This window comes from Hymenobacter sp. BT491 (assembly GCF_014349165.1).
Lineage (GTDB): Bacteria > Bacteroidota > Bacteroidia > Cytophagales > Hymenobacteraceae > Hymenobacter > Hymenobacter jejuensis.
Genome location: NZ_JACSJJ010000001.1, coordinates 1,144,145 through 1,201,815 on the forward strand (window position 1 = coordinate 1,144,145; position 57,671 = coordinate 1,201,815).

Consider the following 57,671-nt stretch of genomic DNA (forward strand, 5'->3'; position numbering starts at 1 on the left):
TGTTCTCTATATAGATGGTTGCCATACCTTGCTCCAGGGACAGTGATGCTCGTAGATGTGTCGTTCAAAATCCTCCCTGAAGTATTTCAGGGCACTTTGGAGCGGTTCCATGGCGCCGGGCGCGAGCGCGCAGAACGTGTTGCCGGGGCCGAGGTATTTGGTGTGAAACTCCAGCGCTTGCATATCTTCGGGATGGCCGCGGCCCTGGTCGATGGCGAGCAGGAGCCTTTCCACCCACGGCAGCCCTTCGCGGCACGGTGTGCAGAAGCCGCACGATTCCTGGGCAAAAAAGTGCTGGAGGTTGTGCACAAAGCCCACCGGGCAGGTTTGGTCATCCAGAATAATCATCGTGCCCGTGCCCAGCCGACTGCCCGCCGCCTGAATGGAGGCATAATCCATGGGCGTGTCGAGGTGCTGCTCCACCAGAAAGTCGGTGGAGGCACCGCCCGGCAGCACGCCTTTGAACAGGTAGCCGTCCTGCATGCCGCCTGCGTAGTCTTCCAGCAGCTCCCGGATCGTGACGCCCATCGGCAGCTCCCAGCAGCCGGGCGTCTTGACGCGGCCACTCACGCCGTAGAGCTTGGTGCCCGTATCGGCGCTCTTGCTCAGGCCTTTATACCATTCCACGCCGTTGTTAACGATGTGCGGCAGGTTGCACAGCGTCTCGACGTTGTTGACGATGGTGGGTTTGCCAAACAACCCGCTCACCTGCGGAAACGGCGGCTTGGCCCGCGGGTGTGCCCGCTTACCCTCCAGGGCATTCAGCAGGGCCGTTTCTTCGCCGCACATGTAGCGGCCCACGCCGGTGTGCAGGTACATTTCCAGGTTGTAGCCCGAACCCAGGATGTCCTTGCCCAGATAGCCCGCGTCGTACGCCTCCTGAATGGCTTTGGTAATCTCTTGAGCAGCAAGCTTATAGGCCCAACGCAGGAACACGTAGGAAATGTTGGCCTGAATGGCATACGCCGCCACAATCATCCCTTCGAGGAGCTGGTGGGGGTTGCCTTCCAGCAAGAGCCGGTCTTTGAAGGTGCCAGGCTCCATCTCGTCGGCGTTGGCTACCAAGTACTTAGGCATCGCCGCGTCAGGACCCATTGGGACAAAGCTCCACTTCAGCCCCGTGGCAAACCCGGCGCCGCCTCGTCCTTTCAGGTTCGAGTCTTTCACCAAGTTCTGCACCTCGGTCGGCGTCATTTCCTTCAGCACCTTTCGCACCGACTGGTAGCCGCCCACTTGCTCATACTCTTTGAGGCTGAGGGGTTTGCGGCCCGCGACAATGTGCTGGGTAAGGGGCGTTTCCATGGGGAGCCCGCTTTAGGGTTAGCTGTATTTGCTCAAAATCTCGTCGAGTTGGTCCACCGTCAAATTGCGGTACAGGTCGTTGCCAATCATCAGGGCCGGGGCACGGTCGCAGGTGCCGAGGCAGGCGTTGGGCAGGAGGGTAAAGCGCCCATCCTCAGTGGTTTGGCCGTATTGGATGCCTAAGTTGGTAAAGAGATAATCGCGGATTTCTTCGTAGCCCATCACCCAGCAGCTGATGCTGTCGCAGAGCAAAATCACATGCCGCCCGACCGGCCGCCGGAAAATCAGGTTGTAGAACGTCGCCACGCTGTCGAGCTCGGCGGGCGACATATCCACAATCTCGGCTACGTCTTTCAGGCTTTCGTCGGAGATCCAGCCGCGGTTGTGCTGCACGATTTTCAGTGCCTCAATACAGGCCGCTTTTCTCTTCGGAACGAGGCTGATTTCGTGCTCGATTTGCAGGATTTCCTCGGCGGTAAGCATGGCGAATGATGGCTGGTGCTATGATTTATAAATTATTAATAATCAAGTACTTATATACTATGTATCAGAAGCCGTATTCCCGGTCCGACCGCCTTAGCGGTCCGACCGGTTGACGCCTGAACATCCGCCCCAACAGGCCAAACACCCATCGTGCTGCCGGCGATCGGTCGGACCTATAAGGCGCTCATAACGAGGGGGTTACCGGTCAATATCAGCCAAGACATAATCCATAGCACCCAGGATGGAAAGCAAGTCGGCGACGGAGTAGCCTTTGCTGATGTAGGGTAGCATTTGCATGTGCGGAAACGAGGGAGTGCGGATGCGCACGCGGTAGGGCGAGGTGTTGCCGTCGCTGGTGAGGTAGTAGCCGTTGGCGCCTTTGGTGGCTTCAATGCAGCTCATGGCCTCGCCGGGCGGAATCACCGGCCCCCAGCTCACTCCCAGAAAGTGGGTGATGAGCGTTTCGATGTCGTGCATGGTGCGGTGTTTCAGGGGCGGCGTGGTAAGCGGGTGATCGGCTTTGTAGGGGCCTTCAGGCATGTTTTTCATGCATTGCTCGATGATGCGCAGGCTTTGGCGCATTTCGGCTACGCGCACCAAAGCGCGGTCGTAGCAGTCGCCGTTGGTGGCGGTGGGCACCTCAAAATCAAACATCTCGTAACCGGAGTAGGGCCGCTTTTTGCGAAAATCCCACTCGAAGCCGCAGGCCCGCAGGTTGGGGCCGGTTACGCCCCATTCGATGGCTTCTTCCAGGGTGAAAATGCCGATGCCCTGGGTGCGCGCCTTGAAAATGCTGTTACGCAGCACCATGTTGTCGTATTCCTTTAGCTTTTTGGGGAAGTAATCGAGGAAATTCTTGACCAGCCGCTCCCAGCCGATGGGCAAATCCTGCGACACGCCGCCGATGCGGAACCAGTTGGGGTGCATGCGTCCGCCGCACACGGCTTCCACAATGTCGAACACGCGCTCGCGGTCGGTGAACATGTAGAAGACCGGCGAAAGCTGGCCGATGTCCTGCGCGAACGTGCCGTACCACACCAGATGACTGGCAATGCGGAACAGCTCGCACAGCATCACCCGAATCACCTTCACCCGATCGGGCACCTCAATGCCCGCCAGCTTCTCCACGGCCAGCAGATAGGCGAGGTTGTTCATGACGCCGCCCAAGTAGTCAACGCGGTCAGTATAAGGGATATAGGTGTGCCACGATTGGCGCTCGCCCATTTTCTCGGCGCCGCGGTGGTGAAAGCCGATGTCGGGAATCGCATCGACAATGTCTTCGCCGTCGAGCTGCAAAATGATGCGGAGTACGCCGTGCGTGCCGGGGTGCTGCGGCCCGATGTTCAAGAACATGAAATCGCTGTCTTCGCTCTGGCGCTCCAGGCCCCATTCTTCGGGGCGGAATTGCAGGGCGGCCTGCTCGCGGTCCTGCTTGTCGTCGTAGAGCTGGAAGGGGCCCATTTCGGTGGCCCGCGCCGGGTGCTCTTTGCGCAGTGGGTGGCCCTGCCAGGTGCGCGGCATCAGGATGCGCGACAGGTGCGGGTGGCCGTCGAACTTGATGCCGAACATGTCGAAAATCTCGCGCTCGTACCAGTTCGCGTTGGCCCACAAGCCCGTAATGCTGGGCGCCGACGGAAATTCGCCAGTCAGCCCGACCTTCAGCCGAATAAACTCGTTGCGGCCAAACGAAAACAGGTGATACACCAGCGTAAAGCTGTACGGCGCGTGGCCGTTATCCCGCTTGCGGGTGCGCTCGTCGAGAGCCGTGAGGTCGAACAGCAGGCGGAAGGGCTGGGCAACCTCGTTTTTCAGAAAAGCCAGCACCGGTTTGATCTGGTCAAGCGGCAGCCAGAGGGTGAGGATCTCATCCCGGGTGGTTTGGGGCTTAAAAATGCCTTCGCCAAATCGCGCCTGCAATTGCTCTATAATGCCGCTGCCATTTTCCATGACTAGGAATTTTAAATTCCTGGGATGCTGCTGCTAATTATGTAAAATATTAATTGTCAAACAGTTGTAAAAACTATAAAATCCTCTGTCACCCTGAGCGCAGCGAAGGACCTTCTCACCGTTGCTGACGTCTGTTGTTCTGCCGTGAGAAGGTCCTTCGCTGCGCTCAGGGTGACAGGTGCAGGTGAGGGGAAGGCATGTTTTTCATCTTATTTCTCATACTTCGTCCGGAGAGCGGAAGTCCGTCATCGTGTCCCAGCGTTCGCGCTTGGTGGCCTTTACTTCGGTTTTGTCGGGGCGGAAAACGCCTTGCTCACCGATGGTCCAGCTGAGCGGGCGTTTTTCGTGGCCGACGCGGTCGGCGAGCAGCATCAGGCCTTCCATGAACGCATCGGGGCGGGGCGGGCAGCCGGGCACGTACACGTCCACGGGCAGAAACTTGTCGACGCCCTGCACCACGCTGTAGATGTCGTACATGCCGCCCGAGTTGGCGCACGAACCCATGGAAATCACCCACTTAGGCTCCATCATCTGCTCATGCAGCCGCTTGATAATGGGCGCCATCTTGATGAACACGGTGCCCGCAATGATCATCACGTCGGCTTCGCGGGGCGTGCCGCGGATTACCTCGGCACCGAAGCGGGCCACATCGTATTTTGGCGTCATGCTGGTGGCCATTTCCACGAAGCAGCACGAAAGCCCGAAGTGGAACGGCCACATCGAGTTTTTGCGGCCCCAAGCCAGCAGGTCCTGCACGGTGCTGAGCATAACGCTTTGCTGCACAGTCTCTTCGTAGGAGCTAGTGCCCTGAATGGCGTTGGCGGGCGCGTCGGGTTTCGTGAGCCACCATTTCATAGTTGTGGGCCGTTTTAAGATCGCAACATCCGTTTGTAAGCCCGTAATATGCGTTGGCCATCAGGCCCGAAATCGAGCGCTCCGTTGCGCCATTCGTAGATCAGCACCACTACCAGCAGCACAATGAAGGCCAGCACTCCGCTGTAGCCGTACCAGCCTAACTCCTTGAAAGCGATGGCCCAAGAGACGATAAAGATGGTTTCGATGTCGAAGATGACAAAGAGCATCGCCACCAAATAAAACTGCGAGGAGAAGCGAATGCGCGCGGTGCCTTCGCCTATAATGCCGCCTTCGTAGGGCTCGCCCATGGCACGGGCCGTGTGGTGCTGCCCCAGCGCGTAGGAAAGCCCCAGGATCGCCGCCACCAGCCCCAGCACAATGCCGCCGTACACCAGAAGTGGCCACAATACCGGCCCCGTTCCGCTTGAAGCATGCATAGCCTTTCCGCCTCCGCACGGATTTGAAGTACTACCCGACTAAAATCTATTTGAAAAAAGATAATGCGTTTGCTATCAGGTGCCTGAAATGTAGTGCTCCAGGTTTTCTATAATAAATTTCTGCTCGTCGATGATGTATTTAACGATGTCGCCAATGGAAATCAGGCCGATGACGGTATCGTTTTCCAGCACCGGTAAGTGGCGGATGTAGCGACTGGTCATGAGTTTCATGCACTCCTCGACCGAGTCGTTGGGCGAAACCACCACGGGGTGCTCACTCATGATTTCCTCCACGTGCGTATGCTTCGACGCCTTGCCCCGCAATATCACTTTTCGGGCGTAGTCGCGCTCGGTAAAAATGCCCAGCAGGTGGCCGTCGTGCATTACCATCAGCGCGCCTACGTTTTGCTCCACCATTTGCTCCAGCGCTTGGTAAACGGTGAAAGTGGGTTCTACATAGAAAAGATTTTTGGGTTTTCTCTGCAAAATGTGCCTGACAGTTCCCATGTGGCCCTCCCTTCCGGCTTAGAATTTATTTATACTAAAAATTCAATTTAATATACGAATAATATTGTTGATTTCGCGAATATTATTAATTCATAATTATTTGATCTATAGTTACTTACCGTAGGCAGTAGTAATGAATAACCTCTGGTAAGTCGAATAAAACGCTCCGGGCGCCGTACCGGGCACAGCAAAGCATCGCTGCTGTTTAGTAATATTCTTTTGTCCTCCCTCGGCACGCCGAATTTCCCTTGCTCTTTGGATGACCAATAGCCCTGCAAAAAAACAGCTATAAAAACTGGCTCGCGCCGCGAAAGCAGCCGGAGAGAGGGTGCATTTTTCGATAAAAAGAGGAGCCCCGAGCCGACACGCCGCAAACGTTATCGTGAATAAAGTCAGCGAGTTTCGTGAAGCCAAGGGCAAGTTTTCGGTACTTACCTGGAGTATCCGGCCTAGTCCGGAAATGTTGCGACAACCCTGCAAACCCTAGCTCGCCATGAAGCACATCCCCACAAATCCCACTCATTCTTCCGGCAGCCGGCACGCCGCTGGCCCGAAACGGCAAAACTTAACCTCCGTTTTAGTCGGCATGGCGTTGTTAGCCTTTCTGGGCATCGTACAACCGGTGCAGGGCCAAGCCAAAACCCAGCCGAAGCAGCCCGTTCTGGGAAATCGTTCGGCTAAAATCATCGAACAGAATGGGCTGAAGTTCAAAGACTTGAATAAGAACGGCAAGCTGGACAAGTACGAAGACTGGCGCTTGCCGGCCGAAGCGCGAGCACAGGATTTGCTGAGTAAAATGTCGGTGGAGGAGAAAGTCGGGTTTATGCTCATCAGCAGCACCCGCCTGAAAAACGACTGGTCGTTTGACACGCCCAAAACCAAAGACCCAATCACCAGCGGCTTCAACGAGGATGACATGGTGGCCACCACCAACATGTTTACAAAAAAGCCACTGCCCGTGCCCGTTATGAGCGCTGCCGGCACCACCAAAGCCGTGAGCCAGTACCACTTACGGCATTTTATCCTGCGCGCCAATCCGTCGGCCCGCATCATTGCCGAGTGGGCCAACAACCTACAAGCCCTCTGCGAGCAGCAGCCCCTGGGCATTCCGGCCATTGTGACGTCCAATCCGCGCAACCACATTACCTCCACGGCCGCTATTGGCACCAGCGTGGGGCAAACGGCCTTTTCGACCTGGCCCGGTGAGCTGGGCCTGTCGGCGATGCGCGATCTGAAGCTGACGCGGGAGTTTGCCGACATTGCCCGGCAGGAGTGGGTGGCGACCGGCCTGCGCAAAGGCTACATGTACATGGCCGATTTGGCCACCGAACCCCGGTGGCAGCGCGTAGACGGTACCTTTGGCGAAAATGCCGACTGGGTAGGCCAGATGATCACGCAGGTGATTCTGGGTTTTCAGGGCCCGAAATTAAGCCCCACCTCTGTGGCCCTGACTACCAAGCACTTCCCCGGCGGCGGGGCCGGAAAGGACGGCCAGGACCCGCACTTCGATTGGGGCAAGCAGGAGGTGTTTCCGGGCGGTATGCTGGCCAACAACCTGATTCCGTTCAAGGCCGCCATCAAAGCGGGCACTTCGTCCATCATGCCGTACTATTCGATGCCCGTTGGCACGCAGTACGAGCAGATTGCCTACGCCTACAACAAGGCCATTATTCATGATTTGCTGCGCACGCAGCTCGGCTTCAAGGGCATCATCAACTCCGATACCGGCCCGATTGAGATGATGCCTTGGGGCGTTGAAGACCTGTCGATTACGCAGCGCTACCAACGCGCCCTGGAAGCGGGCGTCAACATCTTCGCCGGCACCGCCGACCCGACCGAACTGCTGAAAACCGTGCAAAGCAACCCCAAAGACATGCCGCTCATCAACGATTCGGTGCGGCGGTTGTTGCTGGAAAAATTTGAGCTGGGCCTGTTCGAAAACCCGTACGTAGACGCAACGGCCGCCGAAAAAATCGTGAACAACCCCCGGTTTGCGGCCCGCGCCAGTCTGGCGATGCGCAAGTCCATTGTGCTGCTGCGCAACGAGACGAAAGCCTTGCCCCTCAAGGCCAAAACGAAAGTGTATTTCGAGACTTACAACAAACGCTTTGGCACGCCGACCACGGGCCCCGGCGATGTGTACGCTTCCAAAGATGCCTCGTATCCCGTCGATTTTGTGGCTACTCCTGAAGAAGCGGACGTTATCTTGCTCTGGATCAAGCCGGGAGCGAAGCCGTTGTTTGCCTCCGATGGGTCGCCCTTGGAGCTTTCCTTGTCTAAAAATGGCGTGGATGTAGCGTATGTCAACGCGCTGGCAGCCAAAAAGCCGACCGTGCTGGCCATCAACTACACCAACCCTTGGGTTATTGGTGAGATTTATGGCGACGCCACCAAAAGCCAGATCAAAGGCGTATTGGCCACTTTCGGCACCACACCCGAAGCGCTGCTCGACGTTGTGACCGGCAAATTCGACCCCACTGGCAAAATGCCCTTTACGACTCCGATCTCCGAAGCTGCCGTTAAGAACCAGAAGGAGGACGTGCCAGGCGACAAGGAAGGCCCTGGTTATCCGCTGTTTAAGTACGACGAAGGGCTTAGCTATAAAGGCAATCTGTAGAAAAATCGGGGCTTGGATGTTGCTTATCCGGAAGCAAACGGCCATTACTGGCTGCATTGTCTGTACTTTTGCGTGGACATTTGCACTTTACCCATGCCTCGATTTTTTGCCTTCCTCTTCTGCTTTTCCTTGATTCTGGCCGCTTGTACCCGCGAGGGCGTAAGGAGCAAGGATACTTCTATGAGCAGAAAGAGCGATATACTGGAAACGATGAAGATTGCGGTGCCGCGCCAGGCCAACCGCAGCGTTTCGTTTACCAACAAAGCCGCCGCCTATTACTTCACGCAAACCCACGAAACCAATCATCCGGAATACACTTGGTTTGAAGGTCTCAACATTGCCAAAAACCGCGTTTTTGGTGGCTACGACCTCTTTGTCGGTGACCAGAAGCTGGACAATCGCGCAGCCGAAGTTGTAGTCTACCCCTACAAGCTGGAGCGGCGGCACGGGCCGGCGCTGGTTGAGGACCTTTGGCTATTTGACTACAAAAACGTACTGGAAATAACCCTGCGTGGGGCCACTCAACCCTTGGGCATTGCGCTAAAGGGCGACAAGGTGCATTACCTGCGCCAGCAGGACAACGTGGCCTTCTTCTCGGCGCGGGAGGGAGGCTACCTTATTGCCGTGGCGCCCAAACAGGCCCAAGCTATCAGTATAATCAGCCAGCGCGTAAGTGCCTCTGGTGATGGATTTTACGTGTTAGTAGGCAAGGGCGAAGCCGAAATTACTGCTTTGTTGCAGGAGGTGCGGCGCAACGGTACCGGCTTGCAGCAAGACCGCCAGGATCGCATGCGGCAATATCTGCTAACCACCACATACCTGCGTTCCAGCAACGATTCGCTGGACCTGGCTCTGCGTTGGCTGGCCACCACCATGGACCAGCTCGTGACGCGCCAGCAGGGCGATGGCATCTACGCCGGCCTGCCTTGGTTTAATGAGTATTGGGGCCGCGATGAGTTCATTGCGCTGCCGGGAGCTGTGTTGGTGACCGGACAGTTTGAAACGGCAAAGCAGATTCTGCTTTCGTTTGCCAAGTTTCAGCAGACCGACAAAAGCTCGCGCTACTACGGTCGGGTGCCTAACATCGTGAATCCGAGCAACATCGATTATCACACCACCGACGGCACGCCGCGGTTTATCATTGGGTTGCAGGACTACGTGAAGTACTCCGGCGACACCTCCCTGATCCGTCAGCTTTACCCCAACGTGCAGGCCAGTATCGAAGGCGCTTTGCAGCATTGGGTGGATGCGAAAGGCTATTTGCTGCACGAAGACAACGAAACCTGGATGGATGCCCGCGATGCCAACCTCGTGGCGTATACGCCGCGCGGCAGTCGGGCCAACGACATTCAGGCGCTGTGGTACCAGCAGTTGCTGGCCGGGGCGTATTTCGCCACCTACATGCACGATTCGGCCAACAAAACGAAGTGGGAACGCTTGGCGCAGCAAGTCAAAACGCATTTTGAGCAGGACTACCGCGACCCGCAGCACGACTACCTCGCCGACCGCCTCGACAAGCAAAACCTAGCCGACTTTACCCTGCGCCCCAACCAGCTCTACGCCCTAGACCTGGTGGACGACCCCGCCTTTAAGCACCAAGTAATTCGCAAAACGTGGGAGGAGTTGGTGTATCCGTGGGGCGTGGCCTCCCTGGATCGCCACGATCCGCAGTTTCATCCGTTTCATCTGGCGCCGGAGTACTACCACAAAGATGCTGCTTACCACCGCGGAGCTATCTGGCTCTGGAACAATGGCATAGCCATGCAGCGCATGATCGAAGCCGGACAGACCGAAACGGCTTACCAACTCTTTGCCAACATGAATCGGCAGGCCCTGACCCGTGGCGTAGTCGGTGGCCTGAGCGAAAACATGGACGCTTATCCGCACCCCGGCGAAAGCTGGCCCCGCCTGACGGGCGCGTACTTACAGGCGTGGTCCAATGCCGAGCAGCTGCGCATCTGGTACCAGTATTTTCTGGGCATCCGCCCCGACATGGCCAACCACCTCCTGACCTTGGCGCCGCGCATGCCGGCTTCGGTCAAGAATCTGGAATACAACTTCTTGGTAGGAAAGAGCTCAGTATCAGCCCGGTATGAGGCTGGCCATACAACGGCGTACTCCTATACTTTCAACGATTTGGAAGCCAAAGTAATAGTTGATGTGTTTCCCTTTGCGCCCACGGCGGTGGCTGTCAAGAAGGAATCGGTGCTGAAAGTAGAAGCAACCGATCAAAAGCTGACGATTCGGCTGGTAGGGCAAGGCGGTAAAATTCTCTCGGAACAGACGGTAGCGCCCTCAGCGGCGTTGCTCGCCCAACGCGAACAAAGCATGAAGATTTTGAGTGGAGTTTCCTTTGCCCAACCGCTTGATTTAAAGCTGCATCCGGTTCTGAATCAGACAAAAAAATAGCCCTTTCGGCAAGCTGGGTTTCAAAGCACCACAGCTTGCCGAAAGGGCTAATTGTCAGGTTATAAGTCCGGAATAGAGTTGCGAAACGGAGGCGCTCTATCCCAACTGGCGCAGCCAGGCCTCGGCCGCTGGCACTTCTTCAAAGAGTCGGTAGGTGAGGGCGGCCGCTTGGGCTTCGTGCATCATCTGGCTAACCGACAGGCGGGCAAATACATCGTGAGGCAAGAGTACGGCTCCGTAAAGCGGCTGCTTGTCGTCGCCTTGATGGGCAAGCCAATAATCCACAATCCAGGCGCTTTCTTCCGGCGTGAACGGAGCCATCAGGCGCTGATCGCCTAGCAGCTTGCGCCACCCCCGCAGCCCCAGCAAGCGGCCGGTATGAGTCAGAAACGCCTTAAGATGATCAAATTGGCGCGGCCCTGGTTGGTACTGTACCCAAGCAATGCCATCGGGGTGTTCCAGAATGCGGCCCACCGGGTTTTCAAAATACAGACGCAACGGTTGAGTAAGGGTCAGGGGCATAGGCAAATGCAAATCAGGGTAGGAAAACCGGCTTCACGGCTGGTTGGCCCCGACGTTTACAAATACTATTCCAAAGCGGCTACCGTTGAGCTAGCCCATATTTCTTGCTATATAAGTGTAAATCATTGGTAATCAACCGCTAGCCCAGATAGTAATAAAAAAACCTGGTCTAATAAGACCAGGTTTTTGCAGTTCGTCGGAAACGCGGCAGGGCGCGGTAAAAATAGATTTTCAGGAAGCGAACGGCCCGCTGGCCGTCTTCGGCCGTGAGGTGCCAGACATACGGTATGTACATGTCAGGAAATGTAAAAGTGGAAGTAAGGCGCGGACACACGTTTCCTGGCGGGAAAATTTATGCCCGTGCGTAAAAAAAGACTAGTACTAGCAAGCTGCTGTACTAGTTAAAATACTGTGAATGACCGGCTTGCAAAAAGCCTTTTACCAAAGTTTAGTGTCCAGAATGCCGGGCGGCAACGGAGCGCGCTCGCTCAGGCCCAGAATGCACCAACCGTGCTCAAGGCCGGAATGGCCGCCGTGCACTACCGTGCTGACCCATCGAAGCAAGGTGCGGCCGCTGTCCTGCTCGTATTCGCGCAGAATCAAAGCATCACCAACTTGGTAGTCGCGGTCATTGTACCGGACGTCGAAGGGCCGGGTGCCGGCCTCTAGGGCCGCGTATTCAGTGGCCCCAATCTCTAGCTCGTGAGTGCGGTAGGGGGTAGGGCCGGTATGTAAATTGAAATGTGAAGTATGGCGTATCATTGTGAGTTTCATTGGAGTGGAAGTTGGGTTTTCCATGTGCCCGAAAGTCTTTCAAGGACTCAAAGACTTGGCTTCGAGTAAGCTTTCGTGGGCAGTTCGAGCGGGCTTTGGCTCGAAGCAGAAATGGAAATACAGTATAACTAATTGACTATCAATTGGTTATACTGAAATCTCCCGAAAAAGGTTTGGGTTTCTGCTATTTCCCAGGCTGTGTAAGCCGAATGACTTGCTCCACGCGTCGAAGCAAGCGGTGCCGGGACGCGGGCTTGCAGAGAATTGTAACTTCTGCCTCGCTATGGCGAGAATCCCGTGATGCGTCTCTCAGAGTAGCTTTTGCTGAAAATGCTGAGAGAGCATGGCACACCAAATACAAGCACAAAGGTACAGGCGCCAGAGGGGCCTGACTACGCCTGAGTTATCCAGTTATGGTGCTGTATTGACTTTATAAAGTTGCTGTAAACCGGCAGGATGTAATGCAGTATTAGTTTGAGGATATTCTCTGCGGAAAGGGCACAAAAAAGGCGCCCCACCCAGAGCGCCTCTTTATAATCCGGAACCGAAGAAATTCCCACCCAACTTCGGCCCGAACCAACCGTTGCTGCAAATACTTGGACCGAAGTCCGCAGGATTTGGCAGTGGTTAGCCTATTTCGGTCACTTTTCGCTTCGGCTTGCAGGCCAAAAAGAATAGTGCCGTAAAGTCTTTGTGTCTGTGCCTCATTAACAGTGAGTTACAAACCAACTATAACAAAAATACGGGCCCGGCGAAGGAACTACTACGCCTGTATTTGCCTTTTTCAATGCTATATTGACTTAAACTGCCCGATTTGCTTCTTTTTGGGCGTTAGTCCAGCACCGACATGAAACTACAATTTGAGCCCATCCAGCCTTTGGCAGGCAGTTCGTTTACGCTCCAGCACAATACCGACGTCGAAAGCATCCATGTTCTCTGGCATTATCACCCCGAATACGAGCTGGTGTACATCCCGTCGGGGCGGGGGCGGCGGCACATTGGACAGCACAACGCCCAGTATGAGAACGGAGAGCTGGTTTTTATCGGACCGAACCTGCCGCACCTGAGCTTTAGCTACGGCCGCCAAAACCCCTACGAGCAGATTGTGCTCCAGTTGCGGGCCGACTTATTGGAAGATGCGTTCGGAAAATTTCCTGAGTTAGCGGCCATCAAGCAGCTGTTTGCGCGGGCCCACCAAGGCCTATCCTTCGGTGCCAAAACCCGCGCCGCGATTGGCAGCGCCTTGCAGGAAATGCTGGCGCAACCGGCTTTCCCGCGATTGCTTTCCCTGTTGCAGTTGTTTCAGCAACTGGCTGAAGCACAGGATGCTGAAGTTCTGCACGCCGACAACGGCGGCCTGATGCTGCACGGCAAAGAGAAAGAACGCCTGAGCAAAATCTACCGCTACATCCAGCAGCACTTCAGCCAACCCATCGAGGTAAGTGACTTGGCTTCGCTGGCCAACCTGTCGGTGCCGGCTTTTTGCCGTTACTTCAAAAAGATGTCGGGGCAAACGCTGACGGAATTTTTGCAGGAATACCGCGTCAGCCAAGCGTGTGTGCTGCTGCTTGAAGATTTGCCCATTACGGAAGTTAGCTACGCCAGCGGCTTCAACAACCTGTCGCATTTCAACAAAACCTTCCGCCGGCTGATGGGAGTGAGCCCATCGGCGTACCGCAAGCAGAAAATGGAGGAGTTGGAGTAGGAAGTCGCAAATTGATGTAGATGATAATTTTTTGATTATTAACGACTTATATGTAAGTCACTATTCCTTAGGTCGAGGATTTTTGCTCCATTTACCCGTGGCTAGCTAGTACACAGGGCATACCTTATAATAAAGTTGTGTGCGTCCGGCAACTTTTGCGTTCGGCGCCGCTACCTTAAGGTCGATGGAGGAACTACACTGGCTCAGACGACGCTATAGCCTGCTGCGGTGGAAGCGCCGCGTGGTGATTCTGATGATAATCAACCTGTTGGGAATTGGCTACTTGCTCCTGGAGTGGTGGTTCTCGATGGGGCATCACTGAGTGCTTGCTGCAAGAAGCAAAAACCGGAGAAAGTACGCGCCGCGGTTGCTGATTGGCTGATTATAAGTAAGTTGCTGCACTGCATCTCTTCGCCTCAACCCGCCCTGTATGCCAACCCGTACCCTGCCGGCGCAGCCCGGAACGTTCCCCAAAGCGGTGCCGTTCATCGTGGGCAATGAGGTTGCGGAGCGGTTCAGTTATTACGGCATGCGCGCCATCCTGCCCACCTTTCTGGTAGCGCAGTTTTACAATCCCGCCCACAGCCCCGGCCTCGACGCGCTGGCAGAGGCGCGGGCCAATGACCTAGTGCACTCCTTTGTGGCGTTGGGCTACGCGATGCCAGTGCTCGGAGCCCTGCTGGCCGACTGGGTGCTCGGCAAGTACCGGGTTATTCTGTACGTGTCGTTGCTCTACTGCGTGGGGCATGTGTTGCTGGCCGCGTATGCCACTGATTTACAGGGGTTTCGCGTGGGGCTTCTGGTGGTGGCTGTGAGCATGGGAGGCATCAAATCCAGCGTCACGGCCAACCTGGGCGATCAGTTTAACCGCAGCAACGCGCACTTACTCCCGAAGGCTTACGGCTGGTTTCAGCTGGCCATCGACGTAGGAGCGGCCGTTTCCACAGCTTTTGTACCCATACTGTATGCCCGCTTTGGGGCCGCAGTGGCGTTCGGAGTGCCGGGCATTCTGATGGCGGTGGCCGCGCTTACTTTTTGGCTCGGACGGCATCGCTACGTGCGGGTGCCGCCCACGGGCTTTGTGCGGGGTATCCAACTGACGTTTGGCCACGCTGAAGGCCGGGCGGCGCTAGTCCGTGTCGGACTGATTTTCGCGTTTATTCCGGTGGTGTGGGCCCTTTACGACCAAAGCGTATCGGAGTGGGTGTTGCAGGCGGCTCACCTCAACCGCCAACTGTGGCCCGGCTTCACGCCTTTGCCCGAACAGCTTCAGATTCTGGGCATTGTGTTTGGCATCGGGCTCAATCCGCTGCTGACCTACCGCGTGTACCCCGGCCTGGCCCGGCTCGGCATCCGCATGACGCCGTTGCGCCGCATTGGGGCGGGCATGGTGATCGTGGCCGTAGCGCTAGCCGTGGTTGCCGGCATCCAGCATAGCCTCGATACGGGCGGCAGTCCGTCGGTGTGGTGGCAGGTGCTGGCCTACTTTATAGTAGCCGGCGGCACCCTGATGGTAGCCGTTACGGGCTTGGAATATGCTTATACCCAAGCGTCTGAGTCCATGAAAAGCCTCATGACGGCCCTGTGGCTACTGACCATTGCGGCCGGCAATTTCTTTTTGGCCCTGATGAACAACAGCATTGTCAGCGGCGGCTTTTTCGCCCGGTTTCAGGGCGCCAACTATTATTGGTTTTTCGTGGGGCTGATGGCCGTCAACGTTACGCTGTTTGCCGTGGTGGCGTACTTCATAAAAGAAAAAACGTATCTCGCCGCTGAAGAAGACGCCATTGCGTAAAGCAGTTAGTATGATGAGATAGTGTTTTACTGTTTATGTAAATTACCATAAGTAATTGTTAATCAATTATTTATGATTTGATTGAATTTGCTCTCTTCTTTGAAAACTATGATTGGTCTTAATACGCGCTGCTTTTATCTGTTCGCTGCATTGCTACTGCTACTTGGCCCCGCTCGGGCGCAGGAACCGTCCGCCAAACGTGTAGATCGCGCCAAGCACCACGAGTTTTTCATCAACAACTTCAAGACCGAAAGCGGCGTGACGCTGCCACGCGCCCGCGTCGTGTACGGCACCTACGGCCACCTCAATGCCAAGCACGACAACGTCGTGCTGCTGCCCTCGCACTACATGGCCGATCATCACGGCTACGAGTGGCTCATCGGGCCAGGCAAAGCCCTGGATACTACACAGTTGTATCTGGTGGCTACGGAGTTGTTTGGCAATGGCCATTCGTCGTCGCCCAGCAATACACCCGCCCCATTTCACGGCCCGCGCTTCCCGGTAATGACCATCCGCGACAACGTCGAAGCCGTACACCAACTCCTTGCTAAAGATTTGAAGGTAAATCACTTGCGAGCGATTATCGGGTTTTCGATGGGAGCGCAGCAGGCTTTTCAGTGGGCGGTAAGCTACCCCACGTTTGCCGATCGCATTGTGGCGACTTCGGGTACGGCCAAAACCTACCCACACGGCGTGGTGCGCCTCGAAGGCCAAATTGCGGCCCTCACTGCCGATGCAGCTTTCAACAACGGCGACTACACCAGTCCGCCCACCAAAGGCCTGGAGGCCTTTGCAACGGTCTGGACGGGCTGGCTGTTTTCGCAGGAATGGTGGCGGCGTGAGCTTTGGCGGGCCGATTCGCCGCCCGGCACCACGTTCGAGCAGGTGCTCAACGGCTACCGCACCAATTTCATCCCCGGCGCCGATGCCAACGATCTGATCCTGCAAATGCGCACTTGGGAGCGCCACGACGTAGGCGCTACGGCTGGTTTTGGGGGCGATGTAGAAAAGGCGCTGCGATCCATCAAAGTACCGTTGCTCTACATGCCTTCCGAAACCGATCTCTACTTTCCCCTCACCGATGCGCGCTACGAGGCAGCCTTTATTCCCGGCGTTACGCTGGCGCCAATTCCGTCCCTGTGGGGGCATACGGCCGGCGCCGCTCCTAACCCCACGGACGGCAAGTTTCTGAACGAAACGATTGGTAAGTTTTTGGCTGGAAAGCGCTAAGCGGCAATGCGTTGCTAGACAATTGGTTATAGCGCGTGGTCGGTTTTCACGTCCTGCCCCGACCAGATTTGGCGGGCCGTCCAGTCGCGGGCGGGGCTGGTCCAGAAGGCATCGGTGGGGGGAAGGCCCAAGGGCAAAAAGGCGGTGGTGCAGAGATACAGGCTGCCAGTGGAGATGTAGCCTTCGCCAATGCCGGGTTGGTGCCCACACAGCCCGATTTGAAGCCAGCCTTTGGCGTCAAAAGTGCCGCGCGGTTCCAGCGTGCGCCGGATAACGGCCGTCAGGGCATTCCGTACCTGGCCAGTTGGCAGTTCGGCCGGAAGTTGCTGTTGCAGCGCCATTTGGGCCAAGTGCTGAAACGCTCCGCACCGATACGCCAGTGACCGGCCAAACGCCGCAAACGAGCCATCGGGAGCAATAAGGCGCTCTTGTACCACTGCGTAGCGCCGCGCGCGGGCCCGCAACGTTTCTAGCAACTCTTTGCGCTCCTTGTCCGCATTCACCAGAGTACCAACTACATCCAGCAGCATGGGCTGGATGACGTAGCTGTTGTAATAGTCCCAGTGATAGTCGGGACCGTCGCCGTAGGTGCCATCGCCTTTGTACCAGATCTGGTGCTGCTTAATGGCATAATCCATGCGCATCAGGTCGCCCGCGCCGGTGAATTTCAGCAAGGCAGCTTCGATGATGGCGCTGAACAGCAGCCAGTTGCTGTACACGGGCTTGATCACGCGGCTGCTTTGCAACGCCTGCACGAGTTGCGTCTGCGTGGCAGCGGGCAGTTGCTGCCAAAGCTGCGTGGGGGCTCGCAACAGGGCATGGGCCAGAAAAGCCGCATCTACTACCGGCTGCCCGCCTTCAGTAAAGTTCAGAAAGTCAGGTGATTGTGGATTTACGGCGTGCGCTATTGCCTGACGAGCCAACTCAGCATAGCGCTTTTGCTGCGCCGCTTCCGCCGCTGCCGCGCCTGTCATTTCCAACCACGGCGCTAGCCCGGAAAGCGTACGCCCCAAAGCTTCGAGATGCGACACCTTGCGGCGGCCTTCTTCCTGACCCGGTGCGGCTTCAATGGGCATCGTGGCCTTGAGTTGTCCTTGGGCGCCTGCCTTCAAAACGGGTTCTACAACGCGTAGCAACGTGCTCAGCCAGTATGCGCGGTCGTCGGTTTTGGCCGGGGCTGGCGTAGCAGTATCCGCCCAAACGGGTACGGGCAGGGCGAGCGCCGAAAGGCCGGTAGCCGCCTGGGCAACAAAGGAACGTCGTTTCATGCGAGCAATCGGCAGGAGCGGGCGTAGCGTAAGCTACTTAAGCTTAATGACTTCCGAGCCGGCCAGCAGGAAAGCGCCCGTGCCGTACACTTCCCAGCTGTCGGCCGAAAAGTCGCGACGTGGGTCGGCACCGATGGGCTGCACCCAGCCCACGCGCCCTTCCGGCGACACTACTTTGTTGAGCGCTACCCAAGCTTTTTGCACCGCGGGCAAGAACTGCTGCTTGTCGAGAATGCCCTGATTGATTCCCCACGCCATGGCGTAGCAGTCGAAGCCCGAACCGGAGGTTTCGCCGCCGGGGTAAGCCGCCGGGTCGAGCAGGCTGGAGCGCCACAAGCCGTCGGGTTGCTGAAGCTGCACGAGGCGCGTGCTCATTTCCTTAAACAAGCTCGTGTAAAAACCGCGGCTCGGATGATTTTGGGGTAACTCCTGCAGAATTTGCACCAAGCCGCCCATCACCCACCCATTGCCCCGTGACCAGAATACGCGCTGCCCGTTGCTTTCCTTTTTGCCCTCGCCCGACTCGCTCAAGAGGTAGCTTGCATCGCGCGCAAACAGGTGCTCTTGGTGGTTGAACAGGCGGCGATAAGTTTGTTGATACAGCGTATCGTTGAGGGTCAGGTATTCCGGCTTGTTCTCCATTACCGCCACCTTCACCAACACCGGCGGACCCATAAACAGGGCGTCGCACCACCACCAGGCAATGCCGTGGTCGCGTACTTCCGGCCCTGGCTCCGTCCGAAATTTCTCCAGTACCGCCAGCGTAGGCTCAATCATACGCCGGTCTTTTTTCAGGCGGTACAGGTTGAGGTAGGTCTGGCAGATGGCGATGTCGTCGGCGTGGTCGTAGCGGCGGTCGGGCTGCCACTTGGTACGCTCACCCATGGCCATCATCGAGTCCAGCAGCAGCTTAGATTTCGTGGTTTGATACGCCGCAAATACGCCCGAATAAAAGGCCCCGTTTGTCCAGTCGGTTACTTTGTGTTTGGGGTGCGCCAACTGCCACTGCGCCGTTTTCAGCATCTGTTTCTTGATGAATTTGGGCTTGAACACCGCTTGGTCGGCGGAGGCCACGGACTGCGCCTGGCTTGTGTGACCGAGGCCTAAAGTCAGAAGTAAGCCGCTGAGTAACAGGCGGGGAAAGCGTAAGAAGTGGTTGGCGGTCATATGCGGAAGGGTGGGAAGGAGGGATGAAAGGTAGGAGAAGCAATAGTACTGGGTTCGCCCGAAAAAACAGGGGGTGATTTTAACGCTTTACAGGGGCTATACTCGTCCCTGGCCGCGCTGCCTGTGGGGAATCAGTCTTTGCATACGATGCGTCATGCGTTTTATGAAGTAGTATAAGTTCTTGATTGTTAGTCACTTATATTATGATTGGGCGGAAGCTGATTCCCGGCTCTGACGATGTTGCTTGGCATATTCGGAAGGGGAGAGGGAATAGATTTTCTGGAACGTTTTGCGGAAGTACTTGGCGTCTTCGATGCCTACCTGAAATGCCACTTCCGACACGCGCATTGTGGTTTGGGCCAAGAGCTGGGCGGCCCGTTTCATGCGGACGTCGCGGATAAACTCGACCGCCGTCTGTCCCGTGATGCTCTTGATGCGCCGGTAAAAAACCGACTGACTCATGCCCACTTCCCGCACCAGTACCTGTACGCTGAACTCGGGGTCGTCGAGGTGCTGCTCGACCACGCCCATCGCGTTTTCCAGAAACTGCTTGTCAGCGTCGGCAATGACGACTTCGGTCGGTTCCAGCAGGATTTGGCGCTGGTAGTACTCCCTCAGCTTCAAGCGGTTGCGCAATAATGTAGTCGCTTTGGCTTGCAGAATGGCGGGGTTAAAAGGCTTGCTGACGTAGTCGTCGGCACCCATGCCGAGGCCCTCCAGCTCGTGAAGGGCGGCCGTGCGGGCTGTGAGCAGCAGCACCGGAATATGGGCGGTTTTGGGATGCTTTTTCAGCTTCTGACATAGTTCCAAACCGTCGCTGCGGGGCATCATCACGTCGCTGATGATGAGGTCCGGAGCTTGGGAAAGGGCTTTTTCCCAGCCTTCCAAGCCGTCGGCGGTCAGAATCACTTCGTAGTCGGCCTCGAAAAGCTGTTGCAGGTACTGGCGCACTTCGTCGTTGTCTTCCACCACCAGCAGGCGCGGCAGCGCCGGCAAGGCCAGCGGCTCGTTCGACCAGCCCAGGGCCGCATCGTCCATGGGCAGCGTTACTTCCGGCGGCTCGGCAGCCCGCGTGGCGTCGTCTTCCTGAATGTCGCCGGGTTGCAGATGGGCCTGCCCAAACGGCAGCCGCAGCCGGAACGCCGAGCCCACGCCCACCCGGCTTTCCACGCTGATGGTGCCTCCGTGGCGCTCGGCAAACTGCTTCACCAACGACAGGCCAATGCCCGTGCCGGTCATCCGCAACGTATCGGTGTGCGACGCTTGGTAGTAGGGATCGAAGATATGGGCCAGCTCATCGGCCTTGATGCCAGTGCCTTCGTCTATAACGCTGACTTCCAAATAGTTGCCCGTAAGTATGCCGTCCTGAAAAACGGCTTCGCCGCCTGGGCTGCCCACTACTGTGGCCGACAGACTAATGCCGCGACCTTCGGGCGTATACTTAAAAGCGTTGGACAGCAAGTTGGTCAGCACGATTTCCAGCTTGCTCCGGTCGAAGTAGAGCGGCACGGGCTCGGACGGCAAATCCAGAGTGTAGTCGATGCCGCGCTCCTCAGCTTTGAGCTTGAATACTAAGTAGATATCGGACAGGAACTGCACCACGTCGCCGTAGCTGGCCCGCAGCGGCACGTTGCCCGACTCGACCTTGCGGAAGTCCAGCAGCTGGTTGACGAGGTCGAAGAGCTTGCGCGTTTGCTTGTGCATGAGCACAATCTTGTCGCGCAGGCCCTGCACGGAGCCGTTGGTGCTGATGATTTCCTCCATTGGCCCCAAAATCAGGGTGAGGGGCGTGCGCAGCTCGTGCGAGACGTTGGTAAAAAAGCCCAGTTTCAGCTCGGTCAGCTCCTTTTCCTTTTCGGCCTGAAAATGCTCCAGTACCACCCGGTTTTTCAGCTCTTGCTGGGCCATCTCGAAGCGCCGGTACAGCGCCACGGCGCCCAAAGCAGCCAGCGCATACAGCCCGTACGCCCACCACGTTTTCCACCAAGGCGCCAACACGCTGAACTGCATGGTGGCGTAGCGCTGCGACCAGATGCCTTCGCCGTTGTTGGCTTTTATCTGCAAGGTGTAGTGGCCCGCCGGCAAGTTGGCGAAGCTGGCCGTGCGCTGCCCCGGCGCAGGGTAAACCCAGTCTTTGTTGTAGCCGAGCAACCGGTAGGCGTAGCGGTTTTTCTGGGGGTTGGTGTAATTGAGGGCGACGAACTCCACGGCAAAGTCGTTTTCGCTGGCCTTGATGGTCAGGGTTTGGGGCTGCGCAAAAGCCTTTTCCAGCAACACGCGGCCGTGCAGGGTGTCGCCCACTGCCACCGGCTTGTTGCTCACCCGCAGGCCGGTGATCTGCACCACGGGCGGAATCGGATTGGCCTGAATCTCTGGGGGTTGGAAATAATTGATGCCGTTGATGCCGCCAAAAAACAGCGTGCCGTCTTGCGCGCGGGTGGCCGCCCCGATCTTGAACGCATTGCTTTGCAGGCCGTCGGCCACGTCGTAGCGCAGGTAGCGGCGCGTCGAGGGAGTGAAGCGGTAGAGGCCGGTACCGCCAATCCAGAGGTTGCCGGCGTCGTCGGCCAGGATGCTTTCTACGTCGCTCTCCGGCAGCTGCTGCCGGTATTGGCGAATGGTTTCGTGCCCGTCGGCAGCGGTAACAAGCTGGTGCAGCCCGCCCCCAATGGTCCCGATCCAAAGTGAACCCTGCTCATCCAGTAACAGAGGCCATATATAATTGACCTTTAAGCTATTAGCTTTGCCGGGAGCGTACTGATACTGCGCCAACAAATGCAGCGAATCGGGGGTGACGCGCAGCTTCAGCAGACCGGCATCGCGGGTACTGGCCCACAGCACGTCGCGCTTGTCGTCGTAGAGCAGGAAGGTAAACTGGTTGCTGGGCAGCGCGCTTTTGCCCTGCCGGTACGCGCCCAGGTATTGCCCCGTGGGGCTGAAACGATGCAGGCCGTCGGAAAAGGTGGCGGCCCACACCGTGCCGTACCGGTCTTGTGCGAGCCGCTCGATGCTCGACGCGCTTAAATCCGTGCCGTCGGGTAGGTGGGAGTAGGTAGTTAGCTGCTCGCGGCCATCCTGGCGGGTGAGCGTCACGAGGCCGTTGCCGCGCGTCCCAAACCAAAGCGTGCCGTTGGATGACTGAAAAACCGCGGATACATCGACGCCGCGCGGGGCGCTTTCAAGCTGGTTGAGGTAGTTATGAAACGTGTGGCGGGCGAGGTCGTAGCTGGATACGCCGTTTCGCGTGCCGAACCAAAGCGTGTTGCGCGCTTCTTCCTTATAAATAGCGTTGACGTAGTTGTTGGACAGGGCAAGGCGTTGGCCGGTAAGTGGCTGCCGGATGCGGCCGAAGGGCTTCTGGTGCAGATCGACTTTGTTGAGGCCGCCAGCGGACGCACACAGCCAGATGATCCGGTTGCGGTCCTCAAAAATCTGGTGGATGCGTTCGGAATTGATGCTGAACGGTTCGCCGTCCTGGGGCAGAAACAACGTCGGCGGCACGTTTTGCAGGGGCGGCGTCAGGCCCGTAATTGCCCCGGCCCGCCATACGTAGAGGCCGTAAATGGTGCCCACCCACAGCTGCCCACCCGAGTCTAGGAAAACGGACTGCAACGTCGGGAATACTTGGGGCAGGGCGTGGCTGTTTAGCTCGCGCATGGTACGCCGATTGGCCGCCGATACCCAGAACAACTGGCGCTCGGTGCCAATCCAGAGGTCGCCGCGGCGGTCGAGATGCAAGGCATGTATGCCGTTGGTAATCAATGGTTTGTCCTGAAATGCCAAGCCGGCTTCCGTGGAGCGGATTACCTGCAATCCTCCATCAAGGGTGCCAATCCACACTTTGCCCTCCGCATCGGCCACGATGCCCGTGATGCGGGAGAGCGGCGCCCGTCCATTGGCGGCCGGCGGAAATTGCTGCATGTTCCGGAGCTTGCCCTGGCGCGTAAACGTGAGCACAAACAAGCCTTCCAGCTGCGTGCCCACCCACAAGCGGCCCTGCGCATCGGATGTGATGGCGGTAACATCGGACTGCGCCAATAGCTGCGCCGGTGCGCGGTAAGCAGTAGGCACCTGCCGCTCGTCGAAGCTCAGGAAGGTATCGTGGTCGGCGTCGTAGAGGCTCAGGCCGGCCCGCTCGGTGCCCACCCACAGCCGGCCCCCGGCCCCAACATATACCACTTTGATGCGGTTGGCCGAAACCCCGTTGCGCGGATTGACGGGCAGCGAATATTGTTTCAGCCCGTAGCCGTCGTAGCGGTCGAGGCCGCGGTTGGTCCCGATCCAGATGAAGCCGGCCGGGTCCTGTGCCACAGCCATGCCGTCGCTGTGCGAAAGGCCCTGATCGACGGTCAGGTGCTCAAACCGAAACTCGCTGGGTGCAATGCTCTGGGCCTGGCCAACCCCAGCTCCGCAGAGCAGCACCAGCGGCAGAAGAATCCATTTGACAAGGAGTTGAACCGGCACGAATCGGGAAGTTGCGTTTGCGAAAAGCGGCAAAAAAGACGGGGATCTGCCGCTGAAAGGTAGCACTGCAAGCCAGCTGACCTGCGTCGGATACGAAAATAACACTCTGAGAACCATTCCGAACAGGGCCGTAGCAGCGCCGCGCCGCGCAAAGGCGGGGTAACTGATTTGCCCCCTCTTTTTGGCTAAAAAGGCCCCGGCCAATGGGGTGCTTGCGCGTGTACTTTTAGGGACTTGAAAAACCGGGAAGCTGCCACGGCCATTCACCAGATGATCGGGCGCTTGCCCCTGATCCGGATGCCTCGCACTCGGCTGCTCTGGTTTGTTGCTCTGCCCCGCCACTACGCCCTGTTGCTGCCTCCCATTCGGTTCGCAAACTTCCTCTTCATGCCTACTCTTTCTTCCGCGACTCTTGCGCTGGCCTTGCTGCTGGCCCCGGCGCTGGTGGTTGCCCAGCCTTCGTCGTCGGCCCCGGCCAAGACAAAGAACACGTCCTTCAAACCCGGCGAGCTGTGGTACGACACCGACGGCAACCTTATCAATGCACACGGGGGTGGGGTGCTGCTGGTTGGCAGAACCTACTATTGGTACGGCGAGAAACGGGCGCAGCACCAAGAGGAAGGTGTGACGGTGTATTCCTCCAAAGACCTCTACAACTGGAAGTACGAAGGCGTCGCCCTCACGCCGTCCGCCGATCCGCAGAACGACATCGCGGCGGGCTGCCTGATGGAGCGCCCCAAGGTCATTTACAACGCCAAGACTAAGCAGTACGTGATGTGGTTTCACCTCGAGCTGAAGGGGCAAGGCTACAAAGCGGCCCGCGCCGGGGTGGCCGTCAGCGACAAGCCGACCGGGCCGTTTCGGTACGTGAGCAGCTTCCGGCCCAACGGCCACATGTCGCGCGACATGGGCTTGTTTGTCGACGACGATGGCGCCGCTTACCACATGTATTCGTCCCGCGAAAACTACGACCTGCGCCTGGCCCGCCTTTCCGACGATTACCTGACCGTCACCGCGCAGGATACCATGCTGTTCAGCAACCACCGCGAGGCCCCGGCGTTGTTCAAAACGGGTGGCAAATACTACCTCATCACCAGCGGCTGCACCGGCTGGGACCCCAACGAGGCCTCGGTGCACGTCGCGACTTCCCTTTTGGGACCTTGGCAACCGCTCGGCGACCCCATGACGGGGCCTAATGCCAAGCTTACGTTTGGCGGCCAATCGACCTACGTGCTGCCGGTTGCGGGCCGCAAGGATGCCTTCATCTTTATGGCCGACCGCTGGAACCCGAAAGACCTGAAAGACAGCCGCTACCTGTGGCTGCCCGTGCAGTTCAAAAACAACCAGCCCAGCATCAAGTGGCTGGACGCATGGGATTTAACCTTTTTTAACAAGCAATTGTAAGTACCTATGGTTAAGGCGTTTATAAAAGCAGCGTTGTTGAGTGCCCTGGCCTTTTCAACCCCGGCCCACGCCCAGGCACCGAAGCACACGTTCGCGCTAGGCGACGAGTCTTTCCTGCTTGATGGCGAGCCGTTTCAAATGATATCCGGCGAGTTGCATTACCCGCGCGTGCCCCGCGAAGCTTGGCGCGCACGCATCCGGATGGCCAAAGCCATGGGCCTGAATACGATCGGTACCTACGTGTTCTGGAATGTGCACGAGCCCCAGCCCGGCAAGTACGACTTTGCGGGCAACAACGACATCGCCGCTTTTGTAAAAATTGCCCAAGAAGAGGGCATGTGGGTGGTGCTGCGGCCCAGCCCCTACGTATGCGCCGAGTGGGAATTTGGCGGTTATCCGTACTGGTTGCAGAAGGATAAAAGCTTGGTGGTCAGAAGCAAAGACCCCAAGTACTTGGCTGCCTATGGCCGCTACCTCAAGGAAGTAGCCAAGCAGTTGGCGCCGCTGCAAGTTAACCACGGCGGGCCGGTGCTCATGGTGCAGGTGGAGAACGAATACGGCTTCTACTCCAACGACAAAGACTATCTCGCCCTCAATCGCAAGATGTTTCAGGAGGCGGGCTTCGATGGCTTGCTCTACACCTGCGACCCCGCCGATAAAGTAAAGGACGGCTACTTGCCGGGCCTGATGCCGGCCGTAAATGGCTTGGATAAGCCCAAGGAAATCAAGAAGTTGGTCCGGACTTACCACGACGGGAAAGGGCCATTTTATATCGCTGAGTGGTACCCGGCTTGGTTCGACTGGTGGGGCGCGCCGCACCACACCGTACCCGCGGCCCGGTATGCGCCGCGCCTCGATTCGGTGCTGACGGCGGGCATTTCCATCAATATGTACATGTTTCATGGGGGCACGACACGCGGCTTCATGAACGGGGCCAACTACAAAGGCGACTCCACCCACTTCGAGCCCCAAACCAGCAGCTACGACTACGATGCACCGTTGGACGAAGCTGGCAATGCCACGCCTAAGTTTATGGCTTTCAGACAAGTGATTGAAAAGCATCTGCCGGCCGGTGTAAAACTGCCCGCAGTGCCCGCTGCCAAGCCGACCATGCGCGTGCCGGCCATCAGCATGAGCGCGGCCACCAGTCTGCTGACCAATCTGCCCAAGCCCGTGGTGAGCACCAAGCCGCAGACTTTTGAGGATTTGAACCAAGCCTACGGCTTCGTGCTCTACCGCACCCAAGTGCCCGGCGGGCGTAAGGGAGTGCTCAAAATTAAGGAGTTGCGTGATTACGGCTTGGTGTTCGTAAATGGGCAGCGCGTTGCTACCCTGGACCGCCGACTGGGGCAGGACCAAGCAGAAATCACGCTTCCGAAAGGCACTGTAACGCTCGACATTCTGGTGGAGAACTTGGGCCGTCTCAACTTCGGGCCCTATCTCAACCAAAACCGCAAGGGCATCACAGAGCAGGTAAGTTTTGCCGGGGCTGAAATCATCAACTGGCAGCATTTCAAATTGCCTTTCGATGACATTGCTTCGGTGGCTAAATCCATGAGCAACAAGGCATTGTCAGCAAGCAATGCGCCGGTGCTGCGGCGCGGCAGCTTCACGCTCACCCAGCCCGCCGATACGTATTTCGACATGAGCCAGTGGGGCAAAGGCAGCGTGTGGGTTAATGGCCATAACCTGGGCCGCTACTGGGAAGTCGGTCCGCAGCAGACACTGTACGTGCCGGCCGAGTGGCTTCGGAAAGGAACGAATGAAGTAGTAGTGCTGGAACTTCTTAAACCTCAGCAAGATAAGCTCACCGGCGTGGACAACCCCATTCTGGACGTGGTGAAAGCCGACGGTGAAGCCCGCAAAGCCAATTAATTGTAAATCAATACCATAGCCATGCCATCGGGCACTGGCTTGCAACATCGCAACGTGCGGTACCAACCGGAGCATTCGACCTTGCGGCACTCATTAGGGGATGTGAGTCTGTCGCGGTTACAGTGAGAAATGCTTTGCTTCGCTCGAAGACGTGGCCGCCAGGGGTAGGAACCTGGCTGCGCCGCTGGGTGGTACCGCACGTTCGTAGCCTTTTACGAAACAACCCCCATGCGCTATCTTATTCTTTTACTGGTTGTTAGCTGCTGGGTAAGTGCACCGAGCGTAGCCCAACGCGCCCCTGCTGATACGCTGCATGCGCCCGCCGCCGCGCTGCCGGGCGTGTACGCCGATCCGCACTTGGCCGCCTTTGGCCAGACCTACTACCTGTACCCAACCACCGACGGCACCGACGGCTGGCTGTCGACCTCGTTTACGTGTTGGTCATCGAAGGACTTGGTGAACTGGAAAAGCGAAGGCGTCATCCTCGATTTGCCCCGCGACCTGACTTGGGCCACCCAGCGGGCTTGGGCGCCGGCCATCGCCACCCGCAACGGCAAGTACTACTACTATTACTCGGCCGCGCAAAGCATCGGCGTAGCCGTGGCCGACAAGCCCACGGGCCCGTTTAAAGACCCCTTGGGCAAGCCGCTGGTCGCGAAGGGCCAGTTTCAAGGCCAGACCATCGATCCGATGGTGTTGGTCGACGACGATGGCGCGGCCTACCTCTATTTTGGGCAGGGAATGTGCCACGTGGTGAAGCTCAACCCCGACATGATTTCCTTCGATCCGGCTGCGGTGGTAGAGTTCAAGCCAGCGGGCTACAACGAAGGCTCCTTCGCCTTCAAGCGCCAGGGCAAATATTACCTGATGTGGTCGGAGTACGACACCCGGGATCCGCGCTATTCGGTGGCATACGCCACCGCCGATTCGCCGATGGGGCCTTTTGTTAAAGCCCTCGGCAACCCCATCCTGAAAGGCAAGGGTGTAGTGAAAGGCGCTGGTCATCACTCGGTTATGCAGATTCCAGGCACCGACCAATGGGTCATTGCTTACCATCGCTTCAAGATTCCGGGCGGCAACGGCTACAACCGCGAAACCTGCCTGTCGCCGATGCGCTTCGATGCGCAGGGAAATATCTTGCCGGTTGATGTATTTGAGCCGGTGCAAAAAACCAGCATAAAAACTGGAAAAAGCAGGACGGTTCGGCCCTAAATCATGCCGATCTTTAGGACTGATGCCGTGTCGCTTATTTTCCAAAATTCCCACTATGAAACGTAAGATCCTGATTGGATGGATGTTAGCTATAACGAGTGCCTCTCACGCACAGACCGCTGCTGACTACCCCATCCGGCCGGTTTCCTTCACGCAAGTAAAGCTGGCCGATAACTTCTGGTTGCCGCGCCTCAAAACGAATACCGACGTGACTATTCCAGCGTCGTTTCAGCGCTGCGAGGCCACCAACCGGGTCAAAAACTTCGAGATGGCGGCGGCCCGGCAAGGCAAGTTTGCCACCACGTTTCCCTTCGACGACACCGATATTTACAAAACCATCGAAGGCGCTTCGTACTCCATGAGTTTGTACCCCGATGAGCAGCTTGCCGCCTACGTGGAAGCCCTGATTGCCAAGGTGGGGGCGGCTCAGGAGCCCGACGGCTATCTGTACACGGCCCGCACCATCGACCCGGCGCATCCGCATCCTTGGGCGGGCATGAAGCGGTGGGAAAAAGAGCGCGAGCTGAGCCACGAACTCTACAACGCGGGCCATCTCTACGAGGCGGCAGTCGCTCATTATCAGGCTACTGGCAAAAAAAGCCTGCTCAACATCGCCCTGAAAAATGCCGACCTGGTGTGCGCCACTTTCGGCCCCGGCAAGCTGGGCGTAGCGCCGGGCCACGAAATCGTGGAGATGGGTCTGGTGAAACTCTATCGCGTAACCGGCCAGCCCAAATACCTGCAAACGGCCAAGTTTTTCCTCGATCAGCGCGGCCAGTACAAAGGCTACGACCCCAAGAGCAACGACGTGTGGAAAAACGGGCAATACTGGCAGGACGATAAGCCCGTAATCGCTCAAAAAGAAGCCGAAGGCCACGCCGTGCGCGCCGAATACCTGTATTCGGCCATGGCCGACGTAGCGGCCCTCACCGGCGACAAGCAACTGCTAGCCGCCGTGGATACTATCTGGAACAACATGGTTTCCAAGAAGTTCTACGTGACGGGCGGTACGGGTGCCGTGCCCGGCGGCGAAAGGTTTGGCAACAACTACGAGCTGCCCAACGCCACAGCCTACAACGAAACCTGCGCGTCGGTGGCCGATGTATACTGGAATCAGCGCATGTTTCAGCTCCACGGCGACTCTAAGTACGCCGACATCATGGAGAAGGTGATGTACAATGGTCTGCTTTCGGGCGTAGGACTCGACGGCAAGTCGTTCTTTTACTCCAATGCCATGCAGATTAAGAACAGCGCCAGCTTTGCTCAAACCGAGCCCGCGCGCGCCGGCTGGTTCGATTGCTCGTGCTGCCCGACCAATCTGGCTCGCCTGTTTCCGTCGCTGCCCGGCTACGTGTACGCCCAGCACGATAAAGACGTGTACGTCAACCTGTTTGTGAGCAGCACCACCTCGCTGAAGGTGGGCAAGCAACCGCTGCAACTCACCCAGCAAAACAACTATCCCTGGGACGGCGGCCTGAAGTTTACGGTAAACCCCGATAAGCCACTGGACTTCAATCTGTTGGTGCGGATTCCGGGCTGGGCGAGGGGGGAAGCCATGCCCTCCGATCTGTACCGCTTTGCAGGTCCCTCGGAGCAGAAAGTCAGCATCAAAATCAATGGCAAGCCCGTGCAGTACACAATGCGCAAAGGGTATGCCGTGCTCCCGCGCAAGTGGCACAAAAACGATGTGGTAGAAGTGACCCTTCCCATGGAAGTGCATCAGGTGGTGGCCAACGCCAAAGTGCAGGAAGACTTGGGCAAAGTAGCCTTGCAACGCGGCCCCATCATGTATTGCGCCGAGTGGACCGACAACCACGGCAAAGCCACCAACCTGATTGTGCCACCCACGACGGCTTTTGCCACCAGCTTCCAGCCCAACCTCCTCAACGGTGTGACTACGCTAACGGCAACCGTACCCGCCGTAAAGGTCGACGAAGCAGCCAACACCATCAGCACCATAACCCAGACACTCACGGCAATTCCGTACTACGCTTGGGCCAACCGCGGCAAGGGCGAAATGACCGTGTGGTTTCCGGCCAAAGTGCTCGACGTAGACCTTGTAACGCGGCCGGCTCTCGAGCGCGAACAGCTGAAATAGCAGTATCTACAAAACGAAAGACCCCTGCATAAACATTTGATTATCAAATATCTATGCAGGGGTCTTTCGTTTGCTTACGAATTCTTATTGGGTTATCTCTAAGCCCCAGTTTCGGCCTTTCTCCACAGCCGGAACGCCTTTTTCCAGCCACACCGGCGCCGGGGCGCCTTTCAGGTAGTGGTCGAAGAATTGCAGCTCACGGATGGAGATGTCTTTGCGGTTTTCGCGCTTCACCAGGTTGTGTGCTTCGCCGTTGTATTGGAGCAGCCACACGGGCTTGTTCAGGCGGCGCAGGTCGGTAAACATCTCGATGCCCTGGTACCACGGCACGGCACCATCAGCATCATTCGACATGATGACTACGGGCGTTTGCACCTTCGGGAGCGAGAACAGCGGCGAATTCTGGATGTACAGCTCCGGCTTTTCCCACAAGGTGCCCCCAATGCGGCTCTGCGTGTGCTCATACTGAAACTGCCGGCTCATGCCCGATTCCCAGCGGATGCCGCCGTAGGCCGAGGTCATATTCACGACCGGCGCGCCGGCCCAGGCCGCCGCGTACATGTTGGTTTGGGTGATCAGATAAGCCACCTGGTAGCCGCCCCAGCTCTGGCCCTGGATGCCGACGTGCGAGGCATCGACCCAACTGTTTTTCTTTAGCGCGTCCACCCCTGAGTTCACATATTCCACCGCCGAAGGGCCCGGCGCGCCGATGGTGTAGCTGATATCGGGCGTGAAAACCAGGTAGCCGTTGCTGGCAAACATGGCAATATCCAGCCGCGAAGGCGTAGGGGCGGGCGCCGTGTATTTGTACAGGCCGTCGGAGAGCTTTTCGTAGAAATACACGACCATCGGGTACTTTTTGGCCGGGTCGAAGTTCTCGGGTTTGTATACCACGCCCGTGGCCTTGAAGCCTTTTGGCGTGGTCCAGTGCACCAGCTCGGCCGTAAACCAGTTGTAGTCTTTCTGCTGGGGATTGATGCTGCTGAGCTGCTTTTCCTTTTTCAGGTCGTTGCTCACGTACACATCGGCCGGCTTGCTTACGTTGGACTTGGTGTAGAGGAAGTTATCCGAGTTTTTGGCCTGAATAAGCGTTGAATAACCGAATGGCGCCATCACCGCGAGCTGCGGACTTTTGGTGCTGGCAATGTTCTTTTTGTAGTAGCCCCACTGCTTGTTGGTTTCGTTCTGCACGAGCAGCCACAGGTTATCCTTCGGCTCGATAAACTTCTTTTTCTCGACCGGAATGGTGTAGCGGAATATCAGCTTGTTGGCGCGCCCGATGCCGTTGGTGAAGTTGGTGGCCGCGCCGGTTGCCGGATTGATTTTCCAGAGGTCGTAGCGGTCGTTGATCAGCACAGCCTCGTCGTTTTTGGTCCAGGCCGAAATGCCGTAGGGCTGCGGATCGTCGGGCGAATCGTTTTCTTCATCGGTGAAGGAAACGCCCGCTTTTTCGGTCAGGTTGGTCGTTTTGCGGGTAGCCACTGAAAAGGAAAACCAGTTTTTGGAAGCGTAATCGTACCACACGGCATACTTGCCGCTTGGCGACAGCTGGAACCGGCTTTTGGCCGCCTTCGGGTTGATAGCGATGCGCTCGCCCGTGAGCGTCGAAACCAGGTAAGCCTGCTTCAAGGTCGTGCCTTCCCACTGCATCGAAACCCGCTTGCTGGTGTCGGTAGTGGCCAACACATACTCGGCATCGTTGATTTCCGCCACGAACGATTCGGGCAGGTATTGATCCTCGATCTGGATGAATTTGTTGCCTTGCTTGGGGTAGATAACCGCCAGATAATTGCGCTGCAAGTCCTTTTTCAGGGTTTTCAGCTGCATGGGCTGCAAGTAATCGTCCTTGTAATTCCAGATGTCCAGCTTGGCGTGCTCAAACTCCACCAGCGTAGTATCCTGCGGAATGGGGTCGGGGGCGGTACCGAAGAACAGCTTATCGCCGCTCTCGCTGAAGATGATCTTGCCGAAGCCGCTGGGCGACCAGCCCGTTTTCAGGACTTTGGCGCCCGGCTGCAACAGCACGCGGGCGCTGTCGGACCCGAAATCGGAGTAGTACAGGCTGAAGGGCTTGACCAGCGCTTTTTCGGGGTGCTTTTCGGCTGCGAAGGCCAGCTGCTTGCCTGCATCATCAAAAGCCAGGTTTTTGTAAACGCCTTTGCCAGAGCTAATTAGCTTTGTGTTACCGGAAGCCAGATCGTACACGTAGAGCCCCGATTTAATGGTCTTGCTGTTTTTGGGGGCCGACACGGCAAAGGCCGCTTTGTTGCCCAGCTTGCTGATCTGATAATCGGTCACGGCCTCAAACTGATGCGCGGCGCCGGTCAGCAGGTTGATGACGGTGAGGGTGGCACCTTCTTTTTTGGTTTCGAGTAGCTGATCGGTGATCTTCTTGACGGTGTCAACCGGGGCTTTTTTCAGCGAGTCTTTCACCGCCGGCTTCACGGCCAGAAAGGCCACGGCCGCTGCTTTTTCGGCCAGCTGAAATGACCGGACATTCGGGTATTTCGTGAGCTTGCCTGACTCAAACGCATAAATGCCCAGCGAATCCTTGGGCATATCGGCCGGCTTTTTCTTTTTGATTTTGGCCTGCCGAACTACCTGATACTGAGGCTTGATGCTGAACACTGCAAACTTAGAATCGGCGGAGAACAGGGCCGAATCGCCGCGGCTCACGAGCCGGAGCGTGCGGTTGGCGGCCGTTTTGAGGTGCAGCGTGCCGTCGCCCTGCTGGGGCCTCACCTGAAACAGCACGTACTTGCCGTTGTTGCTAATCTTCTGATTGACAACGCTTTGCCACTGGTCATAGACGGAGTGGTCGAGGGGCTTCTTGGCAGGCTGCTGCGCGACTACGGTTTGAAAGCCAACGGCTAAGCAGGCCAAAAGTGAAAGGGACTTGTGCATTCACAAAGGGGGTAAGAAAATATGCAGCCTCCAAGCCGCTAATCGGAACTACAAGCGACCTACCAGCCGCGCAAGCGCAGTGCCGATGAAATCATGTTAAAACTAAGAAGAATGAAATATAAAGTCCGCGTGCGGACGAATTTATACCCCCCAATCTCCCAAAATGCCCCGCGCCGGCTGGCGCGCCGGGTGCTACTATTGTAGTAAGGCTTTTCAGCCCGATTTTCTGACCGCCTAAGCTGCCCGAAGCGCACGCCGCCGGTCGCTTCCTAACCCACCCAACATGGCCGTTACTCGTTTTCTGACCGCCGCCTTGCTGCTGGCCGGCGGGGTTGCCACCGCCCAGCCGACCCCCAACGAATGGGAAAACCCGCAGGTGTTTGAGCAGCACAAGGAAAAGCCGCACGCCAGCTTCATGGTGTACGAGCGCGCCGCCGACGTTGCCGCCGACGACTACCGCCGCTCGCCTTACTACCAGTCGCTCAACGGCAGCTGGAAATTCAGCTACGTGCCGCGCCCCGCCGACCGCCCGCTGGATTTCCAGCAGCCCGGCTTCAACGATGCCGCCTGGAAGAGCATTGCCGTGCCGTCGAACTGGGAAGTCCAGGGTTTCGGCACCCCGATTTACACCAACATCGTGTATCCTTTTCCCAAAAACGCCCCGTTCATCGACGGGCGCGACAACCCGGTGGGCAGCTACCGCCGCACCTTCACGGTGCCCGCCGGTTGGGCCGGGCGCGAAGTGTTGCTCAACTTCGGCTCGATTTCGGGCTACGCCGTGGTATATGTCAACGGGCAGCGCGTGGGCATGAGCAAGGTGGCCAAGTCGCCGGCCGAGTTCGACATTACATCGTACCTGAAGGAAGGGGAGAACGTGTTGGCGGTGCAGGTAACGCGTTGGCATGATGGTAGTTACCTGGAAGACCAGGATTTCTGGCGCCTCTCGGGCATCGACCGCGACGTAGCCATCTACAGCCTTCCGAAGCAAACTATCTGGGACTTTTTCGTGCACGGCGACCTGGATGCGAACTACCGCAACGGCCAGCTCAGCACCGATGTGACGCTGCGCAACTTCGCCACCGCGGCCGGCGCGCCAGCCCGCGTCGCCGTCGAAATCGTGGACGCCAACGGCAAAACTGTGCTGCGCCAGCAGCAGGCAGTGCCCGCGCTCAGCGCCACCGGTACGCAAACCGTCAGGCTGAGCGGCAGCATCAAAAACGTGCGCCCCTGGACGGCCGAAACGCCGACGCTTTACCAGTGCCACCTCGCGCTGGAAGATGCCCAGGGCAAAACGCTGGCCCTGACCGGCTGCAAAGTGGGCTTTCGCAAAGTTGAGATTAAGAATGCCCAGCTGCTGGTCAATGGGGTGCCGCTGGAAGTGCACGGCGTCAACCGCCACGAGCTGGAGCCGACTACGGGCCGCACGGTGACCGAAGCGGGCATGCGCCACGATCTGGAGCTGATGAAGCAGCACAACATCAACGCGGTGCGCACCAGCCATTACCCCAACGACGAGCGCTGGTACAAGCTCTGCGATGAGTACGGCTTCTATCTGGTCGACGAAGCCAACATCGAAACCCACGGCTACGGGGCCGAATTGCAGGGCTGGTTCGACAAAACCGAGCACCCTGCCTACCTGCCCCAGTGGGCGCCCGCCCACCTCGACCGCATCGAGCGGCTGGTGGAGCGCGACAAAAACCACCCGTCGGTGATCATCTGGTCGATGGGCAACGAGTGCGGCAACGGGCCGGTGTTTCACGACGCTTACAAGTGGATCAAGCAGCGCGACCCCGGCCGCCCCGTGCAGTTTGAGCAGGCCGGCGAAGACGTCGATACTGACATCGTGTGCCCTATGTATCCGGGCATGAACTCGATGAAAAAATACGCCACGGCCACCGACAAAACCCGGCCCTTCATCATGTGCGAATACTCGCACGCGATGGGCAACAGCAACGGTAACTTTCAGGAATACTGGGACTTAATTCGCAGCAGCCCCCATATGCAGGGCGGCTTTATCTGGGATTGGGTAGACCAAGGCCTGAAAACCAGCACGCCCGACGGCCGCCTTTTCTATGCCTACGGCGGCGACCTGGGGGGCTACCTGCGCCAAAACGACGAGAACTTCTGCGCCAACGGTCTGGTAGCTGCCGACCGCACTCCGCACCCCGGCTTGTACGAGGTAAAAAAGGTGTACCAAGACATCCGCTTCAGCGCTGCGCAACCCGCTAGTGGGCGCGTTACGGTGCATAATGGCTTTAGCTTCAGGAACTTAGACGGATACGTTTTCCGCTGGGAACTGCTTCGTAATGGGGTAGTTGCGAAGCAGGGCAACTTTGCCGTGAAGCTGGCTCCGCAGCAACAGAAAGAGGTTCGCTTGCCCGTGCCCTCGCTGCCGAAGCAGGCCGGCGCGGAATACGTCCTCAATGTCTTTGCCCAAACCAAAAATGCCGCGCCGCTAGTGCCGGCGGGTCACGAGGTTGCTCGCGAGCAGTTCCTCCTAACGCCGGCCGCCACGTATTTCTCCGCAATACCGGCTGGCGCGGGTACTCTGCAAGTGCAGCGCGACGGCGACAAGCTAACCTTCACGTCGGGCGATGTGCGCGGGGAGTTCAACACCAAACAAGGTCGCCTCGTGGACTACCGTCTGCGCGACAAATCCGTGATTGGCAACTATCCCGAACCGTATTTCTGGCGCGCCCCCACCGACAACGACTTCGGCAACGGCATGCCGCAAAGCCTGGGCGTATGGCGCACGGCCCACGCGGCCCGAAAGGTGCAGCGCGTGACGGTAGGCGAACAGTCGGCGGCGGGCTTGCCGATTAAAGTAGAGTATCTGCTGACGGATCTTGGCGCGCCTTACACCGTGGCCTACCTGATTGGCAACGACGGAGCCGTACAGGTAACGGCATCTATTGACCTGACGGGCAAAGAGTTGCCGGAGCTGCCGCGTTTCGGGATGCGCCTAGAGCTGCCACGGCAGTTCAGCCGCATTCAGTATTACGGCCGCGGGCCGTGGGAGAACTACAACGACCGCAACTCGGCCGCGCTGCTGGGCACGTACCAGGATTCGGTGGCCGGACAGTTTACCCGCACTTACATCCGGCCCCAGGAAAACGGCTACCGCACCGACGTGCGTTGGGTGTCGCTGACCAATGCCGAGGGGCTGGGCCTGCGTCTGGAAGGACTACAACAGCCCATTTGCTTCAGCGCCCTGCCGTACCGGGCCGAAGACCTCGACCCCGGCCTGACCAAAAAGCAGCAGCACCCCACCGACCTGCGGCCCCGCGGCGCGGTGTTCGTCAACGTCGATTTGAAGCAGCGCGGCGTGGGCGGCGACAACAGCTGGGGCGCCTTGCCCCACGAGGCCTACCGCCTGCTCGACAAAACGTATTCCTACAGCTACACCCTGCGGCTGGTGGATGAAAAAGCGCCGCAACCGTAAGCCGCGCCCGGCGCAGAAATCCTACCTTACTAGCAGGACCGACTGCCGGAAATGCACCGGCGGTCGGTCCGGCGTAAAGCTCACTGTATGAATAAGTTATCAATCGGGTACTTGCGTCTGTTTTTCCTGCTGTTGATCGTCAGCGGGTGCAGCGGAACGAAGGTCGCGACGGCCCCCAAACCCGCGACGGCCGCACCGACGCCGGTTGGCTTGGGCTGGGCCAAAAACAACGTCAACGGCGCGGTATTTCGCAAAAACTCGGTGGTGAGCTTTAAGCAGGAGCAGTACACGGCTTTTTACGATTCGGCGGGCTACGTAACACTGGGCAAGCGCACCTTGCCCAACGGCCGGTGGCAGGTGCAACGCACTCGCTATCAGGGCAAAGTGAGCGACGCGCACAACATCATCAGCATTATGGTGGATGGCGACGGCTACCTGCACATGTCCTTCGACCATCACGGCAACCCCCTACGCTATTGCCGCAGCGTGCAGCCCGGCTCGCTCGAACTGACGGAGCTGCTGCCCATGACGGGCCAGCAGGAAAACAATGTCACCTACCCCGAATTCTACCGGTTTCCGAGCGGTGATCTGCTGTTTGTGTACCGCGACGGCAGCTCCGGTAACGGCAACATGGTCCTGAATCGCTATGACCTGAAAACCCGGCAGTGGACGCGCCTGCACACCGTCCTGATCGATGGGGAAGGCCAACGCAACGCCTATTGGCAGGTCGCGATGGATGCCAAAGGCACCATTCACGTGTCGTGGGTGTGGCGCGAGGCGCCGGACGTGGCTTCCAACCACGATATGGCCTACGCGCGCTCCCGCGACGGCGGCAAAACCTGGCAGAAAAGCACCGGCGAGCAATATCAGATTCCCATCACCGAGAAAACCGCCGAGTACGCCTGCCGTATTCCGCAGCGCAGCGAGCTGATCAACCAGACGTCCATGGCCGCCGACGAGCAGGGCAACCCCTACATCGCGACCTATTGGCGGCCGGCGGGCACGGCAGTGCCGCAGTATCAGTTGGTGTATAATGTTGATAATCAATGGCATACGATGCAGGTGTCGCAGCGTACTACGCCCTTTAGCCTGAGTGGCGCCGGCACCAAGAAAATCCCGATTTCGAGGCCCCAGGTAGTTGTCGAGAAGAAGCAGGGCAAAACGGCCGTGTCGGTGGTGTATCGCGACGTCGAGCGCCAGGACAGAGTGGCCGTGGCGCAGTGCAACGACTTGAGCCAGAACAAGTGGGCCGTCACCGACCTGACCACCGAATCAGTCGGCAACTGGGAGCCCAGCTACGACACCGAACGCTGGAAACAGGCCGGCGTGCTCGATCTTTTTGTGCAGCGCACGGGGCAAGGCGACGGCGAACAGTTGGAGCAGCTGGCTCCACAGCCCGTGTATATTTTGCAGTGGAAGCCCTAATTTGTAAGTAGATACGCGGCATTTGCTCCTTGCTTCATGAGAAAAGCCCTGCTGATGCTTTCGCTTACTGCTGCCCTGGCCAGCGGCTGCGCTTCTTCTCACCAAGCCACGCAGTACCCCGGCTGGAAACTGGTCTGGGCCGATGAATTCAATACTAACGGCCGGCCGGACCCACAAAACTGGCAGTTTGAAAACGGCTTCGTGCGCAACCACGAGTTGCAGTGGTACCAGCCCGAAAATGCCCGCTGCGAAAACGGATTGCTAATTATTGAAGCGCGGCAGGAGCAACGCCCGAATCCTACTCATCAGCCCGGAAGCAGCGACTGGAAGGCCAGCCGACCGAGCATAGAGTATACTTCGGCTAGCCTGAATACCAACGGGTTACATAGCTGGCAATACGGGCGCTTCGAGATGCGCGGTCGCATTAATATTAGCTCGGGATTGTGGCCGGCCTTCTGGACGCTGGGCGTGGAAAAGGAGTGGCCGTCCAACGGTGAAATCGACATTATGGAGTTTTACCAGGGTAAGATCCTGGCCAATGTCGCTTCGGGAACCAGCAAGCAATACACTGCCAAATGGCATAGCCAGACCAAGCCTGTAGCCCAGTTTCGGGACCCGGACTGGGCTAAGAAATTTCACGTCTGGCGCATGGATTGGGATGCGCAGTTTATTCGCCTCTACGTCGATGATTTACTGCTGAACGAAACCCCACTCACGAAAACCGTCAACGAGGATGGCACAGGTTTTAACCCCATGCAACAGCATCATTATGTGTTGCTTAACTTAGCGCTGGGCGGCGACAACGGAGGCCCGCTGGCGGGCATGACTTTCCCCAACCGCTTTGAAGTGGACTACGTGCGCGTGTACGAGCAGGCAGACGGCCAATAAGCTGGCTTAACTGGCAGCTTTCGATACGGCAGTGTGGCTTTTGCAGAAAACACCCAAAAAGAAACTCCAGAGGCTTTGGGCCCTTGGAGTTTCTTTTAAGCGACTCGCAAGTCGTATCCGATGGGCTTAGTAACCAGGATTTTGTGAGAGTGCGCCGTTGTTGAGGTCGCGCTCCGTTTGCGGAATGGGCAGCAGCACATTCTTCTGCGTCAGACCGGAAACTGAGGCGCCGTTCAGGCGGTTAGTACGTTCAACCAAGGTGCCGGTGCGTACTAGCGTGAGGCGGCGCTGCTCCTCGCCGATCAGTTCGCGGGTGCGCTCATCGAGGATGAAGTTCAGGGTGATGTCGCCGGCCGTAACCTGATCAGCTTTGGCGCGGGTACGCAGCACGTTGATGCTGGCGGCGGCTCCGGCCAGGTTGCCCTGCTTAAACTGTGCTTCGGCCAGCAACAGGTAAGTTTCGCCTAAGCGCATCATGGGAATGTCCTTGATGGTGCCGTAGCCAAACTCATCGGCCGGATCGTACATGGCCCACTTGGTGATGTACGGGGTGATGCGGAAGAGCGTATCGGAGCCAGTGGCAATCACGCGCTTGCCGTAATTGGCCGATTTGGGGTCGTTGTAGTAGAAGCGGCGGCGCAGGTTGTACTTGGAGTTGCGGATATCGTTGGCCGCAAACAGGCGATAGTCCACCCAGTTACTGAGGCGCATCCGGCCAATGCCGCGGCCGCCCAGCGAGTCGGCGACGAGCATGCCGGAGATGCCGTAGTAGCCCGGAATCCACATGCGGCGCTGCTGGGCGCTGGTTGTGCCACCGGGGATGTTGAGTTGCTGCTCAATGCCCCAGATCAGCTCGGTGTTGCCTTGGCTGCGGCGCTGGTTGCCCACCACAAACATATCGGAGTAGTAGTCGCCCGGCTGGCCCGACCGCACGCCGTATCGGGCGGTGATCAGCTTAAACAGGCCGCTACTGATGATGGCCTGGCACTGCTGCTCGGCCAGGTTGTTCTGTCCGGTGCGCAAGTACACTTCCGCCAGCAATTGCTGCGCCACGGCCCGGTGAATGCGACCAGAGGCCAGCCTGGGGTTGGTAACCAGAGAGAGGTTGGGGATAGATGATGTTAAATCATTGATAATAAACGTGTTAACTTCTGCTAACGGCGTACGGGTATAGTCGTTGCGCGGGCCGGTAGCAGGCTGGTCGATCAGGGGCACGTCGCCGTAGAGCGTCGCCAGGAAGTTGTAGGCGTAAGCGCGGTAAAATTTGGCTTCGGCCGTGATGCGGTTTTTATAGCCCTGCCGCACCGTAGCCGGGGCAACAGACGCCTGCTGAATGATGACGTTGGCGTTGTTGATGGTGCGGTAGGCCCAGCTCCACCAGATGGAGGCCGCCGCGTCCTGTGAGTTCAGCAGGTTGTAATTGTAGTAGGGCACTTCCACGCCCTCGGGGCTGCCCGGAATGCAGACGTCGGTGCCGAGCTGCATGGTGCCCAGCAGGCCCTGCCGGGCATCGTAGGTGTATTGCTCCCGCACCACCGACATCAGGCCGGCCATGCCCGCTTCAAAGCCCAGCGAATCGACCAGGGAAGTTTGGGGCGTGTAAAGCGACTTGGGATTTTCGTCGAGGAAAGTGTCTTTGCAGGAGCTCAGGAGCTGCGCTACGGTGAGCAGTCCAAGGAAGCTGATGATTATGCGTTTCATGAAGTAAATGCTAGAGGAGGTGGGAGGTTAGCGCAAGCCCAGGTTCAGGCCAAACACGTAGGAAGCCACGAGCGGGAAGTTGGCGCCGATGCCCGAAGGAATGCCGTTGCCGGAGCCGTTGCCCTGCGTGTAGTTCTGCTCAGGGTCCCAGCCGATCCAGTCAGTCCAGGTATAGAGGTTGCGGCCGCTCACGTACACCGAGGTGCTGCCCAGCTTCAGCTTATCCAGCAGAGTCTGGGGTAGGGCGTAGCTCAACGTCACGTCCTTGAGGCGGGTGTAGCTGGCATCCTTGGGGTACGAATAGCCGCGCGTATTGAAGTAAGAAAGCGCGGGGCGGTCGTTGCTCTTGTTTTCCGGCGTCCAGTAGCCCACGGCCGCTGGCTGGTTGATGCGGTAGCTGAAGTCGGCGCGGTTCAGGATGTCGTTACTGCGCAGGATGCCCTGGGCCGTCTGGAGGAAGATGCGCAGACTCAGGCCTTTATAGGCAAACGTGTTGGTAAGGCCCGCCGTGTACTTGGGCAGCGAAGTACCCAGATACATGCGGTCGTTGCTGTCGATCTTGCCGTCGCCGTTCAGGTCGGCAAACTTCAGGTCGCCGGGTTTGGCGCCGGGGTCCAGGCCCGAAGGATCCTCGCCCTGCTGCCACACCCCGATCATCTTGTAATCATAAACGGCGTTCAGCGGCTTGCCGATGAAGCGGCGGTTGGCAATGTCGTCGGTGCCGTTGCCGTACAGTTCCAGAATCTTGTTACGGTTGCGCGTAAAGTTGAAGCTCGTGCTCCAAGTAAAGTCACCGTGCTGCACGTTCACCGTGTTCAGGGCCACTTCAATGCCGCGGTTCTGTACCCGGCCAATATTGTCAAGTACGCTGCTGTAGCCGTTGATGATGGGGATCAGGCGCGCCAGCAGCAAGTTTTTGGTGCGGGCGTCGTAATATTCAAACGAGCCCGAAACCCGGTTGTCAAACAGGCCGAAATCCAGGGCGACGTTGCTGCTGGTGGTACTTTCCCACTTTAGCTTTGAGTTGCCTAACGTATTGGCTCTGAGGCCCGTAAAGGTTACGCCGCCGTAGGTGTACTGGAGCTGCGTCTGGCCCGTGATGGTCTGGTACGGGTTGATGCCCTCGTTGCCCGTGATGCCATACGAGTACCGCAGCTTCAGCAGGTTGACTTTGCCGTTGTCTTTCAGAAACTGCTCGTTAGCCACATTCCAGCCCAGTGCTACCGAAGGGAAGGTAGCATACTTGCTGGCCTGGTCGCCGAATACCGACGAGCCGTCGCGGCGGGCCGTTACCGTAAACAGGTAGCGGCTGTCGTAGGAGTAGTTCAGGCGGCCCATTTGCGAGAGCAGCGAACGGCGCTCGTCGTAAGAGCTCAGCGTGGGCGGGATGCTGCCCGAACCGATGTTGTTGTAGCCGGTCTGGTCGCTGATGAAGCCGCTGGCGGTTTCGGTAGTGGTGAAGTAGGTGTTCTGCTGGGCACTGTACAGGCCCGTCAGGTCGAAGTGGTGCTTGCCGAAGTCGCGGTTATACACCACAATGTTCTCGATGGTGTAGTTGTGGCGCTCGTCGTTGGTGATGACGCCCGTACCGCGCAAGTCGTTGGCTAGCCGGCCCGTGTAGTTGGCGTAGTGGTAAGGGCGGTAGGAGTAGCTGCCGTTCAGGCGGTAGGTCAGGCCCTTCACAAAGGTGGGCTGCACCTCGGCGTAGAGCGTGCCCGTGAGCTGGTTCACCTTGCTAACGCGCGTGGTGGTCAGGCCCAGCAACGGATTGACAAACAGCGCTTCCGGCTGCATCGCCTGGATTTTATAAGTGCCGTCGGGGTTGTAGGGCACGCCGTACGGGCTCATGGCCTGCGCCAGCGCCAGGTTTACTTGCCCGCCGTCGTCATTGGAGCTAGCGTAAAACGCCGACGTGCCCACGCGCAACCAGTTGGTGAGGTTGGCGTCGAGGTTAGAGCGAATGCTCACGCGCTGAAATTGGTAGCCCCGCAGAATACCCTTTTGTTTGAAGTAATCACCTGATAGATAATACTTTACATCAGGGGTACCGCCCGAGAAAGACAGGTTGTGGTCTTGCACGAAGCCTTGCTGCCCGATGAGCTTCAGCCAATCGGTGGTTTTGCCGGCCTTGTAGTTTTCCAGCTCGCCAAAGTTGGGCAGCGGGTCACCGGTGATTTTAGCCTGCTCTTTATAAGCCTGATACTTAGCCGCATACGCCGGGCCGTCCATCGGCTTCAGGGTGTTGGTCATGTACTCCGGGCCCGCGTAGCCCGTGTAGCGAATCTGGGGCTTGCCGGTTTTGCCGTGCTTGGTTGTGATCAGGATTACCCCGTTGGAGCCGCGCGTACCATAAATGGCCGTGGCCGAGGCATCCTTCAAAATTTCCATCGAGGCGATGTCCGTGGGGCTGATGTCGTTTAGGTTGCCCGGAAACGGCACCCCGTCCAGAATGATATACGGATCGGTGTTGGCCGTAATGGAGCGTACGCCGCGCACCTGAATTCGGGGCTGAGCCCCCGGCGCGCCGGAAGTCGTGGCCACCGTCACACCCGCCACAGCGCCTTCCAGCGCCTGCGCCACGTTGCCTACGGGCAGCTTTTCCAGCCGGTCTGTCGGCACCGAAACTACGGAGCCCGTTACGTCGGAGCGTTTCTGCGTGCCGTAGCCCACTACCACCACCTCTTTCAAGGCTTGGGCATCGGGGCGGAGCTGCACGTTGACGCTGGTGCGCCCGTTGAGTGCCACTTCCTGCGCCAGATACCCCACAAATGTCACGACCAACGTGCCATTGGCGTTGGCCTCGGGCACGCGCAGGGTAAAGTTGCCTTTGTCGTCGGTGCCGGTACCGATGGTGGTGCCTTTCACCACAACCGTCGCGCCGGGCAGGCCCTGGTTGCGCTCGTCGGTGATGGTGCCGGTCACGGTGATATCAGCTGCGGCAGTAGCCGCCGGAAGGGCCGTTGCCCAATCCGGACTCGTCCGGTCAGCAGCAATCGGGATGCTGAAGGCGGAAGTAGATTTCAGGAGCGCAAGCGCCCCACAAAAGAGTAGCCATTCTCTTTTCATAAGTACTGAGGAAAAATTGACATCCTAACCTGCGTCAGGATGGGTGGGAGATGAAGAAGCACGCCTGGAGCGGAAACCTTTTCGGACGCTTTCGGCCGGCAAGTATCAAGGGGAAAGGACTGCCGGATGAGGTGTCGAAAATGGTGCTGGCCAAGGGCGCAGCACCGCGGTTTACACAGCCTAAATGTAGCGGGCCTCCCACCGGATTTGGTGGGTGGTTTTGGTCAAAATAGGGGGGCAAATTAGATCAGATGAAACAGCCTGCTTATTTTATGGTTCAGGTTGTTGCTATTGTAAATTATTGATAATCAATGGTTTATATAGATAACTATATGGATAAATTTTAAAGCAAATGCCTGGTGCTACTGGGTGGCCGCTGCCGCTCCTATGACCTTATGAAAGAAAGCCTTAGCTCCTTTGGCCCGATTAGAGGCTAAAGAAGCTAAGGCTTCGAAATATCAATTCGGCGATAGATCTGGCAACTAGTACGGGCTACGTGTGAGCGGCCAGAGTGAAGCGCGGCCGGGATGTAGCCCCATGATTGTTAGGCTCTTAAAGCGGTAGTTAAGATCCCGCGGCGCTCTGGTTAGCCACGGGTAAAATCCTCCACGATCTGCACGCATACGGGCGTAGGCACGGCCACGGAAACGCCCGTTGGGGTGAGGCGCCCGCTGCGGCTGTCGATGCGAAATACTACGATCGAATCCGAATCTTGGTGGGCGACCAGCAACATACGCCCCGCTGGATCAAGGCCAAAATTGCGCGGGGTCTTGCCCTGCGTAGCTACGTGCTGGACGAGCGTGAGGCGACCACTTTTGGAATCGATTGCGAAAACGGCCACGCTGTTGTGGCCGCGATTGGAAACGTACACGAAGCGGCCGTTGGGCGCAACGTGCACGTCGGCCAGCGTATTAGTCGCGGTAAAATCGGCGGGCAGCGCCGACAGCGTCTGGATTTCGCGGAACGTGCCCTGCGCCGCATCGTAAGCGAGGGCCGTTACGGTCGAGGCAATCTCGTTGGTGAGGTAGGCAAAGCGGGCGTTCGGGTGAAACGTGAGGTGGCGCGGACCGGCGCCGGGCTGGGCCCTGAAAGCGGGTGTATCGCGCAGGCGTAGCATGCCGGTGGGCGCGTCCAGCGCGTACGCAAACACCGTATCAAGGCCCAAGTCAACGGCAAAAGCAAACCGGTTGGAAGGGTCCGCGATGATGCAATGCGCGTGCGGGCCTTCTTGGCGGCTGCGGTTGGGGCCCGAGCCGCGGTGCTGATCGGTGCTGGCCGGGGACCGAAGCTGGCCGTCGGCCTGAATAGGCAAACTGCTGATACTGCCGCTGTTATAGTTGGCCACGAGCGCGCAGCGGTCGCTATGATCAAGGCTGATGTAGCAGGGGCCGACCCCCGCGGAGGATTGCCGGTTTAGCAGGCGCAAAGCCCCCGTGCTTCGATCAATAGCAAAGGCGCTAACAGCGCCGCCCTGCACGCCTGCAAACTCATCGACGCGCGTGGCGGTGTATAGGTGTTGCCTTTTCGCGTCAAGAGTAAGAAAACCCGGTTTTCCGCCCGCATCTAGGGCGCTTACAAGCGTGAGCGCCCCGGTAGCCATGTTCAGGCGGTACAGGAAAAGGCTCTCGCTACCGGCCAGCACAAACGTGCCCACGTACACCAAGCATTCCGGCGCCTCGCTTCGCGGCACCGACCGGGCACAACTAGCCAGAACGGCGGGCAGGCTGAGCAATCCCAATCCTGCGGCTTTCAGAAAATCCCGGCGGGTACGCGCTGATTTTAACATAAATACTTGTTTATCAAATAATTATGGTTTGATGAGCCATGTTCGTTCGGCGGCGGCCGTTACGTAAACCACGTCGCCGGGAGCGAAATTGGACTTGCCCGTCCGGATGGTTAGCGTAGCGTCTGCCACGGCCACTTTCAGCTCGTAATAGCTGCCGAAAAACTGCGCGGCCTTTATCAGCCCTCGCACGCCTTTGCTTTTGGAAGATCCGATGGTAAAATCCTCGGGTCTGATTATCAAGGTGTTGTCCGTAGGCAAGCCTTTGCTTGAGCTGGCCAAAGCCCCCAGAGCAGCGCCGCTCACGGCGTTGTAGTCGCCAAAAAGGCCGGCTACGTACTCGTTGGCCGGTTGCCGATAGATGGTTTGGGGTGTACCGCGCTGCACCAGCTTGCCCGCTTGCAACACCAACACCTCGTCGGCCCACGAGAGCGCATCCAACGGGTCGTGCGAAACCAGCATGCAAGTGATGCCCAAGCGCTCGCCGACGTCCTGAATAACCGACTGCAAAATCAGTTTATGCACCCGGTCGAGGTTGGAAAAAGGCTCGTCGAGCAGCAAAAGCTGCGGCGCTCCCAACAGCAGCCGCGCCAGCGCAATGCGCTGACGCTCACCGCCTGACAGCTGATTCGTTTGGCGGCTGGCCAAATGGTTGATGCGGCATACGTCGTAGAGCGTCTGGGCTTCTTGCGCCGAGCGTTTGTTGGCGTAGCGCAGCACCTGTTCCACCCGCAAAAACTTAGGCAGCTCGAAGTGTTGCGACAGATAGGCCACGCCTGCTTGCCCCGGCACCAGCACCTCGGCCGGTCCTTTTACTCGCCGGCCTTCGAAGTGTACTTCTCCAACGCTGGGTTGAATCAGGCCCGCAATGATCTGTAGCAGCGTGCTTTTGCCGGCACCGGTTTCGCCGGAAAGCGCGATTTTCTGGTGTCGCTTCTGGGTAAACCGGATGTCTTGCAGCGCCCATTTTCCTTGTTCCTGAAAGCCAATTCCGGAAACCGTTAACAACTCCATGTAGCTTACAGGGTCTGTAATGTAAAGATCGTCAAGTAGATGCGTGTTATTTTGCGGAACACCCGATCTGCTGCCGGCTCGCTAAAGCACCCTGCCCACGCGCCGGACCTCGCCGCGAAAGATAGAGGAAGCAAACCGGACCAAGCTACCAAAACCGCAAACGCCCCTTGGGCACGTCTTTGCACCAATCATCCGCACTGCTGCCGATTGGCGGGCCAAAATAGGAAGCAAGAAGGCTATTAAGAAATTAAAGAGGCGCTCCTGTTACTGGAGTGATCTTACGTAATGGATTGATAATCATTAATTTACTTGATTCGTGATCGCGCTCTTACGGAGTAACTCTGATCATTGTCTGCTCGCCTTGGTCAAACTCGTCTGCAAGCGCTGGAGGCCTTCCCCAGCCCAAAACACAGCTAGGGCAAGGCCAGAGCCCAGCAGCGAATCGAGGATGCGGCCCTGCACCGTGACCAGCGTATCGCCAGCATGGCCGCCCGTGGAGTTGATCAGGGCCATGGGCGTTATGAAAAGCAGGGCCAGCGCATAGTTGCGGGCTACTACGACTTCCGTGGCGCCTTGCAGCAACATGAGCAACAGCACAATGCCAAGGCCAGCCGGATGCAGCAGCGAAAGCAGCTCAAAGACCAATACGCCCGCCACGGTGCCGATCATGCGATGCACGCCGCGGATGCTGGTGAGTCGTCGCGAATAACTTGACTGCAACACGGCAATGGCGCTCAGGACCACCCAGTACGTCCGATACGCGCCCAGCGGACGGCTGACCAAGCAGGCTACCGTCACGGCAATTACCACGCGCAGGCCAATGGCGATGGCCTCCGCGGTAAGCTCGAAGCTTGGTAAAGCTGGCGCCAGCGCGGAAGCAGGACGCCGCGCACTAGGCCAAACCAGTGGCGCCCCGATCACCAGATAGGCCAGCGTACTTCCCAAAGCGATCAACCCGAGCAGGCGCAGGCCGGGCAGTGCCACGCCCCCGAGGGAAGTAGGTGCCGTCAGGTGGTTGCTAACTGCGGCCACCAGCACAAACATCATCGGGCCGGGTGGGCCGAGCCGGAAGCCCAACGACAGCGTGCAGGCCAGCGCACTCACCCCGATCAGGCAAGCACCGGTCAGCCAAGTATTGCCTGCACAAGCGATTCCGAGCGCTGCCGCCAACAACAGGCCCAAAGCCACAAACGGCAGCACCCGAGCCCGGTCGGGGCGGGGCAGCCCAGCGGCATACAGGGCCGTGAAACTGCCTAGAGCCGCCTGTAACCCCAGGGGTTGATGGCCGGCCAAAGTGAACAACCCGACGGGTAGGCCCATGACCAGGCTGGCTTCCAGCCCCACCTTCCAGCGCCAAGGTGCGTCGTGAAGCTGCACAAGGCTGCGAACTGCGCGCCGAGTTCGGGGGACATACCGCCTAATATGGCCTCTCATGCAGTAAGACTAAGGTAGCCGCTAACACGCCAAAGTTAAGCCTCCGGTGTACGCAGGCTTATTTCATACGGGAGCGCCCAAGCTCTTAACTGTTACGGAGAATATAAATATTTGATAATCAAACAGTTATTAATAAGGGCTGCTAGGGCTTCATCGTTACGCCATACCGGCAAAATCAGAACAAGTCGTTTTTCGTCGGGACAGTGTAGGGCTGCTCTTTGCCGGTGGTTTTGGGCAGGCCAAAGAAGAAGTACAGCGTGCGCTTGGTGCTGCCGGCGACGTGGTTGAGCTCGCTGTTGGGGCCGAGGTTTTTGGTGTTGGCGTCGATATTGAGCGCGAGCTTGGTGCCCAGCGGCGGAATGCGATCCAGGAAGGAGAAGTTGCCCACGGGCAGCGCCGGAAACGGCTTCACCCCCGATAATCCATAGAAATCCAGCAGGCGCACAAACATGTCGGGCTCTTTGCTAGCCACCAAAAACTTGCCTTCTACAGTGTTCATTTCCAGCCACGTAATGTCGGCGAAGTAGCCTTTAAACTCCGGGTAAATCCAGGGCGCGGCGCCGGTTTGGGTGTTGTTGTAGGCGTTTTCCCACACGTTGGTCGTGACGCCCTGCAAGCGGTTTTTCCAGACGCGGTAGGGACCTTTGCCCAGCCATTTGGCACTCAGCACGTAGTTTTCGGGGTAGGTAAAGCTTATGCCGGTAAAGGGAAAATCGCCGTTGAGCGCGTACTCGTATTCGAGGCTCACCCAGCCGGTGCCGTACATTTTCCAGCGCACCGATTTCAGGTCGCCGGTGTAACGGACTTCCACCACTTCGCCATCTTTTTCGGTGCGGTGGGTGAGGCCCGCAAACGTGCTGTTGCCGGCTACCAGCACCGGGCCGTTGCCAAACGAGAGCTTGTCGCCGTTGTTGCCGCGTACGTCCGTGATGTTGCCCGTTTTCTTGTTGAACCCCACCGTGATGTCGGCTGCCTTCAGCACCAGCAGCGAGTCGCTGTCGGTGACGGCTACGGGCTGCTTAGCGTCGAACGCCACGATGCCGTCGAGGGCTTTTTCAGGGCTGCCGGTTTTCCATATCCATTTGTAAACCAAGTTCTTATAGGGGTCATACGCCGACAGCACAATGGCATCGTAATTCTTCCAGTCTTTGGGCAGCTTCAGGTCCAGGTTGCCGGTAGCCAGCGGCGCCACCGAAGGACTGCCGATGCGGGCCTTTTTCTGCGTGACGTAGCCCGCAAACGTGTCGCCGGGCTTGTGGTAATTCACCAGCTCCCACTGAAAAAAGCACTGGTTGAGGTTGGTGAAATGGTAGCGGTTTTCAACCGGAATCTTGCCTTTAAACGACTTGGGCAGCGCTGGCAAGTCTATTTTGATCGGCGAAAAAATCTCGCGCAGGGCGTAAAAGCTGCCTTCCTTTTCGCGGTGCGGACCCAGCACGCCGTCGGGGGCGTTCACGCCGTTCACGTCGATGATGTTGTTCTGGTCGGTGCGCACAATACCTTCGTCGATCAGCGCCCACAGGAAACCACCGCCCGAGCGCTTGGCGGCCCAATGCAGCTCCCACATGTCGTGCAGCCCCACGGCTGCGCCACCGTCGTCTTGGGAGTGCAAAAACTCCGTGGGCATGTAGATCAGGCTGTCAGCCAGAATCTTCTGGGTGCTGTAGTAATTCTCGTAGTGGTTGCAGTCGATGCCGTTGTAGGCATTGCCGGGGCGGTGGTGGGCATGAATTACGGGCCGGTTCGACAAGTCGTATTTACCAAAATCATCGTCCAGCTCCTTGTTGGTGCCTCCTTCGTTGCCGTTGCTCCAGAAAATGATACTCGGGTGGTTGACGTCCTTGATCACCATTTCCTTCACCAGTTTCTCGCCGGCAGGGGTGCTGTAGGCCTTTTGCCAGCCCGCCAGCTCGTCGAGCACGTACAGCCCCAACGAGTCGCAAAGCTCCAGAAACCGCGCATCGGGCGGGTAGTGCGACATGCGTACGGCGTTCATATTCATCTCTTTGATGAGCTTGACGTCCATGAGGTGAATCGAATCGTTGAGCGTCCGGCCGGTCTCGGGCCACCAGCTGTGTCGGTTGATGCCCTTCATCTTGACTTTGGTGCCGTTCACATAAATGCCGTCGCCGCGCCGGATCTGAATCGTGCGGAAACCAAACTTGTCGGAGGTTTGGTAGAGCGTATTGCCGCCCGCTTTCAACGACACTTTCACCCGATAGAGGTTGGGCGTTTCGGCAGTCCATTGCAGGGGTTTAGTCACCTTGGTCTGGAGCTTGACGAGCGAATCAGTGGCGGCTACGTTGGCCTGCGCCGTGCCCACGGTTTTGCCCTGCGCATCCACGATTTCGGCTTGCACCTGCCCGGCCTGCTTTGCGTTTTTCAGGAACACGTTCATGGCAAACGAGCCATCGGCCTTCGCGTCGATGGCCGTGTGCGAGATGAATTGCTCGGGATAGGCCTCCAGGTATACCGGCCGGAAAATGCCGCCAAAGATCCAGTAGTCGGCCAGCCGCTCGGCGTTATTCACGGACGCGTCGGCCGACATTTTGCTTACCGTAACTTCCAGTGTATTAGGCTGATCGAAGCGTAGCTTGTCGGTGATGTCATACTTAAAGCGGTAGAAAGCCCCTTGGTGAATAGCGCCCGCCGGCTGCCCGTTGACCTTTACTTCGGTATCAGTCATCGAGCCTTCAAACACGATGTACACGCGCTTTCCTTGCCAAGCGGCGGGTACTGTAAACGAGTGCTTGTATTGGCCTTTCTCGTCGGCGAAGCGGAAGTTTTTACCGTAGGTTTTGTAGTCGCGGCCGTAGTTGTAGGAGCCAAAACCCTGCTGCTCCCAGCACGAAGGCACCTGAATCTTCGTCCAGAAACCGCTTTTGCGCCCGCCGGTGCAATAAAAATCCCAGGTGGCGGTGTGGGTATTATCGGTGCCCGACAGGTATTGCACTTGCTTGGCAGTAGGTTGGGCCACAGAGGCCACGGACCACAACAGGGACAAGCAAGTAAGCCAACAAGCTAGAGAGAGGCGCATAAGCTGGAGCTACTTTGGGAAGGTTTATCTGCCCAAAGTACCAGCTCGATTCGCGTTTAGTAACCTGTACTATCCTGCTCCCCGCGCAGGCGCTTACTTCACCAGCTGCACCGAGCTGTCGTTGATTTCATAGGGGTGGTTTTTGAGCAGCCGAATCACTTCGGCGCCGGCCAGCAGCACCGGGCCGTAGCCGTGGGCGGCGTACACGTTCACGGGACGGTAGTAGTAAAAGGCCGGATCGAAGCCCATGCCGGTCCCGACGCAGGTGCCTTCCACCTGGCCGGTGGGCGTGACTTTGGTGCTCACGGCGTTCCAGGCGAGCAGCGCCACCGGGCCGTAGGCTTTGGCATCGATCCAGCCTTTGTTTACGGCATGGGCAATGGCGTAAGCGTAAATGGCCGTAGCGGAAGTTTCGAGGTACGAATCGTTGCGGTCGAGGAGTTGGTGCCAGAAGCCCGTGCCCGACTGCACCGCCGCCAAGCCCTTGACGTGCGCCTGGAGCTGCGCCAGAACCGCGGCCCGCCCCGGATGGTCTTCCGGTAGCACGTCCAGCAATTCTACTTTGGTCAGCAAGGCCCAGCCATTGGCCCGCGCCCAATGAAACTCGGGATGAACCGTCATGCCCTGCACCCAGCCGTGCATGTATAAGCCCTTGTCTTTGTCGAACATACGCTGCGAAAACTGCGTGAACTGCTTCACCGATTCGTCGTAGTAGCGTCGCTCGCCGGTCAGCTTGCCCATCTGCGAGATGGCCGGAATGCTCATGTACAAATCGTCGAGCCATAGCGTATTCGGCTGCGGACGATTGCGAGCCAAGGTGCCATCGGCGAGACGGAACTCCTTGGTCATGATGTAGTTCATGAAAGGATCGATCATCGGCCGCAGGTCGGCGGGCGCCCCGGCGCGCTGGGCCTTGATCATGGCCGCAGTCAGGGCGCCGCCATCGTCCAGGGCGTGCGGGTTCATAAAGCCCCGGATGGGAGTGGGAGCCTGCGGGTTAGCCGTTTGGTAAGCGCGAAAGTAAGCCGGCAGCTCCGACAGAAACTTCAGGCGGCTGAAGGTATAATCGGTGTATTTCTTATCGCCGGTTACCTCCCCGAGCAGCAACATGCCCGAGTACGTAACGCCCCATTCGTAGCTGGTCAGGCGAAAATCGCCGGGTTTCAGCACCGCATTCGGGTTGAACTTGCCGCGAGTCGTGACGGCGGCGTTGGTCTGTTTATCAACGAGTTCGGCGGGCGTAACGGCGTTCAGGTAGTTGTACACCCGATCAACTACTTGGCGCACGTCGTCGGGGGTGACTTTGCCATAAGGCACCGGGTAGGCGGGTTGCAGCAGGTGCAGGGGCGTGGTAGCGTCGTTGGCTTTCGGCGGGTTTTGCTGCGCCATCGCTGGTGCCGCACACATCAACAGGCCCAGCACGTGTAATCTGCTTTTTAGTAACAGGTTGGTTGTCATATAGATGGGATTTCCGGATGGTTTGGACGCGCAGCAAGCTTCGTGCGCTCGGCAGCGGTGCAAGAAAGCTTTTGAAAGTACACGCCTTCGGACAATCGCCCTACCTGTACTGTCATGTGCCCCCATTAGGGGTAGGCGTCAAAATATAGCAACTGGCCGAAATATGACCGAACCGCAACGAAAAAGCATATATTTTGTTTAGTATAAATTTGATAAAAAACTGGATTATAAATATCTTGTCTTCGTCTCTTAGGTGATGCGCCTAGGCATCGACACGGGCAATTGTGGGGTCTGTTTGCGCAGCAACAGGCTTAGGTTGGGCATCTGAAGATGCAGCAGGGTTGTGGCGTCTGCGCGAGAAAATGGAGTTTTGTGTATCCCATCTAAATCATTATGGGTCAATATATTGCATCTTTAATTAGGCCTGTTCTTCTGCTCGGCATTCTGGCCTTTGCGGCCGGGGCTCAGCGGAAAGGAGGCCTCCCAAAACCGCAGGCCGCGCCGAGCACACCGGCAAGCGTGCGTCCGCTGGAAAGCGGTATCCTGTCGGTGCCGGTGAGTGGTATCACCGAAGCCGGCTATTTGCTGCCAGTAGTCGCCCACGCCAACGGCTGGGTGCGGCAGGTATTTTTTTCGGAAGGCGACTACATCCGGGGCGGGCAGGTGATGCTGAAGCTCTTCAACGACGACATGCCTTCCGCCGACTTCAGCCGGGGCTACGTAACGGCTCCACGAAACGGCTTTCTGGTTAAAAAACGCGTCGATGTGGGAGCGCACGTGCGGGCCGGTACCTACGTGGCTACCCTGCAAGATGTATCGAACATCCGGGTCAATCTGGTGGTGCCGCCGCAGGTAGGGCAGGGCGTACAGATCGGCGATCAGGTGCAGGTGCGCATAACCGAACTGCCCAAGCGAACCTTCACGGGAGTGATCAGAAGCGTCACGCCCCAAACGTCGCCCCGCCCCAGCACGGTAGTCGCAATTACGGTGCAAAACGGCGTTGCCCCCCTGATAATGCCCCTTATGCACGCCAACGTCGTGCTGAAAACACAAGGTGCGCCGCCCACCATGGCGAAGCGCTAAACGGCGCTTTTAGCTCTGCGCACGCGGTCAGAATTGCTTGCTAAGTTATTCCTCATTGTAAAATACACTATGCTATGCGGATACTTTTACCAGCGGGTATTCTTTGGGCGGCGGCCTTCGGCGTGGCCTTTGCGCAAACCTCCAGCACCACCTCCCCAACCGCGCCGGCCTCGGTAGCGTCGGTTGTGCCAAAACCCAATGCCCCGTTTAAGGAGCAAAAAACCATCGTGGTGGAAGCCAGCCAGCAATACAAAGCCGGCAAGCTCAAGACAATGTTCCTGGGCAAAAATTACCGGCAGGAATGGGAGCAGCCCGTCCGGGTACCAATCCTGAATTTGGGCACCTCGCAGGGCGGCTTGCAGCCGCTGCGGCAGGGCGGAGGCAAGCAAACCAAGTCGCTGCGCCTGCGCGCCGCTAACGGGCGCGAGTTCGTGTTGCGCTCCATCGAGAAAAACACCGAAATGGTGTTGAGCGCCGAACTGCGTAACACGGTGGCCGCCAAGGTGGTGCAAGATCAGGTTTCGGCGGCGCACCCGTATGCCGCGCTTACCATTCCGGTGTTGGCCGAAGCAGCGGGAGTGGGCCATACCAATCCAGAGTTGGTGTATGTGCCTGACGATGAGAAACTTGGCGAATTCAGGTCGCTATTTGCCAATACACTCGCCATTCTGGAAGAGCGCGACCCATTGGTGCCGGGCTCGTTTGCGGGCCGTACGCTGGAGAAGAACTACAACACCGATAAGGTGCTGGAACTGCTGCGCGCCGACTTCAAAAACCGGGTCGATCAGAAGGAATTGGTGCGGGCCCGGCTCTTCGACGTGGCGGTGGCCGACTTTGATCGGCACGAAGACCAGTGGCGGTGGTTTGCGTACGAGCGGCCCAACGGCGGCATGCTGCTACGGGCCGTGCCGCGCGATCGCGACCAGGCGTTTTTTGTTAACCAAGGATTGCTGCCCAACATCGCGAGCCGCGACTGGGCCGTGCCGGCCGTGCAGGGCTTCGATGGTTCGCTGCGCAACGTGAACACGTTTATGTTCAGCGCGCGGTATTTCGACCGGTCCTTCCTGACCGAGCCTTCGCGGGAAGAGTGGCTGGCCATCGCGCAGGACATGAAAGCCCGCCTAACCGATGCCGTCATTGAGAAGGCCATTCATCAGTTGCCCGATACCGTTTTTCGCTTCTCGGGCCCTACGATCATTGCCCACTTGAAATCGAACCGCGACGCGCTGCCCGCCTACGCCGATCAGTATTACCGGTTTCTGGCGCGCGAAGTCGACATTACGGGCAGCGACAAGTCGGAATATTTCGAAGTGGCGCGCCTAAACGATTCACTCACCCGTGTCCGGATTTACCCGCTCGGCGCCAACGATCAGCCGGAGGGCGATCCGCTCTACCAACGCACCTTTAAGTGCCAAGAAACCAAGGAAATACGCCTGTATGGCTACGGCGGACACGATGTGATGGACGTGAGCGGCGATGTGCACAAAGGCATTACCGTGCGGCTGATCGGGGGCGAGGGCGAGGACGTGTTCAGCGATCGCTCACGCGTAGCAGGGCTGCGGCATCACACGCTGGTCTACGACACCCCAACGGGCAACGAGCTGAAGCTGGGCCCGGAAAGCCGCAACCGCACTTCTACCGATTCTACGGTCAACCAACACAACCGCCAGGCGTTTCGGTACGCTTACGCCGGGCCCTTGCTGCCCATCACGTACAACCGCGACGACGGCGTGTTTCTGGGCGTCGGCGTGGAGCTGCGCCGCCCTGGTTTTCGCAAGCTGCCCTGGGCAACCGTACATCGCTTGCAGGCCAACGTGGCCCTGGCGACCGGCGCCTACAGCTTTCGCTACACCGGCGAGTTCAATCGGCTGTTCGGCAACGCCGACCTGCTCGTGCGGGGCGATCTGCAAACGCCCAATTTTGTGCGCAACTTCTTCGGGTTTGGCAACGAGACGGTTTATGATAAAGATCTGGGAATCAACTACTACCGGGTGCGCTACAACAACGCTGCTCTGCAAGTGCTGGCTCGGCAGCGCATCGGGCAGCACCAGGAGTTTTTTATCGGGCCCGTCTACCAACGGGTGCGAGTAGAGCGGACGCCGGGGCGCTTCATCTCCGCGTTTTCGACAGCCGATGACTTCTTTTCGGCCAAACACTACGGCGGCCTGAAAGCCGGCTACACCCTCGATACGCGCGATAACGACTGGCACGCCCACAACGGCCTGTTGTGGCACACCGAATACACGGGCATGCGCGGCCTCACAAACGCAACGCACGACGTATCGCAGCTAGCTTCGGAAATAGCCGGTTACTGGACGCCCGCCGCTACGCCCGGCATTACCTTGGCGGGCCGCGTAGGTACCCTGCTGAATTTCAACAAGTACGAGTTTTACCAAGCGGCCACTCTGGGCGGGCTTTCCAACCTGCGCGGCTATCGGCGCACGCGTTTCGGGGGCGAAAACAGCCTCTACAACAACCTGGAGGTACGCGGGCGGTTTGGCACCTTCAACACCTTTCTGTTCTCGGCTGATTTCGGGTTTGTCGGCTTTCACGACGTGGGCCGTGTGTGGACCGACGAGGAAAATCACTCGGATAAGTGGCACACCGGCTACGGTGGCGGCCTCTGGATGGAGCCATTCCGCAAGGTGCTGCTTGTTGGGACGTACAACTTCTCCCGCGAAGATCGCTTGCCGGTGATCCGGTTAGGCTTTCTTTTCTAGCGCAACAGCGGTGTTGTTTGTTAGCGAAGCAATCGGTTAAAAGTGCAGGCGAAACACGCTGCCCGCCCCCTCCACCGACTGCACCTGAATGCTGCCTTTGTGCAGGTGCATGATCTGTTTGGCCAGGCTTAAGCCGATGCCCGAACCGCTTTGGTGCGTCGTGAAAAACGGGATGAAAATGCTGTCCAGCAGTTCGGCCGGAATGCCCGTGCCGTTGTCGATTACTTCCAGCGTCACGCGCTCGTTTTCCTCGGCTTTGCCCACCAGTTGAATCTGCGGATGCTCGCGGCCTTCGACAGCATGGGCGGCGTTCAGGATCAGGTTGATCAGCACTTGCTCCATCAGGCGGCTGTCGGCTTGCAACAGCAGATCCACGGGCTGCACGGAAATTCGCAGCTCGATATCTTTTTCGGCCAGCTGATGGGCCAGCAGCGCCCGAATGCTGTGAAAGAGCTCCTGTACGTAAATGGTTGTCAGTAAAGGAGTTGTGATTTTGCTGAAGTTGCGGTACACCTGGGCAAAGTTCAGCAAGCCTTCGCTGCGGTGCTGAATGATGCGGATGCCTTCCTCCACATCGTCGAGCAAATCGGGGTCGTAGAGGAGCGGCTCAGTGGTTTTTTCTTTTTCCAGTCGCACGTGGCGGCGCAGCGTATCGGCCAGCGACGCAATAGGGGCCACCGAATTCATGATTTCGTGCGTCATCACGCGCAGCAGCTTCTGCCACGCTTCCGTTTCGGTTTCGTCGAGCGCGTGACTCACGTTTTTGAAGGCGATCAGCGTGAACTCCCGGCCGTGCAGCTTAAACGAAGTGGCCGACAGCAGCAGCTGCATCGTTCGTTTGCCCACCGTCAGCTTCACCACCGAGGGGTTGCCCGGCTCCAGATGCGTGATCGCGTCGTAGAGCAGCTCGTGGCGCTTTTGCAGCGCGTGAATATTGCGCAGATACGGCAGTTCCAGCGTTTGCTTAAACGACTCGTTGACCCACTCGACGTGCCCCTCGGCATCGTACGAAATGATGCCGGTGTCGATGAGTTCCAACACGGTTTGCAGGTACTTAAACTGCGCTTCCTTCTCGGCGCTGAGCTGCCGGAACGTGCTGTTAATCTGGTTGAAAGCCATGTGCAGCTGCTTCAGGGAGGGGTTGGTGTGCTCTTCGTTGAAGTGCTGCGAAAAGTCGCGGTACTTTACCGCCAAAATAAAGCTCGCCAGCTCCTTGTTGCTGCGCGTAACGTAGCGCGCCAGTTCCAGCACCAACACCACAATCAGAAATGCGGCAAAAAACACCGGCGCATAGGTGCTTTTGTGGGCATAATACACAGCTCCGTACAGCAAGACCAGCAGCGCCAGCAGCCGAAAGAAAATGCCGATTTCGAGCCGTTTAAAGGTCATGTTTTTCGAGGCGGCGGTAGAGGGCGGTGCGGGTAATGCCGAGTTCTTTGGCGGCCTTGGTGATGTTGCCGTTGTGGCGCTCAATGACGCGCAGAATGGTGTTTTTTTCGACTTCGTTTAGTTGCAGCGGACCTTCGGCAAAACCCGGCACCGACAGTCCAGGCTGGGGGAGGGGCGTTTCCATGGCCGAAAAGCTAAAGTCTTGCGGGCGAAGCACATTGCCTTCGGCCAGAATCACGGCGCGCTCCACTGCGTG

38 protein-coding genes (2 of these 38 running past the window's edge) are annotated in these 57,671 nt (G+C 58.0%); 15 read left to right on the plus strand and 23 right to left on the minus strand.

Annotated features, from left to right (window positions below; genetic code table 11):
* From nuoG to H9I52_RS05000, 7 genes are all read right to left on the minus strand, one after another.
* On the minus strand, positions 1-25 hold the beginning of the coding sequence (gene nuoG, locus H9I52_RS04970) for an NADH-quinone oxidoreductase subunit NuoG (protein WP_187452923.1). Its footprint begins 2,711 nt before the window's first position; only the first 25 of its 2,736 coding nucleotides appear in the window; its start codon is at positions 23-25; the stop codon falls past the left edge of the window.
* The gene (nuoF, locus tag H9I52_RS04975; protein WP_187452924.1) at positions 7-1,302 is read right to left on the minus strand and encodes an NADH-quinone oxidoreductase subunit NuoF; all 1,296 of its coding nucleotides are present in this window, start codon (positions 1,300-1,302) and stop codon (positions 7-9) included. Before nuoF ends, nuoG begins: the two co-directional genes overlap by 19 nt.
* Before the next feature lie 18 nt (positions 1,303-1,320).
* Positions 1,321-1,785, minus strand: a complete 465-nt coding sequence (gene nuoE, locus H9I52_RS04980; protein ID WP_187452925.1) for an NADH-quinone oxidoreductase subunit NuoE — start codon at positions 1,783-1,785, stop codon at positions 1,321-1,323.
* 198 nt (positions 1,786-1,983) lie between these two features.
* Complete coding sequence (gene nuoC / locus H9I52_RS04985; protein WP_187452926.1) at positions 1,984-3,732, minus strand: NADH-quinone oxidoreductase subunit C/D; 1,749 nt, start codon at positions 3,730-3,732, stop codon at positions 1,984-1,986.
* Between the two features lie 216 nt (positions 3,733-3,948).
* Positions 3,949-4,587, minus strand: coding sequence for an NADH-quinone oxidoreductase subunit B (locus H9I52_RS04990; RefSeq protein ID WP_187452927.1), 639 nt, complete (start codon positions 4,585-4,587; stop codon positions 3,949-3,951).
* Between the two features lie 14 nt (positions 4,588-4,601).
* The gene (locus tag H9I52_RS04995; protein ID WP_187452928.1) at positions 4,602-5,024 is read right to left on the minus strand and encodes an NADH-quinone oxidoreductase subunit A; all 423 of its coding nucleotides are present in this window, start codon (positions 5,022-5,024) and stop codon (positions 4,602-4,604) included.
* Between the two features lie 75 nt (positions 5,025-5,099).
* The gene (locus H9I52_RS05000) at positions 5,100-5,531 is read right to left on the minus strand and encodes a CBS domain-containing protein (RefSeq protein WP_139513707.1); all 432 of its coding nucleotides are present in this window, start codon (positions 5,529-5,531) and stop codon (positions 5,100-5,102) included.
* Positions 5,532-6,117: 586 nt separating this feature from the next.
* Here H9I52_RS05000 and H9I52_RS05005 point away from each other — a divergent pair.
* Entirely contained in the window at positions 6,118-8,148 is a 2,031-nt protein-coding gene (locus H9I52_RS05005) for a glycoside hydrolase family 3 protein (RefSeq protein ID WP_187453103.1), read from the plus strand.
* Positions 8,149-8,328: 180 nt separating this feature from the next.
* The gene (locus H9I52_RS05010) at positions 8,329-10,557 is read left to right on the plus strand and encodes an amylo-alpha-1,6-glucosidase (RefSeq protein ID WP_187452929.1); all 2,229 of its coding nucleotides are present in this window, start codon (positions 8,329-8,331) and stop codon (positions 10,555-10,557) included.
* A gap of 96 nt (positions 10,558-10,653) precedes the next feature.
* Here the strand turns inward: H9I52_RS05010 and H9I52_RS05015 are convergent, their stop codons facing one another.
* The 3 genes from H9I52_RS05015 to H9I52_RS05020 form a co-directional block, all read right to left on the minus strand.
* Entirely contained in the window at positions 10,654-11,079 is a 426-nt protein-coding gene (locus H9I52_RS05015; protein ID WP_187452930.1) for a hypothetical protein, read from the minus strand.
* Positions 11,080-11,248: 169 nt separating this feature from the next.
* Complete coding sequence (locus H9I52_RS22965; RefSeq protein WP_262385942.1) at positions 11,249-11,374, minus strand: hypothetical protein; 126 nt, start codon at positions 11,372-11,374, stop codon at positions 11,249-11,251.
* A 143-nt stretch (positions 11,375-11,517) separates the two neighbouring features.
* A complete protein-coding gene (locus H9I52_RS05020) occupies positions 11,518-11,853 on the minus strand; it encodes a DUF3850 domain-containing protein (RefSeq protein ID WP_165699265.1) in 336 nt (111 codons plus the stop codon).
* 847 nt (positions 11,854-12,700) lie between these two features.
* Between H9I52_RS05020 and H9I52_RS05025 the strand changes: the two genes are divergently transcribed.
* The 4 genes from H9I52_RS05025 to H9I52_RS05040 all read left to right on the plus strand — a co-directional run bounded on the left by H9I52_RS05025 (position 12,701) and on the right by H9I52_RS05040 (position 16,583).
* The gene (locus H9I52_RS05025; protein WP_187452931.1) at positions 12,701-13,558 is read left to right on the plus strand and encodes an AraC family transcriptional regulator; all 858 of its coding nucleotides are present in this window, start codon (positions 12,701-12,703) and stop codon (positions 13,556-13,558) included.
* A gap of 184 nt (positions 13,559-13,742) precedes the next feature.
* On the plus strand, positions 13,743-13,880 hold the full coding sequence (locus H9I52_RS05030) for a hypothetical protein (protein WP_187452932.1): 138 nt from the start codon (positions 13,743-13,745) through the stop codon (positions 13,878-13,880).
* 108 nt (positions 13,881-13,988) lie between these two features.
* Positions 13,989-15,353, plus strand: a complete 1,365-nt coding sequence (locus tag H9I52_RS05035) for a POT family MFS transporter (protein WP_187452933.1) — start codon at positions 13,989-13,991, stop codon at positions 15,351-15,353.
* Positions 15,354-15,461: 108 nt separating this feature from the next.
* On the plus strand, positions 15,462-16,583 hold the full coding sequence (locus H9I52_RS05040; protein WP_187452934.1) for an alpha/beta fold hydrolase: 1,122 nt from the start codon (positions 15,462-15,464) through the stop codon (positions 16,581-16,583).
* A 26-nt stretch (positions 16,584-16,609) separates the two neighbouring features.
* Here H9I52_RS05040 and H9I52_RS05045 read toward each other — a convergent pair whose 3' ends face one another.
* The 3 genes from H9I52_RS05045 to H9I52_RS05055 form a co-directional block, all read right to left on the minus strand.
* Complete coding sequence (locus H9I52_RS05045; RefSeq protein WP_187452935.1) at positions 16,610-17,851, minus strand: DUF2264 domain-containing protein; 1,242 nt, start codon at positions 17,849-17,851, stop codon at positions 16,610-16,612.
* 33 nt (positions 17,852-17,884) lie between these two features.
* Positions 17,885-19,018, minus strand: coding sequence for a glycoside hydrolase family 105 protein (locus H9I52_RS05050; protein ID WP_222940403.1), 1,134 nt, complete (start codon positions 19,016-19,018; stop codon positions 17,885-17,887).
* Positions 19,019-19,219: 201 nt separating this feature from the next.
* Positions 19,220-23,482, minus strand: a complete 4,263-nt coding sequence (locus tag H9I52_RS05055) for a two-component regulator propeller domain-containing protein (protein WP_187452936.1) — start codon at positions 23,480-23,482, stop codon at positions 19,220-19,222.
* Positions 23,483-23,716: 234 nt separating this feature from the next.
* Here H9I52_RS05055 and H9I52_RS05060 point away from each other — a divergent pair, with 234 nt between their 5' ends.
* From H9I52_RS05060 to H9I52_RS05075, 4 genes are all read left to right on the plus strand, one after another.
* Entirely contained in the window at positions 23,717-24,886 is a 1,170-nt protein-coding gene (locus H9I52_RS05060; protein WP_262385943.1) for a glycoside hydrolase family 43 protein, read from the plus strand.
* A 6-nt stretch (positions 24,887-24,892) separates the two neighbouring features.
* On the plus strand, positions 24,893-26,761 hold the full coding sequence (locus H9I52_RS05065; RefSeq protein WP_187452937.1) for a glycoside hydrolase family 35 protein: 1,869 nt from the start codon (positions 24,893-24,895) through the stop codon (positions 26,759-26,761).
* Between the two features lie 228 nt (positions 26,762-26,989).
* Entirely contained in the window at positions 26,990-27,973 is a 984-nt protein-coding gene (locus H9I52_RS05070; RefSeq protein ID WP_187452938.1) for a family 43 glycosylhydrolase, read from the plus strand.
* A gap of 55 nt (positions 27,974-28,028) precedes the next feature.
* The gene (locus tag H9I52_RS05075) at positions 28,029-30,071 is read left to right on the plus strand and encodes a glycoside hydrolase family 127 protein (protein WP_187452939.1); all 2,043 of its coding nucleotides are present in this window, start codon (positions 28,029-28,031) and stop codon (positions 30,069-30,071) included.
* A gap of 84 nt (positions 30,072-30,155) precedes the next feature.
* Here H9I52_RS05075 and H9I52_RS05080 read toward each other — a convergent pair whose 3' ends face one another.
* Positions 30,156-32,975: a prolyl oligopeptidase family serine peptidase gene (locus H9I52_RS05080; RefSeq protein ID WP_187452940.1), complete on the minus strand. Its 2,820-nt coding sequence runs from the start codon at positions 32,973-32,975 to the stop codon at positions 30,156-30,158.
* Between the two features lie 283 nt (positions 32,976-33,258).
* Between H9I52_RS05080 and H9I52_RS05085 the strand changes: the two genes are divergently transcribed.
* The 3 genes from H9I52_RS05085 to H9I52_RS05095 all read left to right on the plus strand — a co-directional run bounded on the left by H9I52_RS05085 (position 33,259) and on the right by H9I52_RS05095 (position 38,730).
* The gene (locus tag H9I52_RS05085) at positions 33,259-36,417 is read left to right on the plus strand and encodes a glycoside hydrolase family 2 TIM barrel-domain containing protein (RefSeq protein ID WP_187452941.1); all 3,159 of its coding nucleotides are present in this window, start codon (positions 33,259-33,261) and stop codon (positions 36,415-36,417) included.
* A gap of 87 nt (positions 36,418-36,504) precedes the next feature.
* Positions 36,505-37,842, plus strand: a complete 1,338-nt coding sequence (locus H9I52_RS05090; protein ID WP_187452942.1) for a BNR repeat-containing protein — start codon at positions 36,505-36,507, stop codon at positions 37,840-37,842.
* Positions 37,843-37,878: 36 nt separating this feature from the next.
* Positions 37,879-38,730, plus strand: a complete 852-nt coding sequence (locus H9I52_RS05095) for a family 16 glycosylhydrolase (RefSeq protein ID WP_187452943.1) — start codon at positions 37,879-37,881, stop codon at positions 38,728-38,730.
* Between the two features lie 126 nt (positions 38,731-38,856).
* Here the strand turns inward: H9I52_RS05095 and H9I52_RS05100 are convergent, their stop codons facing one another.
* The 7 genes from H9I52_RS05100 to H9I52_RS05130 all read right to left on the minus strand — a co-directional run bounded on the left by H9I52_RS05100 (position 38,857) and on the right by H9I52_RS05130 (position 52,223).
* A complete protein-coding gene (locus tag H9I52_RS05100; protein ID WP_187452944.1) occupies positions 38,857-40,431 on the minus strand; it encodes a RagB/SusD family nutrient uptake outer membrane protein in 1,575 nt (524 codons plus the stop codon).
* 27 nt (positions 40,432-40,458) lie between these two features.
* A complete protein-coding gene (locus H9I52_RS05105; protein WP_187452945.1) occupies positions 40,459-43,497 on the minus strand; it encodes a SusC/RagA family TonB-linked outer membrane protein in 3,039 nt (1,012 codons plus the stop codon).
* 586 nt (positions 43,498-44,083) lie between these two features.
* On the minus strand, positions 44,084-45,283 hold the full coding sequence (locus H9I52_RS05110) for a lactonase family protein (RefSeq protein ID WP_187452946.1): 1,200 nt from the start codon (positions 45,281-45,283) through the stop codon (positions 44,084-44,086).
* A 21-nt stretch (positions 45,284-45,304) separates the two neighbouring features.
* The gene (locus H9I52_RS05115; RefSeq protein ID WP_187452947.1) at positions 45,305-46,294 is read right to left on the minus strand and encodes an ABC transporter ATP-binding protein; all 990 of its coding nucleotides are present in this window, start codon (positions 46,292-46,294) and stop codon (positions 45,305-45,307) included.
* A 345-nt stretch (positions 46,295-46,639) separates the two neighbouring features.
* Entirely contained in the window at positions 46,640-47,671 is a 1,032-nt protein-coding gene (locus tag H9I52_RS05120) for an FUSC family protein (RefSeq protein ID WP_187452948.1), read from the minus strand.
* A 232-nt stretch (positions 47,672-47,903) separates the two neighbouring features.
* Positions 47,904-50,765 (minus strand): glycoside hydrolase family 2 TIM barrel-domain containing protein, encoded by a 2,862-nt coding sequence (locus H9I52_RS05125; RefSeq protein ID WP_187452949.1) that lies wholly within the window; start codon positions 50,763-50,765, stop codon positions 47,904-47,906.
* Between the two features lie 93 nt (positions 50,766-50,858).
* Positions 50,859-52,223, minus strand: a complete 1,365-nt coding sequence (locus H9I52_RS05130) for a glycoside hydrolase family 88 protein (protein WP_187452950.1) — start codon at positions 52,221-52,223, stop codon at positions 50,859-50,861.
* 393 nt (positions 52,224-52,616) lie between these two features.
* Here H9I52_RS05130 and H9I52_RS05135 point away from each other — a divergent pair, with 393 nt between their 5' ends.
* Together H9I52_RS05135 and H9I52_RS05140 are read left to right on the plus strand one after the other, a co-directional pair.
* Positions 52,617-53,306 carry an efflux RND transporter periplasmic adaptor subunit gene (locus H9I52_RS05135; protein WP_222940404.1) on the plus strand — a complete coding sequence of 230 codons (690 nt, stop codon included), beginning with the start codon at positions 52,617-52,619 and terminating at the stop codon, positions 53,304-53,306.
* Between the two features lie 74 nt (positions 53,307-53,380).
* Positions 53,381-56,026, plus strand: coding sequence for a hypothetical protein (locus tag H9I52_RS05140; protein WP_187452951.1), 2,646 nt, complete (start codon positions 53,381-53,383; stop codon positions 56,024-56,026).
* A gap of 36 nt (positions 56,027-56,062) precedes the next feature.
* On the opposite strand, the gene H9I52_RS05145 is transcribed toward H9I52_RS05140, so the two are convergent.
* Complete coding sequence (locus tag H9I52_RS05145; RefSeq protein WP_187452952.1) at positions 56,063-57,415, minus strand: sensor histidine kinase; 1,353 nt, start codon at positions 57,413-57,415, stop codon at positions 56,063-56,065.
* Positions 57,405-57,671, minus strand: the final stretch of a protein-coding gene (locus H9I52_RS05150) for a sigma-54-dependent transcriptional regulator (RefSeq protein WP_187452953.1). Its footprint extends 1,116 nt past the window's final position; the window shows 267 of its 1,383 coding nt (coding positions 1,117-1,383); its start codon lies beyond the right edge, outside the window — the gene reads right to left on this strand; its stop codon occupies positions 57,405-57,407. The genes H9I52_RS05145 and H9I52_RS05150 overlap by 11 nt, the downstream gene beginning before the upstream one ends.

What these genes read in the sequence shown, in the direction of transcription:
- nuoF (WP_187452924.1), bottom strand. Translation starts at nt 1,302, where the DNA reads ATGGAAACGCCCCTTACCCAGCACATTGTCGCGGGCCGCAAACCCCTC.
- nuoE (WP_187452925.1), bottom strand. Translation starts at nt 1,785, where the DNA reads ATGCTTACCGCCGAGGAAATCCTGCAAATCGAGCACGAAATCAGCCTC.
- nuoC (WP_187452926.1), bottom strand. Translation starts at nt 3,732, where the DNA reads ATGGAAAATGGCAGCGGCATTATAGAGCAATTGCAGGCGCGATTTGGC.
- H9I52_RS04990 (WP_187452927.1), bottom strand. Translation starts at nt 4,587, where the DNA reads ATGAAATGGTGGCTCACGAAACCCGACGCGCCCGCCAACGCCATTCAG.
- H9I52_RS04995 (WP_187452928.1), bottom strand. Translation starts at nt 5,024, where the DNA reads ATGCATGCTTCAAGCGGAACGGGGCCGGTATTGTGGCCACTTCTGGTG.
- H9I52_RS05000 (WP_139513707.1), bottom strand. Translation starts at nt 5,531, where the DNA reads ATGGGAACTGTCAGGCACATTTTGCAGAGAAAACCCAAAAATCTTTTC.
- H9I52_RS05005 (WP_187453103.1), top strand. Translation starts at nt 6,118, where the DNA reads ATGGCGTTGTTAGCCTTTCTGGGCATCGTACAACCGGTGCAGGGCCAA.
- H9I52_RS05010 (WP_187452929.1), top strand. Translation starts at nt 8,329, where the DNA reads ATGAGCAGAAAGAGCGATATACTGGAAACGATGAAGATTGCGGTGCCG.
- H9I52_RS05015 (WP_187452930.1), bottom strand. Translation starts at nt 11,079, where the DNA reads ATGCCCCTGACCCTTACTCAACCGTTGCGTCTGTATTTTGAAAACCCG.
- H9I52_RS22965 (WP_262385942.1), bottom strand. Translation starts at nt 11,374, where the DNA reads ATGTACATACCGTATGTCTGGCACCTCACGGCCGAAGACGGCCAGCGG.
- H9I52_RS05020 (WP_165699265.1), bottom strand. Translation starts at nt 11,853, where the DNA reads ATGAAACTCACAATGATACGCCATACTTCACATTTCAATTTACATACC.
- H9I52_RS05025 (WP_187452931.1), top strand. Translation starts at nt 12,701, where the DNA reads ATGAAACTACAATTTGAGCCCATCCAGCCTTTGGCAGGCAGTTCGTTT.
- H9I52_RS05030 (WP_187452932.1), top strand. Translation starts at nt 13,743, where the DNA reads ATGGAGGAACTACACTGGCTCAGACGACGCTATAGCCTGCTGCGGTGG.
- H9I52_RS05035 (WP_187452933.1), top strand. Translation starts at nt 13,989, where the DNA reads ATGCCAACCCGTACCCTGCCGGCGCAGCCCGGAACGTTCCCCAAAGCG.
- H9I52_RS05040 (WP_187452934.1), top strand. Translation starts at nt 15,462, where the DNA reads ATGATTGGTCTTAATACGCGCTGCTTTTATCTGTTCGCTGCATTGCTA.
- H9I52_RS05045 (WP_187452935.1), bottom strand. Translation starts at nt 17,851, where the DNA reads ATGAAACGACGTTCCTTTGTTGCCCAGGCGGCTACCGGCCTTTCGGCG.
- H9I52_RS05050 (WP_222940403.1), bottom strand. Translation starts at nt 19,018, where the DNA reads ATGACCGCCAACCACTTCTTACGCTTTCCCCGCCTGTTACTCAGCGGC.
- H9I52_RS05065 (WP_187452937.1), top strand. Translation starts at nt 24,893, where the DNA reads ATGGTTAAGGCGTTTATAAAAGCAGCGTTGTTGAGTGCCCTGGCCTTT.
- H9I52_RS05070 (WP_187452938.1), top strand. Translation starts at nt 26,990, where the DNA reads ATGCGCTATCTTATTCTTTTACTGGTTGTTAGCTGCTGGGTAAGTGCA.
- H9I52_RS05075 (WP_187452939.1), top strand. Translation starts at nt 28,029, where the DNA reads ATGAAACGTAAGATCCTGATTGGATGGATGTTAGCTATAACGAGTGCC.
- H9I52_RS05080 (WP_187452940.1), bottom strand. Translation starts at nt 32,975, where the DNA reads ATGCACAAGTCCCTTTCACTTTTGGCCTGCTTAGCCGTTGGCTTTCAA.
- H9I52_RS05085 (WP_187452941.1), top strand. Translation starts at nt 33,259, where the DNA reads ATGGCCGTTACTCGTTTTCTGACCGCCGCCTTGCTGCTGGCCGGCGGG.
- H9I52_RS05090 (WP_187452942.1), top strand. Translation starts at nt 36,505, where the DNA reads ATGAATAAGTTATCAATCGGGTACTTGCGTCTGTTTTTCCTGCTGTTG.
- H9I52_RS05095 (WP_187452943.1), top strand. Translation starts at nt 37,879, where the DNA reads ATGAGAAAAGCCCTGCTGATGCTTTCGCTTACTGCTGCCCTGGCCAGC.
- H9I52_RS05100 (WP_187452944.1), bottom strand. Translation starts at nt 40,431, where the DNA reads ATGAAACGCATAATCATCAGCTTCCTTGGACTGCTCACCGTAGCGCAG.
- H9I52_RS05105 (WP_187452945.1), bottom strand. Translation starts at nt 43,497, where the DNA reads ATGAAAAGAGAATGGCTACTCTTTTGTGGGGCGCTTGCGCTCCTGAAA.
- H9I52_RS05110 (WP_187452946.1), bottom strand. Translation starts at nt 45,283, where the DNA reads ATGTTAAAATCAGCGCGTACCCGCCGGGATTTTCTGAAAGCCGCAGGA.
- H9I52_RS05115 (WP_187452947.1), bottom strand. Translation starts at nt 46,294, where the DNA reads ATGGAGTTGTTAACGGTTTCCGGAATTGGCTTTCAGGAACAAGGAAAA.
- H9I52_RS05125 (WP_187452949.1), bottom strand. Translation starts at nt 50,765, where the DNA reads ATGCGCCTCTCTCTAGCTTGTTGGCTTACTTGCTTGTCCCTGTTGTGG.
- H9I52_RS05130 (WP_187452950.1), bottom strand. Translation starts at nt 52,223, where the DNA reads ATGACAACCAACCTGTTACTAAAAAGCAGATTACACGTGCTGGGCCTG.
- H9I52_RS05135 (WP_222940404.1), top strand. Translation starts at nt 52,617, where the DNA reads ATGGGTCAATATATTGCATCTTTAATTAGGCCTGTTCTTCTGCTCGGC.
- H9I52_RS05140 (WP_187452951.1), top strand. Translation starts at nt 53,381, where the DNA reads ATGCGGATACTTTTACCAGCGGGTATTCTTTGGGCGGCGGCCTTCGGC.
- H9I52_RS05145 (WP_187452952.1), bottom strand. Translation starts at nt 57,415, where the DNA reads ATGACCTTTAAACGGCTCGAAATCGGCATTTTCTTTCGGCTGCTGGCG.